Source organism: Micromonospora sp. DH14 (assembly GCF_029809455.1).
In the GTDB taxonomy this organism is placed as follows: domain Bacteria; phylum Actinomycetota; class Actinomycetes; order Mycobacteriales; family Micromonosporaceae; genus Micromonospora; species Micromonospora parva.
Map to the genome: position 1 here is coordinate 511,345 of NZ_JARVKT010000001.1, position 56,896 is coordinate 568,240.

A 56,896-nucleotide genomic window follows, 5' to 3' on the forward strand; every position below is an offset into this window, starting at 1 on the left:
GCGCGGTCAGGCGCTGCTCGGGGATTTCCGGGCCGCCGTGACGCTGCTCGACCCCAGCCGGTCGTCGCTGACGCTGCACGGCGACGTCGTGGAGGCCCGCACCTCCGTGGGCCTGGCCGTGCACCTGCCCCAGCACTTCCTCCTGTTGACGGACGGTCAGCGATGAAGGTCATCTACATCACCGGCTGGCTGCGCAGCGGCAGCACCATTCTCGGCAACGTCCTCAACGAGCTGCCCGGCGTGCTGCACGCGGGCGAACTGCACTACCTGTGGAAGAACGGCCTGCTGGACAGCGGCACGAACTCCCTGTGCGGGTGCGGCGAGCAGATCCGGCAGTGCACGCTGTGGTCGTCGGTGATCGCCACGTTCGGCGACGCCGAGCCCACCAAGCTCGCCCGCCAGATGATGTCGTCGCAGCAGGCCGGCCTGCGGACCCGGCACACCCGCGCCCGCCTGGCCGGTACGCCCGCGCACGTCACCCAGGTCCTGGACCGCACCGTCGCCGTCTACCAGGAACTGGCACGGCGGGGCGCCGAGCGGGCGGTGGTCGACAGCTCCAAGTACCCGGCCGAGGCCGCTGCCCTGCTGCGCCGCTCCGACGTGGACGTGCGGGTGCTGCACATCGTCCGTGACCCGCGGGCCACCACCTACTCGTACCAGCGCGGCAAGCGGTACATCGAGCCGATGAGCCCGGCCCAGAGCACGGCGAACTGGGTGGGCTTCAACGTGGCCTCCGAGTACGTCGGCCGGGCCGCGGCGGGCCGTTATCTCCGGATCCGACACGAGGACCTGACCCGGCAGCCCCGTGAGGTGCTGGCCGATGTGCTGCGTTTCGCGGGGCTCGACGACGAGCCACCGGTGACGGAGGAGGGCAAGGTGACCCTCGGCACCAACCACACGGTCACCGGCAACCCGGATCGGCTCGGTCAGGGCACGGTGTTGATCCGGCCGGACGACCGCTGGCGTACCGAGCTGCCGGCGCTGCCCACCGCCACGACCACGGCGCTCGCCCTGCCCCTGCTGCGCCGCTACGGGTATCCGACGCTGGCGCGAAAGGTGGCGTGATGGATCTCGGACTGTCCGGGCGGACGGCGTTGGTGGCCGCCGCCAGCAGCGGCCTCGGGCTGGCGGTCGCTCGTGCGTTGGCGGCCGAGGGCGCGAACGTGTCCATCGCGGCCCGCGACCCGCAGCGACTGGCCGCGGCGCACAAGCTGGTCGACGAGGCCGGCCCTGGGCGGGTGCTCTCCGTCGAGGTGGACGTCCGTGACGACGCGGACGTGACGCGCTGGGTGAACCAGACGGCCGAGGAGTTCGGCGCGCTGCACGTCGTGGTCACCAACTCTCCCGGCGTGCCGCACGGCCAGGCCGACACGTTCACCGTGGACGACTATCGGCAGGGCGTCGAGGGGTCGTTGCTGCCCCACATCTCGATCACGTTGGCGGCCCTGCCGCACCTGCGCCGGGCCGGTTGGGGACGGATCCTGCTGATCACCTCGGAGGCCGTACGTCAGCCGCTGCCCGGCACCGCGATGTCCGCGACCGCCCGGTTGGGCGTGCTCGGTTTCGCCAAGGGTGTGGTCCACGCGGTCGGCGCCAGCGGCATCACGGTGAACGTGCTGGCCCCCGGCGTGCATCAGACGCCGGCCTTCGAAGGGTTCGTGGCGGCGCGGTCCGCCGTCGACGGCGAGGCCGCGCTCAAGGAGATCATCGCCGAGGTGCCGCTCGGCCGGGTCGGGCAGCCGGCGGACTTCGGTGCGCTGGCCGCCTTCCTCGCCAGCGAGCAGGCGGGCTTCGTGACCGGCACGGTGCTGCTGGTCGACGGCGGAAACACGCGAGGTGTCACATGAGTCTGGAAATGCTGGAAGCAGAGTCGATCCACATCATCCGCGAGGTGGCCTCCGAGTTCGAGCGGCCGGCGCTGCTCTTCTCCGGCGGCAAGGACTCGATCGTCATGCTCCGCCTGGCGGAGAAGGCGTTCCGGCCGGCGCCGATGCCGTTCGCGTTGGTCCACGTCGACACCGGGCACAACTTCCCGGAGGTCCTCGACTACCGCGACAAGCGCGTCGCCGAGCTGGGCGTGCGACTGATCGTGGCCTCGGTGCAGGACTCGATCGACTCCGGGCGGGTGATCGAGCCGACCGGACGCCGGGCCAGCCGTAACCGGCTGCAGACCACCACGCTGCTGGACATCATCGCCGAGCACCGCTTCGACGTGGCGTTCGGCGGAGCCCGACGCGACGAGGAGAAGGCCCGGGCCAAGGAGCGCATCTTCTCCTTCCGGGACGAGATCGGCCAGTGGGACCCGAGGAACCAGCGCCCGGAGCTGTGGAACCTGTTCAACACCCGCATCCGGCCGGGCGAGCACATCCGGGTCTTTCCGCTGTCCAACTGGACGGAACTCGACGTCTGGCGCTACATCGCCAGCGACGAGCTCGACGTGCCGCCGATCTATTTCGCCCACCGGCGGCGGGTGTTCGAGCGGGACGGCATGCTGCTGGCGGAGAACCCGTACCAGGCGCCGGACCCCACTGAGGTGGTGTCCGAGGAGACCGTGCGGTACCGGACGGTCGGTGACATGACCTGCACGGGAGCGGTCCTCTCCGGCGCGCGGACGGTCGCCGACATCATCCAGGAGGTGGCGACCACCAGGATCACCGAACGCGGCGCGACCCGGGCTGACGACCGGACCAGCGAGGCCGCCATGGAGGACCGCAAGCGGGAAGGGTACTTCTGATCATGGACATCCTCCGGTTCGCCACCGCCGGCTCGGTGGACGACGGCAAGAGCACACTCATCGGACGGCTGCTCTACGACTCCAAGTCCACCTTCACCGACCGGCTCGCCGCGGTGGAGGACGTCAGCCGTCGGCGGGGCGACGAGTACACCAACCTCGCACTGCTGATGGACGGCCTGCGGGCGGAGCGTGAGCAGGGCATCACCATCGACGTGGCGTACGGCTACTTCGCCACGCCCAAGCGCAAGTTCATCCTCGCCGACACCCCCGGCCACGCCCAGTACACCCGGAACATGGTGACCGGCGCCTCCACGGCGGACCTGGCCATCGTCCTGGTGGACGCGACGAAGGGCATGGTCGAGCAGAGCCGGCGGCACACGTTCCTGCTCGGCCTGCTGGGCGTGCCGCACCTGGTGGTCTGCGTCAACAAGATGGATCTGGTCGGGTACGACCAGGGCGTGTTCGACAGTATCCGGGCGGAGTTCTCGGCGTTCACCACGAGGATGGCCACACGGGACGTCACCTTCGTGCCGATCAGCGCGCTGCACGGGGACAACGTGGTGAGTCGCTCGACAGAGATGCCCTGGTACGAAGGCACCTCCCTGCTGCACCACCTGGAGAACGTGCACATCGCCTCGGACCGCAACCTGGTCGACGTCCGCTTCCCGGTGCAGTACGTGATCCGCCCGCAGTCCAGTGCCTGCCCCGACTACCGCGGTTACGCCGGTCAGGTCGCCGGTGGGGTGCTGCGCCCCGGTGACGAGGTCATGCACCTGCCCTCCGGGCTGACCACCCGGGTCGCCGCCATCGACGGTCCGGACGGGCCGGTCGATGAGGCCACGCCGCCGATGTCGGTGGTGCTGCGGCTCGCCGACGACCTGGACGTGTCCCGTGGGGACATGATCTGCCGGCCGCACAACGCGCCGGCCGTGGTCCAGGACATCGACGCCATGGTCGTCTGGATGAACGAACGGGCGCTCCGGCCGCCGGCTCGGCTGTTGCTCAAGCACACCACCCGGACCGTGCGCGCGGTCATCCGGGACCTGCAGTACCGGCTCGACGTCAACACACTGCGGCGCGATCCCGATCCCACCGAGTTGCGGTGCAACGAGATCAGCCGGCTCCAGCTGCGGGTGACCCAGCCGCTGTTGTGTGACCCGTACTCCCGCAATCGGCTCACCGGTTCCTTCATCCTCATCGACGAGGAGACGAATCACACGGTGGGCGCCGGCGTCATCAACTGACGCCCGGCACATCGTCCGAGCCCGCGGCCGTCCCCACCCGGGTTTTCCCGGTGGGGACGGCCGCGGGCTCGGTTCGCGACCGGCTCCGGTCACTGAGCGGCGGCTCAGTCTCAGGTCTGCGGCCGGGTGAGCAGCACGCTCAGCGCGCCGAGCTCCCCCCGGTTGGTGATGCCGAGCTTGCGGTAGACCCGGTGCAGGTGGTTCTCCACCGTCCGCACCGACAGCACGAGGGTTCGGGCGATCTCGCGGCTGGACAGCCCTCCGGCGGCGAGCTCGGCGATCTCACCCTCCCGGGGCGTGAGGCGCGGAGGCGCCAGCGCTGACAGCGCGGGTGAGCGGGGGATCTCGTCGCAGTGGCGCATGAACATGAGGGCGCGGGCGGCGGCGGTGGACGCCATGGCCAGGCGGCCGTCGGACCGGTGCCGCTCGGACTCCTCGGCGGCGGCCTCCGCGGCCAGCAGCGGGCTACCCATCTCGGCGAAGTCGGCGGAGACCTCCGCGAGCGCCGCCGCGTCACCCTCCGCCATCGCACGGGCGTGCAGGGCGTACGACTTCCCGAGGAGTCGCCCGGACTGGCCCGCGAGCGTCCGCAGCCGGTCGGCGGCGGGTCGCGGAGCGCCCAGGCGCGCCGCGTCGTGCAGGGCCAGCGTCTCGAAACCTGCCGAACCCCGGTCCCGGGCCAGCCGCGCGGTCCACTGCGCGTGCGCGGCCGCGTCGCCGTGCCGCGCGCCGATGACCCAGGCGCGGTTGAGTTCCGTCCAGGGGCTCAGCAGCCGCAGGGACACCCCGTCCAACCGGTCGGCCTCGGCCAACGTGCTGGCCGCGGCGTCGGGTTCGCCGGTCAGCGCGTAGCTGTGCGCGAGCAGCCCCAGCAGCACCGCCAGCATGTTGTTCGACCTCTGCTCACGGGCGACCGAGATGCCCTCGCGGCACCAGGACGCCTGGTCCCGCAGCTGCCCCCGCATCCGGGCGACCAGGCCGCGCAGCAGGCACGACACCAGGGTCGCGAACTGCCACCGGTTGGCGAGCGCCCGTTCGTAGCTGGTGCGGGCCCGCTCCTCCGCGGCGGCGAACTGCGCGGTCCACAGCATGCCGTGCACGGTGCCCAGGTCGGCGAGAACGGAGAGCCACGGTGCCTCGTCCGGCCACTCGCCGGCCAGCAGGTCGAGTCCCTCGTGTGGGCGGCCGGAGAAGACCATGGCCAGACCGGCGGCCACCTGGGCTTCCGGCTCGTCCGGCGCCCCGGCGGCGAACTCCAGGGCGTCCTTCGGGGCGTCCGAGAGAGCACGCAGCAGCGCCTGCCGGGCGACCAGCCGCCGACGGGCGACCGGGTCGACGACGTCGTCGACCGCCGCTGCCAGCAGCGCCTCGGCGGGCCCCTGCCGGTCGAGTCCGAAGTAGAGGTTGAACGCGCGCACCATGGCGACCCGGGCGCGGTCGAAGTCGCAGTCCAGCCGACCGAGACCGGACAGCGCGGACTCGGCGTCCGCCGGGCGGCCGGCGAACAGCAGGCCGTAGCCGAGCGGTTCGATCACCGCCGTCCCCCGACCGGCGGCCAGCTCGCGCTGGGCCAGCTGCCCGGCGAGCTCGAAATCCAGTGCCGACCGTGCCGCCCTGGCGGCGACCGCCGTGTTCTCCGGGGACGGCCGCTGGCCACAGGCCAGCTGCCACCGTACGGTCCGCGCGAGGTCGACCGGATCGCGGCTGCTGGCCTCCATCAGGCTGGCGCACTGACCGAGCCACCGTCGCGCGCGCAGCCGCGGCGTGACGGCACGCAGGACATCTCCATAGATCGGGTACGTCAGACGGGCGAGATCCTGGCCACCGCTGCGCTCGATAGTGATGAGACCGTGGGCTTCCGCTGCTTCCAGCACGTCAGCGGAGACCATCTCGCCGAGCACGTTCGGGCCGATCGGCTCGGTGACGGCGAGCAGCTCCATGGCGGAACGGCATTCCGGCGACACCGCCGCGAGCCGCTCGTCGATCAGGCCGGTGAGCCAGGACGGGATGGCGAACGGGCCCCGGAGCATCCACATGCCGTCCTCGGTCACCAGCCGGTTCGCCTCCAACTGCGCGGTCAGCAGCTCGCGTACCAGCAACGCGTTGCCCGCGGTGGCCTCCCAGAACCGCTGAACCAGTGCACCTTCCACCTGGCCGGACAGCGCCTCACCGAGGATCTGGTGGACGTCGTCGCGGCTGAGCGGGCCAACCTCGATCCATTCGGCCAGCCCGTCGGTCCACAGGTCCGCGATCGGGCGCGGCAGCCGCCGGTCGGGACGCACCGCGGCGAGGAGGAAGAGTTCGCCGCGCCGGGCGAGCTGCACCGCCAGCGCGGCGGATGCCTCGTCCAGCAGGGGAGCGTCGTCCACGACGAGCGTCAGACGGCGCTTGCCGGCCGGCTTGAGCAGTGCCTCGGCCGCGACCCGGAGCGCGTCGCCCGTGAACGGTGAGCGGAGCAGCCCGGAGGGTAGATGTTCGGCGAGCGCGCCGAACGGGACGTTGGCGGTCGCCACGGTGGTGACGGCCCGGATGACGTGGTGTCGCGCGGGGTCCGCCCGGTGGGCGGCCTCGGTCTGCAGCCGGCTCTTGCCCACGCCTTCCGGGCCGATCAACGCGATGCCGGCGGATCCGCGCCGGTCGGTCGCTGCGCAGATGCGCCGCAGCTCTGAGTGCCGGCCAGCGAAAACATCTCGGAGGCGGTCCCTGATCGTTACCTCGGTGGAATCCACCGGCCCACTGTCTTATTGGTCGCTATCGATCGGCTTTCATCAAACCATCACCCGGGTCGCCTATCGCCGAACCGCGAGGCCAGCGCGCTCCTGAGTACCGAATGCGGTCCCTGTGTATCGAGCAGCAGGAGCGGTTGAGTACTTCGTCGCGATAACCCGGTAGCGATGAGCGAGCCTTTCCCGCAGAGGTTTCCCGATATCGTCGCCACTGCCGGCAAGCCCGACCAGAATCAGCTCTCGTGAATTGGGGCGATAATGTCGTATCTGAAGCCGACCGATCCTGCCGTACTGGCGAAGGCCGTCGCTGACAACCTCGTCGTCGCGGCCGACCCCGACGCACCCGCCTCGGGCCTCTACTACTGGGAGATCTCCCGGCCCTGGCGGGACAAGGTCGTCGACGCCGTGCGGACGTGTGGAGCCGACGCGATCCGTACGTTGGGTGAGAGCCTGCTGGCCGACCCGACGGACCACCGACGGTACTGGGCGCTGCACGCGGCGCTGGCGGAGCGGCACGGCCGTGACTCCGCAATCGACAACATCATGCACCTGGGCTGGCGCGCGGAGTGCAACTCGCGCCTGGGTCACGTGCTGAACGAGGACTACACGAACGACGCCGTCCCGGTGACGGTGGAGGAGATGGCCGCGTTCGACCCGGGGCCGCGGCTGCCCGACGGCGCCGCGCCGGAGGTCCTCGTGGTGATCCCGTTCCACAGCCGGCTGGAGGGCGGCGGCGAGCGGCTGCGCAACCTCCTGGCGTGCCTGCGCTCGCTGCGTGACCAGTCGTTGCCGCGCGAGCAGTACCAGGTGACGGTCGTGGAGAGCGACGAGCAGCCCCGCTGGCGTGACGTGATCAGCCGCTTCGCGGACAACTACATCTTCGCCCCCAAGAGTGGGGTGTTCAACAAGTCCTGGGCGATGAACGTCGGCGTCGCGAACACGCCCGGAGACACCGAGATCATCTGTCACATGGACGCCGACGTGCTGGCCGACCGTGACTTCCTAGCGCGCAACGTCGACCGCATGCGCGAACCCGGCACGATGGGGCACCTGCCGTACCGGGACATGGTGGCGATGGACTACCCCGCCACCTGGCGGGCGATCCGCGAGCGGCTGCACGGCGGCGCCGCGGCGCCCGACCCGCGGCGGCTGCGCGCCTTCACGCTGCGCCGTGGGCCGGGGCTGTGCTTCTTCGCCCGTGCCGAGCTGTACTACCGGACCGGTGGTATGGACGAGCGCTTCCAGGGCTGGGGCGGCGAGGACATCGAGTTCAACTACCGCTTCGGTTTCGACGCGGCGTACGACGCCTTCGACGAGCCGCTGCTGCACATGCGGCACCCGTCCTACTCCGAGCTTCGCGGTGACGGCAAGTTGATCAACGCGCACCTCGTGCCGGGCAGCTGGCAGCCGACCCGGCCGATCGGTCAGCTCGACCAGTTCGCCCCGGCCAGCGTCTAACGTTCGGAGGACGGCGTGACCACAGAGACAAGTACGGCGGTCCGGCGACTCCAACCCGCCGGACCGCACGACGACAGGACCATGCTCGACCATCTCCGGGAGGCCGTGGCCCGGCATCCGCAGCGGTCGGCGGTGATCTGCTGGCACGCCGACGGCCGGGCGACCGAACGGCTGACCTACGCACAGTTGGGTGCGACGGTCGAGCGGTTGGCGGCCGGGCTGGCGAGGCTCGGCGTCCGGCGCGGCGAGGTGGTGACGCTGCAACTGCCCAACTCGTGGCAGCTCGTCGCCCTCGCCCTCGCCTGCGCGCGGATCGGCGCCGTCGCCGGTCCGGTGGCGCCGATCATGCGCCGGCGTGAGCTGGAATTCATGACCCGGCTCACCGAGAGCCCGGTGTACGTGGGGGCGGCCTCCTACCGTGGCTTCTCGTACGACGAGATGAGCGCGGAGGTGGCGGCGGCGGTGCCCTCCCTGCGCCATCGCATCCTCATCGGTGAGCCGAGCACGCCGGGCGCCCTCGACTTCGACACCGACCTGCTCAACCGGGCCTGGGAAGACGAGGTGCCGCCCGGTGAGCTGGACGGCCGCGAAGCCGGCCCCGACGACCTGGCCCAGGTCATGTTCACCTCCGGCACGACTGGTGAGCCGAAGGGCGTCATGCACAGCCACCGGACGCTCTACGCGATCAACCAACGGCAGATCGAGGTGCTGGGGCTGACCAGCGACGAGGTGACGGCGATGGGCTCGCCGACCACCCTGCAGGGTGGATACACCTGGAACTTCGTCATGCCGCTGCTGCTGGGCGCGAGCGCGGTGCAACTGGACACCTGGGACCCGGCGCTGATGCTGCGGATCTTCGAGGCGGAGCGGGTGACGTTCTTCTACGGGGCGCCGACGTTCCTCAGCGACCTGATCCACGAGCAGCGACGCAGTGGGCGGGACGTCGGCGCACTCAAGGCGTTCGGCACCGGCAGCGCGCCGGTGCCACCGGTCCTCGTGGAGGAGGCGCGGGAGGTCCTCGGCTGCCGGGTCTACGCCGTCTGGGGCATGACGGAGAACGGCTGCGTCACCGTCACCCGCCCGGAGGACCCACCGATGCGGGCCGCGGAGAGCGACGGCACACCGGTGCCCGGCATGGAGATCCGCATCGTCGACGAGAAGACCGGCAGACCCGTCGAGAAGGGTGAGGTCGGGCGGCTCCAGGTACGGGGCGACAACCAGTGCCTGGGCTACTACCGCCGTCCGAACCTGTACCGCCAGTCGCTGACACCCGACGGGTGGTTCGACACCGGCGACCTGGCGCGCGACGACGGACACGGTGGCATCCGCATGGTCGGCCGCCTGAAGGACGTCATCGTCCGGGGAGCCGAGAAGGTGCCGGTGGTCGAGGTGGAGGCAGCGCTGCTGCGCCACCCGGCGATCCGGGAGGCGGCCGTCGTCGGTTATCCGGACCCACGGCTCGGGGAACGGGCGTGCGCGGTCATCGTGCCGGACGGCGAGGCGCCCTCCCTCGACGAATTGCGTGCCCATCTCACCGAGCTGGGCATGGCCAAGCCGTACTGGCCGGAGCGGATCAGCGCGGTCGACGAGCTGCCGAAGACGCCGTCGGGAAAGGTCCAGAAGTTCGTTCTGCGGGAACGATTGAAGGCGACGTGATGGATTTCTCTCTTACTGCTGATCAGCGCGCGCTGGCCGAACGGGTGCGCACTTTCACCGAAAAGCGAATAACGCCGTTCTATCAGGACAGCGACCGGCAGGGACAGTTCCGCCCCGATCTCCTGCCCGAGTTGGCCGCCGAGGGCCTGTTCGCACTGCGCGTCCCGGTCGAGTACGGCGGGCTGGGGTTGGACGCGGTCAGCACCGGCGTCGCCCTGGAGGAGCTGGCCCGGGGTGACCTCACCGCGTGCTACCCGGTGCTGAACGCCGCCCTGGTGGCCGGCATCATCACCGCCAACGGAACCCCGGAGCAACGCTCGCGCTGGCTGCCGGCGATCGCTCGCGGGGACGCCGTGGTGGCGTTCTGCATGACTGAGCCCAGCCACGGGACCGACGCGGCCGCCGTCAAGCTGCGAGCCGAGCCGAACGGTCCGCGCGACTGGCGGCTCGTCGGCGAGAAGACCTCGATCATGCTGGGGGCGTACGCCACCCACGGGATGATCTTTGCCCGTACCAGCGACGCGCCACGTGCCCGTGGAGTCACCGCCTTCTACGCCCGGTTGGACGACCAGCACGTCGTGCGGTCAACCCTGCGTGACCTGGGCAGCCGGTCCGGCGGTCGGTCAACTCTGGTCTTCGACGGCCTGCCGGTCCAGGTGTCGGACGTGGTCGGCGAAACCGGACTCGGCTTCGCCCAGGGCATGCGCGGCTTCGACTACTCACGGGCGCTCATCGCGCTCATGGCGGTCAGCGTGGCACAGGCCGCGCTGGACGACGCCATCTCGCACGCTCAGCACCGGCGGGCGTTCGACAAGCCGCTCGGCCAGTTCCAGGGGATCGCCTTCCCGCTCGCGGAGTGCGCCACCTATCTGCACGCGGCCCGGCTCGTCGCGTACGAGGCGCTGTGGCGCAACGACGCCGGGCTGGAGCACCGCCTGGCGGCGAACATGGCGAAGTGGTGGGCGCCGAAGGTGGCCGTCGAGGCGACGCACCAGGCGTTGCTGACGCTCGGGCACTTCGGTTACAGCGAGGAGCAGCCGATCGCACAGCGGCTCCGTGACCTGATCGGCACCCAGCTCGCCGACGGCACCGCCAACGCCACCAAGCTCGTGGTCGCACGGGAACTGCTCGGGCGGGAGTACGCGCCATGAGAACATTCCCGTCCTATGTGGCCGGCAAGGACGTCGAGTCGGACCGGCACGTCTACGGCATCTCGGCGCGTGCGGCGCTGGAGGACACCTTCGGTGCGTTGAGCCTGAAGCGGCGGCTGGAGGCCGGTGGGTCCGGTGCCGAGGACGATCCGCGCATTGTCGGACGGTGCGCGTTGGCCGACCCGCAGACCGTCCAGCAGGCGTTGACCGCAGCCGCCGCCGCCCAGCCGGAGTGGGGCAGGACGCCCCTGCGTACCCGGTTGCGTCTGGGCGAGGCGATCCGCCGGCGGCTCGTCGCGACCCGCGAGGAGTTCGTGGAGCTGATGGTCGCCGAGGGACGGCCGCGCACCCCGTCGTACGCCGAGATCGACGGGTTGCTGCACATCTTCAGCGAGCAGACCCTCTCGTGGTGCGCGGAGCTGCTGCACCGTGAGTTCTCGCACGACGGCAGGCGGATCGTGGTGCGCCGCCGTCCGGACGGGGTCGTCTGCGTGGCGCCACCGCAGAACGCGCCGCACTCGAACGCCATCTACGGCGCGGCCGCCCTGCTCTCCGGCAACACCGTGGTGATCCGGGCACCGCGCAGTCTGCCGCTGGGCGTGATGTACGCGATCCGGGAGATCATCGCCCCGGCCCTCGACGAGGTGGGTGCGCCACCGGGCACCGTCAACGTCGTGTGCGGACCGCCGATGCTCGACGACTGGCTGGCCAGCCCGCACGTCAACGACATCATCTACTTCGGCGGCAGCGAGAAGGGGCTGGCGTTCCAGAACGACTGCATCGCCGCCGGTAAGAAGCCCATCCTGGAGCTGGCCGGCAACGACTGCGCAGTGGTCTGGCGGGATGCGGACCTCGACGTGGCGGTCCGCGCGCTGACCGAGGCGTTCAACGCCTCGGGGCAGATCTGCAACGTGCCCAACCAGGTCGTGGCGCATCCGGCGATCGCCGACGAGCTGCTTGACCGGCTCCGGGTCGCCGCCGGGCAGATCCGACCCGGCTACCCCGACGACGAGGGCGTGGAGCTCACCCCGGTCCTGGCCCAGCGCGGCTTCTTCGCGGTGCTCGAGGAGGCACTGGCCGGTGGGGCCCAGCTGGTGTGCGGCGGACGCCAGCTGGAGGTGGACGGGTCACCGTCCGACACCGGCTACTTCCTGGAACCGACTGTGGTGCGCGTCGACGGCCTGGCGCGCAGCCGCGAGCTGTCGGTGGTCCGCGCCGAGACGTTCTTCCCGCTGCTACCGGTGGTGGTTCCCGAGCCGGGCCGCGGTGACGACGCGCTGCTCGAGGATGTGCTCGACTTCGTCAACACCAACGCGTACGGCCTGCGCAACTCGTTCTGGTCGGCTGACGAAGCGGCGGTGGAGCGCTTCGTGGGTGGCGTGACCAACGGCGGCGTCATCAAGGTGAACGACGAATCGCACTCCGGCTTCTTCCCGTACCTGCCCTCGCACGGCGGCACCGGCCTCACCGGCGGCGTCTTCGGCGAAGCCAGCTACATGATGATCCGGACGACGCATCTGCAGGCGGTCTCACTGAGGAGCGGCTCATGAGGACGATTCGGGTGACAGCCGGAAGTGCAGTGTCGGCGGATGCCGCGTTCGATCGGATCAGGCAGTTCGACGATGAGTGGACGGTGCCGTTCCGCGGTGGGGCGATTCACTGGCGGCAGCGGTCCGAGCCGGCACCGGGCGAGCGCCGTATCTCGTTCACCCAGACCGATGGCGATTTCCGCAGCATGTCCGGCGTGTGGCGGACAATTCCCGCGGCCGAGGGCTGCGAGGTGCTTTTCGAGGTGACGTACGACGTCGGGGTGCCGATATATGACCGGATCCTCGACCCGCTGATCGAACGGGTGCTGTCGAGGGCTGTCCGGAGGGCGGTCTCTGACTTCTAGGCGCGTCCGCACAGCATGAAGGTGGTCCCTCGAATCGGTTTCCGACTCGAGGGGCCACCTCTCGTTGTGGGCGCCCGGCCCAAGTCGTCAGCCCCAGTTGGTATCACGTCGCATAATCTCGTTCCCCCTTCGATCTCGACTACGGACCGAGTCCACCAGCGCCCGCTGTCGACCTGATATCTGATGGCTGTCGATCCGTCCTCGATACGCTTAGCGCAGGCTGGGGAGAGCGCTTGTCGACTTGATAGCGGGATGAAAGCGGTCAGCTGTAAGCTCACGCGAGCCGCTGCCATAAATGGAGGGACTTGGATGTCAAATGATTGGTGTTCGCATTATTGATGGCGCGTCGGGCCGACCTGTCCCGGGCGTGCTGGTGCGGCTGCACAGCCGCGACGATCGAGGCTGGGCACCATTGATGTCCGGGTTCACGGCAAATGACGGCCGGCTGCCGGCGCTGGAGGAGCTTCAGGTGAAGCGCGGCGCCCATCAGCTCACGTTCGATCCCTCCAGCTACTTCGCCGGCCTCGGGACTGTCGCGGAGTACCGCGACTTCTCGGTGTCCATCCAGGTACGCGAGATCGAGCTCGACCTGCGGATGGCCGTCTACCTCAACGCTGCGGGTTTCGCCGTCTACGGAGAACGTGGATAGCGCGCCTGCCGGAGCGGGCTTGTCGGGTCGTTCGTGGACGGTAGGCGTGGTGTGCGTGGTCTGGCGCCGCCGGCAGGATGGCGCGGTGTCTGCCCGCGTGGTTGCCCCTGGGCCCGGCGGTGCCGGATCAGCGTTGACCGGGGCGTCTTACGCGCGCTGACCCGCCGTCCCGCTTGAGGGACTGCGGCGGCGACCCCGAGAAAAGCGCGGCGGCCGCGAGCCCTCGGGCTCGCGGGACTTCGCCGCCCAACTCGCGATCGTCGAGCGAGCCCCGGCCTGACGCGCACGCTGTCGTCTGCTCGCACGAAACTGCGAGCGCCGTCGGGTGCGCGTTGACGCACGCCCGCGGGGCTGGTACCGCCGGCATGACCCGTCGAATCACCGTGTCGTGCGTTCACCTGCGCCTGGCCAACACGTCATCTCATAGACGCTCTGAAACATCGGCGATCCCGAATCTCGCCTGGTGCGGGCCTGCATGCTTCGCTACCATGTAAAACGTTCTCCTATGCGGGGCGTCAAACGATCATCCGGCCAGCTCCGGGGGGCGCCGTTGGGCTGGCGATGTGTCGTTGTCGACGGGGAGGAAGCTTGTCGACGGGGAGGAAATTTGCAGGTTTTCCGCATACTTGGACCCTTGCACGTTGTGAACGCAAGCATCACCGCCTCCCGGCAGCAGACAGTGCTCGCCATGCTGCTACTGGAGGCCAATAATGTGGTCCCGCTCAGCCGGCTTATCGAGGCGGTATGGGAGGAATCGCCGCCATCGACAGCCAAAAGTCAGATTCAGATCTGCATATCGGCGGTACGACGTGCGCTGCGGGGCACCGGTCTCGACGATCGGATCGTCACCAACCCGGCCGGCTACCAGATCAGAATCGCCGAGGGTGAGCTGGACCTGCACATCTTCAACGACCTTCTGAGCGAAGCCCGCACGGCGCTGCGGGAGCAACGGCTGGAGGATGCGGCATCGGGTTTTCGGCAGGCCCTGGCGCTGTACCGCGGGGCTCCGCTCAGCGGCGTGGACAGCCGGCTGGTCGAGGCGGCGGCCACCCGGATCGCCGAGCGACGGCTCGCCGTCGTCGAGGACTGTCTCGAGCTGGAGCTGCACCTCGGCCGGCATCGCGAGACCATTGACGAACTGATGGCGCTCGTCACCGAACACCCGCTGCGGGAACGGCTGTGGCAACAGCTGATCACCGCGCTCTACCGGGCGGGCCGGCAGGCGGAGGCGCTGGCGGCATACCGGTCGGCGCGGCAGGCCTCGATCGACGACCTCGGGTTGGAGCCGAGTGAGCCGCTCCGGTTGTTGGAGCGGGCCATCCTCAACGGAGATCTCGAGCCCGGCCCGGCAGTGGAGCAGGAATGGCCGAATCCGATCGAGCCGGCGCCCCCGGTGCCCCGGATGGCTCCTGCCGACATACCTGACTTCACCGGGTACGGCGAGCTCGTGACCGAGTTGGGCGACTTCTTGCGCTACGGCAGCGGCCATTCCGACCACGACTCCGTGCCGGTCCTGACCATCACCGGCCGCGGCGGCGCGGGCAAGACGACCCTCGCCGTGCATCTGGCCCACGAGTTGGCCGGCGAATACTCGGACGGGCTGCTGTTCACCCGGTTGGGTCCGGAGCGGTCGCACAGTGGCGGTGTCTCCCAGATCCTCGACGGTTTCCTCCGCGCGCTCGGCATGCCCGGGTCCTCGATACCGGAGGGGCTGGAGGCGCGCGCGGCGACCTTTCGAAGCCAGATCGCCGCATCCCGGGTGCTGATCGTCCTGGACGACGTGGTCGACGAGCGACAGGTCTACCCGCTCCTGCCGGGCAGCCCCAGCTGCGGTGTGATCGTGACCAGTCGGCGCCGCCTGGCCGGCATCCCCGGCTCCCGGCTCGTCGAGGTGAGTGCACTCGAACAGCGCGACGCCGTCGAACTGCTGACCCGGATGGTCGGCCCCGAACGGGCCTCCGCCGAACCGCGCGAGGCCCTACGCCTGGTCGAGCTGTGCGGTCGGTTGCCGCTGGCGCTGCGGATCGCGGCCGCGAGGCTGATCGCCCGTCCGCACTGGCGGATGGCGCAGCTGACCGAGCGACTTGAGGACGAGGGCCGGCGCCTGGACGAGCTGGCGCACGGCGGCCTGGATGTGCGAACCAACATCGCGATCAGCTACGAGGGCCTCGACGAGCAGGCGCAACGGCTGTTGCGGCGGCTCGGCCTGCTCGAGACCCACGACTTCCCGAGCTGGACCGCGGCGCCGCTGCTCGACATCGACGTGTCCACCGCGTCGGACACGCTCGACGCGCTGGTGGACGCGCAGCTGCTGGAGGTCGTGGGTGGCTTCGGCGTCGACACCCGCTACCGGCTGCACGACCTGGTCCGGGTCTACGCCCGTGAGCGGCTCGCGGCCGAGGAGACCGCACCGGTCCGGCTGGAGGCCGCTCGGCGTCTCCTCGGTGCGTGGCTGTTCCTCGCCGACGAGGCGCACCGCATCCTGTACGGCGGCGACTACACCGTGATCCACAGCAGGGCGGAGCGTTGGAGTCTGCCAGGACACCTCGTTCACGACCTCCTGCGCGATCCGCTGATGTGGTTCGAGAGCGAACGAGCCGCCGCGGTGGCCGCAGTGGGTCAGGCATCCCAAGCCGGCGCCCCCGACTACTGCTGGGACCTGGCGATCACCATGGTGGCGCTCTTCGAGACCGGCAGCTACCTCGACGACTGGCGGGCCACGCACGAGATCGCCCTGCTCACCGCGCGGCAGGCTGACGACCGACTCGGCACTGCCGCGATGTTGTACTCGCTGGGCGCGGTGGACATCGTCGAGCAGCGCTTCGACGACGCGCGCGCCCGGCTGACCCAGGCGCTTGAGGTGTTCGACGAGATCGGCCAGGCGCGCGGCCGCGCCCTCGCCCTGCGGCATCTGGCCTTCCTCGACCGGGTGCACGGTGACCTCGATCAAGCGTGGGCGCGCTACAGCGAGGCACTTGCCGCGTTGCATCCGCTCGGGGACGCGGCGGGCACCGCGCACATCCTCAGCGGCATGGCGCGCATCAAGCTGGAATGGAGCGAGCGCGGCTCCGCCGCCGAGCTGCTGGCCGAGGCACTGCGGAAGGTGACCGAGGTCAACAGCACCCGGGTCCAGGCGATGGTGCTGCATCGGCTGGGTGAACTGCACTTCGAGGACGGTGACCTGACCCGCGCCGAGGAAGAGCTGACCAAGGCCCTGAAACTGGTACGCGGCGGCCACGACCGGGCGGGCGAGGCGCACGTGCTGCACGGGCTCGGTCTCGTGAAACTGCGGCAGCACCAGCACCACCAGGCGGCGGTGACGCTGAACCACGGGTACGCGATCGCCCGCCGAAACGGCGACCGGCTGGCCACCGCGCGATTCTGCCTGGCGCTCGCGCGGGTGCACCGGGCTCGACGGGACTACTCCTCCGCACTGGAGTGGGCCTCCCAGGCGCTCGGGATCTTCGACCAGTTCCACGCACTGCTGGGTCGCCTGGAGGCCGACGAGCTACTCGGGCAGATCCGGGACGAGGCGGCCGGCCGGCACGACGTGCGCGAACAAGCTGTTCTTCCGCCCGCTGTCTGAGGTAGCGCCAGTCCGTCGCAACGGTAGGCGTGCGGGCCCGTTGAGTGCTGGTCGAGCCGCGTGCAGAGTACCCGGCCGACAGTACGTTCATCCCACCGGAGAGTGGGCTCAGCCGTCGCAGCATTGACGCGGCGGTGCGATAAGGCTCCGCGTAGCCGAGGTCCAACCCACTTTCGACAGGGATTGGAGGTTCCCGTGTCGCAATCCAGCAGATTCCGACGAGCCTTGGTGACCGGCGGTGGAGGATTTCTCGGCTCGTACGTCTGCGAGCAGCTCCTCTCCGCCGGCGTGGAGGTGATTGGCGTCGACAACTTCTCCACCGGGCACCGCAGTTACATCGAGCACCTGATGAGCCGGCCGGGTTTCACGCTCGTGGAGGCGGATGTCTCCGAGGAATTCGACACCCCGGGATCGGTCGATCTGGTGATGCACCTGGCGTCGCCGGCGTCGATTCCCGAATTCTATCGGCTGCCGATCGAGACCATGCTCGTCGGTAGCTACGGCACCCACAACGCGCTGCGCATCGCCCACCGGTGCGGAGCCCGCTTCGTGCTGGCCTCCACCTCGGAGGTGTACGGCGACCCGCTGAAGCATCCGCAGGACGAAGAGTACTGGGGCAACGTCAACCCGATCGGTGCGCGGTCGGTGTACGACGAGGCGAAGCGGTTCGCCGAGGCCTTCACCACTGCCTACGGCAAGAAGCACGACGTGAGCGTGGGTATCGCGCGCATCTTCAACAGCTACGGGCCGCGGATGCGCCCGGACGGTCGGGTGATCTCCGGCTTCATCGCCCAGGCCCTCGACGGCGTCCCCCTGACGATCCACGGCGACGGCAACCAGACGCGGTCGCCCTGCTACGCGGAGGACACCGCACGAGGCCTGCTGGCGATCGCGGAGAGCGACTACGGACAACCGGTCAACATCGGCAACGTCCACGAGGTCACCATCCGCGACCTGGCTCAGATGATCCTCGAGGTGACGGGCAGCCAGTCACCGCTGAAGTTCATCGAGGCCGACGAGGACGACCCCCGGCAGCGCTGCCCCGACATCACTCGAGCCGAGCGGGAACTGGGCTGGCGACCACAGGTCGCCCTCAAAGAAGGCCTACGGCGGACGGCAGCGGCCGCCAGCAAACCATCAGCGGACTGGAATTAGGAGGCACAGTGCTTACGATCTCCGTGCTGGGCTGCGGGTATCTCGGTGTCACACACGCCGCCGGTATGGCCGAGTTGGGGCACCAGGTCATCGGGATTGACATCGACCCGGAAAAGATCGCCGCGCTGGCGGACGGCCGGGTGCCGTTCTTCGAGCCTGGGCTGGACGAGCTGATCACCCGCAATCTCGCCGAGGGGCGTCTGCGGTTCAGCACCGCGTACGAGGACGCCGCGAGCGCCGACGTGCACTTCATCTGCGTGGGCACGCCGCAGCGCAGCGACACCAGCGCAGCCGACCTCAGCCACCTGCACGCGGCCATCGAGGGTCTGGCACCGTCGCTGGCCGACGGGTGCCTGGTCGTCGGCAAGTCCACAGTGCCGGTCGGGACCGCGGCTCACCTGGCCGAGATGCTCCGCGTTCTGGCGCCCGACCGCGAGAAGGTGACGGTCGCCTGGAACCCGGAGTTCCTGCGCGAGGGCACTGCGGTGGCCGACACCCTGCGCCCGGACCGCCTCGTGCTCGGCGTGGCCGACACGTCCGCCGAGGCGGTGCTCCGCGAGGTCTACGCGCCGCTGATCGAGGCGGGCGTCCCGGTGGTGGTGGCCGATCTGCCCACCGCCGAAGTCATCAAGACCGCCGCCAACTCCTTCATGGCCACGAAGATCTCCTTCATCAACGCGATCGCCGAGTTCTGCGACGCGAGCGGCGCCGACGTCACAGTCGTCGCCGAAGCGCTCGGACGCGACCCGCGTATCGGCGAGCAGTTCCTCAAGGCCGGCCTCGGCTTCGGCGGCGGCTGCATCTCCAAGGACATCCGGGCCTTCCGGGCCCGCGCCCACGACCTCGGCGTCGGCCACGCCCTGGCCTTCCTGGCCGAGGTCGACGCGGTGAACCTGCGGTGCCGCGACCGGGTGGTGGAGTTGCTCCGCAAGCAGTGCGGCGGCGGGTTCAGCGGACGGCGGGTGGCGGTGCTCGGCGCAGCCTTCAAGCCCAACACCGACGACATCCGCGACTCGCCCGCGCTGTACGTGGCTGAGCTGATCAGCCGTGAGGGCGGTGTCGCCGCTGTCTACGACCCGCGGGCGATGGGGAACGCGCGGCGTGCCTTCCCCCACCTGACCTACACCACCAGCCCGCTGGACGCGGCCCGCGGTGCCGACGCGGTGGCCCTGTTGACCGACTGGCAGGAGTTCGCCACCCTCGACCCGCGGGTGCTGGGCAAGGAGGTCAAGAGCCGCAACGTCGTGGACGGGCGGCACCTGCTCAACGCCGAGGAGTGGCAGCAGGCCGGGTGGCAGTACGTCGCGCCTGGCCGCCCCGCACTGCAGAACTGACGGTGCCGCGTCGCGGACGTGCCTGACGGCGTCGAGTTGCTGAACCAGGAACCCGTCGCCGTCGGCATGTTCCACCGCGCCGTTTACCGACTCATCGTGGCGGCCACCACGATGAGTCGGCATGCGGGCATCGGCAATCTCGCACTCCGACAGCGGCGCGGCTCGTCCTTTTTCCGTTTCCGCGGAGGCGTATGAACGGCGCGCTTTTCGAGTAGCGCAACGGGTTGACGTGGAGGACGCCCGAACATATAGCTTTCCCGCCATGAGGACTGTGGAATTGGGGCGTACGGGTGAGCAGGTCAGTCAGATCGCTCTCGGGTGCATGCTGATGGGAACGCTCACCGACGAGGCGTCGTCGGTGGAGATGCTGGACCGTTACCTCGATGCCGGGGGCAATTTCGTCGACACCGCCAACTGCTATGCGTGGTGGCCGTCACCGGGCAACACCGGTGGCGAAAGTGAGGAGTTGATAGGCCGCTGGCTCGCCCGCGGCGGTCGGCGCGACAAGGTCTTTCTCGCGACCAAGTGCGGTGCGCGGTTGGCCGATCCGGAAGAGGCGCGTGGCAAGACGTGGGAAGAGGTCCAGGCCCGTTTCGAGGGCGCCAGCGCCGACACCGTACGCCGGGGCATCGACGACAGTTTGCGGCGGCTCGGCACCGACCACGTCGACCTGTTCTACGTGCACGTCGACGACCGGTCGACGCCGCTGGTGGAGACGCTGGCCGCCCTGGCGGAGATCGTCCGCGACGGCAAGGCGCGGTACATCGGCTGGAGCAACGTGCGCACCTGGCGGCTGGAACGCATCCGGCAGCTCTGTGACCGCCACGGCTGGCCCGCGCCGGTAGCGGTGCAGCAACAACACAGCTACCTCCGTCGCCGCGCCGGGCTCGACCACAAGTCCATCGTCGACGACGAGCAGCTCGACTACCTGCGGACGCACGACGACCTGACGTTGGTCGCGTACTCGCCGATCCTCAAGGGCGTCTACGACGATCCGGCGAAGCGGCGGAACCACGACATCATGGATCCGTACCAGGGCCCGGATGCCGAGGCGCGCCTCACCGCCCTCACCGCGCTCGCCGCCGAGCTGGGGGTCAAGCCCAACCAGTTGGTGCTCGCGTGGCTGATGCATCAGACGTCGCCGAGCATCGTGCCGCTGATCGGGCCGCGGACCCTCGACCAGTACGCGGCTGCCATGTCGGCGATCGACGTCAAGCTCGACGCCGCACACGTCGGGCGACTCGACACCGCCGGCGCCCATGCCTCGTGATCAGGGCAGCGGCGTACGCGTCCGCTCACCGCACTGGTCAGGTGCCGATCGCCTGCGCCGCCCGCTGCGGTCCAACCGGATGGCGTGGCGGCAGGCCTAGTGGGGGCTTCGCCGCCGTCACCGGCCCCGGGCCGAGCCGCAGCATAACCCCCTTCGAGGGTTTAGGTGGTAGCCTTGTCGGCATGCCACTCGACGTGTGCCAGCTGCCGTTGGTCGGCGGGCACCCTGTGCTCGATCTGGTCAACACACTCGAGCGAGGCGGCGGGTCGCCGCACGACTTCCTGTCCGACAGCTCCGCCTTGCTGCGCTGGTCGGTCCGGGTGGGCCTGATCAGCGACGCGGAGGCTGACCAGGTTGCTCAGGCGTGGCGCGACGAGCCCGCGGCGGCGCACGCCGGGTTGACCGCCGTGCGAGACATCCGCGAAGGGCTGCACCTCGTGCTGCTTGCGGCGATCGTCGACCCGGACGGTGGTACGCCGGGTGACCCCATCGCGGCCGGTGCCGCACTGGTCGCCCTGCACCAGCGCTGGTCCGGCGCGGCCGCCCGGGCGCGGTTCGTGCTCGACTCGTCGCGGGTGCGGCTGGCGTACGGCACGGTGCCGGCCATGTTGGTGCCCGACCGGATCGCCGAGGCCACCTTCGACGTCATGCTGACGGCCGACCTGACCCGGGTGCGCCGCTGCCCGGTGCTCGAAGGTGGCTGTGGCTGGCTGTTCCTCGACCAGAGCCGCAACGGTTCCCGCCGCTGGTGCCGGATGGCCGACTGCGGCAACGCGGTGAAGGCGCGACGGCTCACCGAGCGTCGTCGCGCCGCCCGACCCCCGCGCTCGTAGGCTGCCGGCCTGCCGCACCGGCGCCCCGGTGGATGTCAGGCCGACACGCCATCCTCGACAGACCTCCGCGAGCCCCCTCGGAGAAGCGGCTCGTGATGACTCCACAACCACTGCAGGTACTGCTGCAGCTCCTCAAGCGTGGCGATCCACCCCTGGTCCGCGTACGTCAGCATGCGCTTCACCTCCCCGGGCACGAGGTCGTAGGCGGTGGCTCCGGTTTCCGGGACCAGCCGGTCCGGGGGCACCGCCACCGGCACCGGAATGATGGGAAGGCGAACGCCCGACTCGGTGAACGCCTTGAGGAGCGTGAGGTAGGCGCGGGGCAGGTGGTAGGGAGAGACGGCGAGCGCCAGGCTCGTGATGCCGTGGGCCTTGACCTGGTTGACGATCCACGCGGCCTGCAGGGCCGTGTTGGGAGCCGGCTCGGCCTGCACGTGAACTCCACCGACGCGGCGGAGGCCGAGGCTGCGCAGGTAACCGAGTGTGATGTCGACGTAGGTCTTCTCGGTCGGGTTGCCGTTGGCCACCAGGAGGTAGCGGAGATCGAGGTTCGTCTCCCAGCTGCGGATCGCGTGGGTGAAGCGCCATTCCTCGCCCTGGCCACTGGCGATGACGAGCGCATCGACGTGGTCGGCGGCTGACGGCGGGAGAGCCAGAATCATCGTGAGGGCCTTCGTCACGGCCAGGAACTGGCCGGCCGTGAAGCCCGCGAGGTCGTCTTCCCTTGCGATCCGAGGAGTCGTGCTGCTCGGGCTCATCAAATCCCTCGGCCTCATCCTGTAGTTCGAACCATGGACTCTACTCGGTATTGAGTAGATCCATTTCAACACGTAGGTGGTGCTGGCCGCCGGCATCCGCACTGGCCGCGTCGAGACGGCACCCTCGCCGGATGGCGGACACCCGGTGCCGATGACGAGCCGAGCGCGTCGGTCCTCTCAGCGGTTCGGTGCTGCTCGAGCGTCGCCGAACTGTTTGGTGATGCGTAGCAGCACCTGGTCCGGTGGCCCGCTGACGAATGCGGCCGTGTCGGCGAGCGCGGAGATCAGGGGCAGGCCACGGCCACCAATGGTGAGCGGGGCGGGCAGGCCGGCGTCGAGTCTGGTGTTGTCGGGGCTGCTGCCGCGGTTACCGACTTCGAGCAGGCAGCCGTTCTCGTCGATGCTGATGGCGATGTCGACATCGCTGTCGGGCGCACCATGGATGATCGCGTTGGCGCACGCCTCGGTGATCACCACCGCCAGGTTGGCGCGGGTGTCCTCGGTGGCGTCGGTGAGGCTCAGCAAGGTGGTGAGGACATGGCGGGCGCGGGCCGCCGAGGACGGCCGGCGGGGAAGCGACAGCGTCATGCTCACCCGCATGTGCGTGACTCCTTCCGGGCCGTGCCTGACACGGCCGGACCACTGCCCACACCCTAAGGGCGGATGATCCGGCTCTGATCAGCGCTACCCGGCGTCGCCGACCTGAAACGGTCGCGGCGTCGGTTCGGCGGACACCACCAGCCGCCGCCGGTTCGCGCGCCGACGAAATAGGGTAAGCGGGGACCATCGGTGTAGGAGGTAGTCGTGGATCTGCTCATGTCGGTCCGGCCTGGTCAGGGCTGCACCGTGCTCGAGGTGCGCGGCGAGCTCGACATGGCGACGTCCCGGCAGCTGCGGGAGGCTCTGCAACGGTTGGTCGACTCCGGTGACCGGCAGGTCGTGGTGGACCTGGCCGCTGTGGGATTCATGGACTCCAGCGGACTGGGCGCGCTGGTGGTGATGTTCAAGGCATTGCGGGACGCCGGAGGGCGTCTGTGCCTCGCCGCGGTGCAGCCCGCCGTGCGTAACGTCCTGACGGTCACCTCAGTGGATCAGGTCATCGACATCTACGACAGCGTGCCCGCGGCGGAGGCGGATGTTCGTCCCACCGACGCGGCAGGCCGATAGTCAGTCGGGCAGACCGGTGCTGGCGCGTGCCTGGTCAGCGCCAGCGCTGGTGCTCCGGTCCTCGCTGTGCCCGCCGTGCCAGTCGACGACGAACAGGGTGGCGTCGTCGGCCAGGGTCGGTCCGCTGACATCCAGCACGGCGTCGGCCAACGCCCGGACGGCCTCGCGTGGGTGCAGACTGGCGATCGACCGCAACATGGCCGGCAGATCCAGGTCGGCGGCGTTGCGCTCCCGCACGCCGTCGGTGACCACCACCAGGCGGTCGCCGGGGCGCAACGTGATCTCGCCGGCGCGGTAATCGGCCTCGGCGAACATGCCCAGCGGAAAGTTGCCCGGCAGCGGCACCACCTGGGTGTCCCCGCCGCGTACCAGCATCGGCGGAACGTGCCCGGCGTTGAGCAGCGCGCACACCCCGCTGCGCAGGTCGAGACGGCCCAGCACCGCGGTGACGAAACTGCCGGGCACGGCGCTGTGGCCGGCCACGTCGGCATTCGCGGCCTCAGCCTGCGCCAGCAGGCCCGCCCCGCGACGGCGGCTGTTGCGCAGGCTGCCCACCCCCAGGGTGGCGGTCAACGCGCTGGCCACCCCGTGGCCCATCGCGTCGGTGACGCTGAAATGCAGCACGTCGCGGGCGAGGCTGTAGTCGAAGGTGTCCCCGCCGACGCTCGCGGCGGGCTCCAGCCAGCCGGACAGGGTGAACGCGCTGGCCTCACAGGTGAACGAACCGGGCAGCAGACGGCGCTGGATCTCCCCCGACAGGGTGAACGGGGTCGTGCGTTGCCCCCACTCGAACAGGTCGGTGTGCCGCCGGTTGGCGATCACCACGAACGCCAACACGTGCGCTGTGCGGCTGACCTCCGCCAACTGCCGCTGATCCGGCTCGTCCGGCAGGACCATCTCCAGCAGGCCAATCGCCTCACCGCGGTCGGTCACCGGCGCCAGCACCGCCCAGCCGTCAGCCCGCGCCACGACGCGAGCCGTCTGCGTGCGCAACGCCTGCTCCATCGGGCCACCGTCGAACGGCATCACCGTGGCCAGCTCCGTACCGTCCCGGCGCCCGGGGCCGGCGCCCGCCGGTGGCACGTGCGCCAACCGGACCAGCGCCCGGCCGCTGAGGTCCGCGATCAGGAACGCGACGGTACGTGCTCCCAGCGCCGCACCGAGTTCCCGGGTGATCGCCTCGACCGCCTCGACCGGCGAGGCGTTCTCCGCCGCATCCAACATGTGCGCCATCATCTGGCCCGGCCTGCTCTCCACCCTCGGAGCCTACGAGAGGCGACCGGCCACCGCCGGGCACGACGGCCGTCAGCGCAGCGTCGGCAACGTGGGCCACTCCCTGCCACCCCGGGTGAACCCTCAGGTCGCTAGACTGTGCCCTCGCGCCCCCGTAGCTCAGGGGATAGAGCATCGGTTTCCTAACCCGACGCTCCGCCGGTGTCCGCAGGCCGATGACCTGCGGCTTTCCTGTAGTCCCCGTTGCGTGCTTGTCGCTTCGCGGGCTCGCTGCGATCGCTAGCCGAAGATCAGCTGGAACGTTTTGGGCCCTGCGCGTACAGGCTTACGCTGCCGGGAGTAGGGACCGAGTCACCCTTCCTCGTCGTTGAGCAGGTCGCGGCGCCACTCCGCGAATCGGCTGCGGAGATCGTCCAGCGCTGGGCCGGTGATGCCGTACTGGGCGAAGTCGTCGGAGTCGAGCTGGGCGGCTTGTCCGAGGGCGTCAGCGAAGATCCGCGGGTCGAAGCCGCGGTCGGCGCGCTGCGCGAGGGTGAGGAGGGCTTCGCGGGTGTAGCGGCCTGACCGCAGGGTGGCGTCGATGTCGATGAAGTCCCGGGCGAACGCTCGTCCGTAGAGGGCGCTCATCTTGTTCGCGACCGCGTCGTCGGGGTGCAGTACTGGTCCGATCGCCATGAGGATTGGTTCGTTGGCACGCCAGTCCACGCCGAGTTCGACCTTGGAAACCCGCACGCCGTCGGTGACGGCCAGCCGGGCGAAGGTGTCGTACTGCCGCTCGGTCTCGACGCTGAGGCCGTCGTCTCGGTAGGCGTGCACGACGGCGTCAACCGCGGCGGTGAACTCGTTGCGGCGGTCCCAGGCGGTGAACAGGTCGACGTCCTCACTGGGCCGCTCCAGCAGCCCGGCGGCCTGCACCGCGTAACCGCCGGCCAGCGCGAAGCCGTATCGATCGGCCGCCCCGAGCCCGGTACGGGCGAGGCGTTCGTGGAAGGGGTCCACCGCTACGCCGCGTTGCTGCGGGTTGCGGCGAGTTCGGGGAAAGTCTCTTCCCAGCGCTGGCGGAGTTGGGGCGGCAGCCAGAGGTTGGGCCAGAGCCGCCGGAGTAGGTCGGCGTCGAGCCAGGCGTTCAGGTCCTCGACCGTGCTCGCTTCGGTGAGCACCACCTTGTACATGCTGGCCAAGCGAGCGGGCCGGTCAAGGTCGTACTCGGCGTGCCCCGACCAGTCGAGATGACGCGGAAGCGTCACCGCGCCTTCGGTCGGGCCGTGCATTTCGGTAAGGGTCTCGGCCACCACGTAGGGCTTCCGGTCGCCGTAGGGCCGGTAGTCCGCCGGCGGCTGGCGTGATGTCCTGCGCCGGCTGATGTTGGTCGCCCGCCGGACCTCCGGTCGGAGCGCCTGACGGATCGTCTCCCGGCTGTACCCGGTGACCCGCTGCAGATCCACCGGCCGCCAGCCGGCCGTGTGAAAAGCTCGTAGCTGCTCGTCCCGTTCGGTCAACGCCTGCGCCCGCGTCGCCTCGTATCGGGCGACGACCGCGTGCAGCTCATCCTCAGAGAACCGGCCCATGGCTGTGAGCCTACTACGCTAGGCCTAGCACGCTTGGCTTCTCGTCAAATCCTCGTGACTGGTGGGACCAGCCGTTGTGATCGCATCGGATGCGCTCATGTTTTGGTGAAGCCGAGCGCCCGGTATCCGGGCATGCGGCGTGGGAGTGAGGCGGCGAGGATGGGTGTGGCCGGGTCGTGGTAGTCGTGGACCTCGGCGACATCCTTGCCGGGCGCGGCGCGGATGACGCGGCCGGCGCACTGGACGAGTAGGCCGTCGTAGGAGATCGGGCCGGCGAGGAAGAGGGTGTCGAGGGCGGGGGCGTCGAAGCCTTCACCGATGAACGGTGTGGTGCCGATGACAAGGAGGCCGTCGCCGGCCTTGGCGCCGTCGAGCCGGTCAATGACGGTCCGCCGTTCGCGGGTGCTCATCGCGCCTTGAAGCACGAGCGCTTGGTGTCCGCGTGCGGCGAGCAGAGCGTTGAGAGCTTCGACCTGGGCGACCCGTCGGGTGAGGACGAGACAGTTGCGACCGCGTGTCAGGGCTAGGGCGACATCATCGACGATCCGAGCGTTGCGGGACTCGTCGACGGCGAGTCTTCGGTGGACCTCGGCGAGCGCGCCGGGGGCGTCCAGGTCGATGTCGCCGGGCTGGAATGTGGTCTCGTGGATGAACAGCGCTCGACGGGGTCCGGCGTCGGCGTGCATCGCTGCCGCGAGGGTGCCTTGTTCCTCGTCGGTGAGGGTGTGGCGGACGGGGCCGAGTTGCCAGGTGACGAGTTGGCCGAGGCCGTCGCGTCGGGTGGGGGTGGCGGTCAGGCCGAGCCAGAACTGCGCGGCGATCCGTTTGACCGAGTGCTCGTAGGCTGCGGCACCGAGGTGGTGGCATTCGTCGACGATGAGGTGCCCGTACTCCTGGGTCAGGGTGGCGACGTCGTCGCGCCGCGCGAGGGAGGGCAGCAGCGCGATGTCCACGGTGCCGGTGAGCTTGCGTCGGCCGCCGCCGAGTTGCCCGGGCTTGATGTCGAGGAACTGTTGGATGCGGGTGCGCCACTGGTCGGCGAGGGCTTTGCGGTCGACGAGGACGAGGGTGGAGGTGTTGCGTTCGGCGATCACCGCGCAGGCCATGACGGTCTTGCCAGAGCCGGGCGGGGCGACCAGGATCCCGTCGTCGTGGGCGAGAAGCGCGCCGACCGCGTCGGCCTGCCTGCTGGTGAGTTCGGCGGTGAACGCGGTGTCGATCTCGGTCCCGGGGTTTCGTGCGTCTGTGACGGCCAGCCGCGACCCGGCGCGCTCGACGATGGTGGCGATGGTGTGCCGCAGTCCCCGCGGGAGGACCATGCGGTCATCGAGGGTGAGGTCGTAGCCCTGGATGAAGCGTGGGGTGTCCCAGGTGGACTTGCGGAGTCGCTGCAGCTCGTAGAACTTCGGGTTGGCCATGGCGGCGGCGTGCTTGAACGTCGCCAGTGCGGCGGGGGTGAGCTGTCCGGCGTCGAGGCTCAGCCCGGCACCGGCCTCCGCGTGGACCACCGGAGGGAGCGGTGGGTGGACCTGGGTCGCGGCGGACCGGCTCATCGTGGCGACGTCGGCACCGGTGGCGGCTTGCTTGGCCTGCCGGGCGACGTGTTCGGCGTCGCCGGGGCTGAGCCGGTCCAGCGTCGACAGGAACGCCCACTGGTCGGCGTGCGGCTCGAGGGTGCCGAGGTCGAGGAAGGTAGTCAGCCCGTCCTTGCGGCGGCGTCCCTGCAGGGGCGCCGCGATGAGGTTGCCGAAGCCACCCTCGGGCAGCACGTCCTGGTTGGGGAACAGCCGGTCATACGACCGCAGATCCATCGACCCGCGCAGCACCATCGCCTCACGCAGCAGGACCGTGCCGACGGTCCGCGCGATGGCGGCGGCAACAGCGCCGGTGAAGAAGACCCACACGTGGGCGCCGCGGCCCGACTGAGAGATCTCCAACGCGGCCGGCACCGCGCTGGCCCGTGCCGCCTTCACATATGCGAGGGCGTCGAGCATCGCCGCCGGCCCGTCGAAGTCGGCCACGACGAAGTGGCAGGTGTTGCCGGGCATTAGCGGGTACAAGCCCATGAACACGTCGCCGACCAGATGCGCCGCGACGACCTCCGTCGTGCGGGGCAGGTAGGTGGCACCCCGCCGGTCCATCCCCTTACGCCAACCCCCGGCGACCGCGGGCATCCACCCGGCAGCGCCGGTACGGGCGCTGTCCCACCGCACGGCGTACACGTCGGCCCGGGCCCGGAACCGGTCGGCGAACAACGCCAGCTTGTCCCGAGTCGGCGACGCCATCGTGACCAACCCCGGCGGCTCCACCGAAGCAGACAACTGTTCCGGTGCCGCAGACGTGTCCTGACCGCGCAGGTCCAGCAGACGTCCCAGCCGGGCGTTCTCCGCCCGTAACCGCTCCACCTCCCGCCGAAGATCGACGAACTCGGCCACCGAACCCATGCCGACCATCCTCGCGCATCGGGCTCCGAACACCCCAGCACCGGTCCGCTATCCTCCGCCGATGGTATCGAAGGGGACCGCCGCGCTGGAGGCGATGATCGAGGAAGCCACCGTCGACGCGTACGGCGACGACGAGCAGCTCGCCGGCCTGTTCACCATGATCGAGGAGCATCTGGCGGTGCCGTTCACCACCACCGTCCTCGGCGTCGAGGTCACCGTGCGGAAGGTCGAGCTGACCGCGGACACCATCGTCGCGGTCTGCATCCGAGGTCGCCACCGGCAGCGGATCGACCTACTCGACCTGCCGCTCCCCACCCCGCCACCAGACGGCAACGCGTGGATCGACGCCTACCGGCACTGGGCCGGAAGGTAGGCCACGATGAGCGAGTACCAGTACTACGAATTCACCGCCGTCGACCGGCCCCTCAGCGGACGGGAGCGGGCCGAGCTGCGGTCGCTGTCTACCCGCGCCGACATCACCGCCACCAGCTTCGTCAACACCTACGAGTGGGGCGACTTCAAGGGTGACCCGCGCACGCTGATGGAGCGGTACTTCGACGCGCACCTGTACCTGGCCAACTGGGGAACCCGTCAGCTCATGCTGCGACTGCCGAAACACGTGCTCGACCTCGCCACCGTCGCCCAGTACTGCCAGGGCGACAGCGCATCCGCCTGGACCGCCGGCGAGCACGTCATCATCGACCTGCATGACGAGGACGAGGACGGCACCGACGAGTGGGACCTCGACGGCCACGGTCTGCTCGCCTCGATCATCCCGGTCCGGGCCCGCCTCGCCCTCGGCGATCTGCGCCTGCTCTACCTGGCCTGGCTGCGCTGCGTACAGTCCGAGGAGATCGCCGACGACGAGCCCGAACCGCCCGTCCCCGCCGGAATGGGCGCCCTCGACGCGCCCCTCACCGCCGTCGCCGAGTTCCTGCGCATCGACCCTGACCTGATTGCGGCTGCGGCGGCTGGGTCGTCGCCGGCCGCCTCCGGCGAACCGACTGCCGCGCAACTACGCACCTGGGTCGTCGGGCTGCCCGCCCGGGACAAGGACGCCATCCTGACCGACCTGATCACCGGCAGCGACAGCCACCTACGCAGCCAACTGCTGGGCCGCTACCGCGAGGCGCATCCCGCCGACGCGTCCACCCCGACATCCACCCGCACCAGCGGGCAACTGCTCACCATCGCCGCCGACCTGCGCGCCGGACGGGAACGACGGAACGCCGAGCAGCGTGAACGCGACCGGGTTCGCCGGGAACGGTCCGCCGCAGCCGTCCGGCAACGGCACCTTGACACTCTCGCTGTCGACCAACCCGCCGCCTGGCAGCGGGTCGATGACCTCATCGCCACGAAGAAACCCCGCGAGTACGACACCGCAGTTCAGCTCCTCGTTGACCTACACGATCTCGGCGAACGCGACGGAGACAGCACATCGTTCCGACACCGGCTGGCCGAGCTACGGGCGGTGCACGCCCGCAAGCCCAGCCTGCTCGAACGCCTCGACCTCGCAGGCCTCGACACCTGACGCACGGTTCGCCGCCCGATATCAGCTGCCGTATATCACCGCCAAGCAGTACCCGGATCAGGGGTTGAGGTCGGCCCACTGCGCCTGCGTCAGCAGGCCCTGATGCTCCAGCCGGTGGGCGATCTTGGTCTTCGTGGCCGCATCCAGCGTCTCGGGTAGATCCTCGAACGAGGCGGGCAGGACATCCAGCAGGGAAAAGATCTGCTGGCCGTCTCGCACCGTCAAAAGCAGCATGCACCGCCAGTGCGGCGAAAGCTCAGGCCGGTGCCCCAACCAATGCACCAGTACCGGCCACAGGTAGTGCACCGCTGCTGGATCGGCGAACTCCGCCAACCACCCTGCCCCGTGATTGCGGTTCAGTCCGCAATGAATCGCCTCGGTGTCGAGCCCGATCAACTCTGACGTGTCGACTGCCTTGATCGTCCGGGGTACACCTGAACTCACGGCGAGAGTTTCCCATGCGAGAGCGAGCCGCCCGACACGCCGATCCCGGCCGGCCCGCCCGCGGACCGGCCAGGACAAAGGTCAACCCTGACTGCAAGCCTAGGACCCGGCAGTAGATCGTCGGGCAATGGCTCACCCGCTCCGCCGAACGCCTGCACCCGTCGGCCTCGTGCTGATCCAGCCCTCGAAGTCCGCAGACGATTTCCGTGAGGCCCGTCGCCTACCCGAAGCGTGCTTACGTCGGGCGGACGCCGACCGAGCTCTCTGAAGTTCGAGCCTCGTGGCCGAGAGTTCGACGCGGTGAGCCAGCGCTACGTGGCGCAGTCCAAGCCGGCGAACTACAAGATGGGCTCGGACTTCCGAAACCAGGCCAAGGCGACGTTCGAGAAGGCTATCGAGACCGGACGAGTGCCATACTTCCACTTTGAGGGGCCACCCGCGGGTGGAGTGCTCAGGAAGCTGCACGAATACGGTGTCCGATACGGCATCGAGCCCGTCATCGATACCAGACCGCTCGGAGGGTGACGTGTACGAGTTCCACGGCTGGTTTCGCCTCGCGCAGACCACCGAGGAGTCAGACACCGGCCAACTCAACGCCATCATTGATGAACTGAACGAGATGATGGCCACGTTGAACTTCTCGACGAATGTCTCGGCGGAGGTGACGGTACTCAACGGGGAGTACCACCTGCTCCTGCACGGAGTGGCGAACCGACGTCGGGACGAGGCGGCGGGGATGCGCCAGGTGCTCGAGTTCGTGGCACGACGGCTACCGGGCTCCTATGGCCTCCTTTACGAAAAGGACGAGGAGATGCCTGTTCCTCCCGGACCGAACGCGTTCCTGGTCCACGTTATGGCGCGGGGTGACATCACCGAACGCCTCGACCCGTTCCTGTCACCGCTGCATCCCGTCGTGGAGGACTGATTCCTAGGATCTGTCCGTCAGGTGCCAGATCCATGGGCGCATCAAACCATCATCAAGGGCTTGACCTACTACCAGTCGGTCAAGCCCTTGATGATGTGCGCCGTGCGGCCGGCGGCCGGCGACGCCCTCGAAGGCCCCCCAACCCCTTGCCGTGCAGACGGCAGTCGCGGCGGCAGAGCTGGTCCGGGCAGCCGCCGCTTCGGCTACTCGCTCGCCAGGATCGCTCCGCGTCGGGGACGGCACCGCCGTCCGCCCACAAGATCGATACTCCAGGTTCTCGCACATCGTGTCCGAGGCGCCGGCCAGCGACGGCGGGAGGGTAGCTGTTGCCGTGCCCGCGGGGCCGGGCGTGGGATTGGCTGAAGTGTGTTCCGCCGTGATCGTGGCTGAGCCTCGAGGTGCCACCCACTCCCGCCTCGCGGACGCGCTGGATTGAACGGGCGCGGCCCTGGCGGCCGTAGACCCTGACGCCCAGGAAGTGGCGGGTATGGCTACGTGTGTTTCGCCGAGATCGCTTGGCTCACGGTAGGAGATGCCACCCGCCGCTTCGCCGTCTGTGAGATTCGGTAGACCGCTGATGGAGACCCGCGACCCGCGTTCGCCTCGTGAGAAGGTGCCGGCAAACCCGAACCCACAGACGACGGCCCGACAGAGAGAACTCAACAACGAAGGGATGCGCGAGGGTGGCGAAGCTGTGGATCGGCGTGGACATCGGCAAGGCCCACCACCACGTCGCCGCCGTCGACGGCGACGGCCGGCTCGTCTACTCCCTCCGGGTTGCCAACGACGAGACCGCCCTGCTCACGGTCATGGCCGAGGTGTCGACGCATGGCCGGCCGGTCTGCTGGGCGGTGGATGTCACCACTGGCCTATCCGCTCTGCTGCTGACCCTGCTGTGGCGCAGGCAGGTCAAGGTCCGCTACGTCTCCGGCACCGTCGCGTTCCACATGGCCGCCGCGTTCGCCGGAGAGAACAAGACCGACGCCCGCGACGCGGTGGTCATCGCCCAGACCATCCGCATGCGCCCCGACATTCCGATCCTGGAACCCTCCGACCGGCTGCTGGCCGAGCTGACCGTGCTGACGGGCTACCGCGCCGACCTCGTCGGGCAGCGCGTCGCCACCCTTTTCCGGTTGCAGGAACTACTCACCGGGATCAGCCCCGCCCTCGAACGAGCCGTGGACCTGAACCGGAAGGCCCCAATGATGGTCCTCGCGTGCTGGCAGACACCGGCGGCGATCCGGCACGCCGGCGTCGACCGGATAACGGCCCTGCTCCGACGCGGGCACGTCAAGAACGCCGTGCAGGTCGCCGAGGCGATGGTGGCCGCCGCCCGGCAGCAGACCGTGAACCTGCCCGGCCAGCGTGCCGCCGCCGTGGTCGTCGGGCAGATGGCCACCGAGATCCTCGCCCTCAAACAACGTATCGCCGCTGTCGACGACCTCATCGCCGAACAGCTCGACCAGCACCCGCTGGCGCCGATCATCGGGAGTCTGCCCGGCATGGGACCCCTGCTCACTGCCGAACTGCTGGTGCACACCGCCGGCATGACCGAGTACGACAGCCCTACCAAACTCGCGGCTCATGCCGGCCTGGCGCCGGTTTCCCGCGACTCCGGAATGGTTGCCGGGAACCATCGGCCGCCCCGCCGATACCACCGAAGGCTGCGACACATTCTGTGGATGGCCGCGTTCACCGCCGCCAGAGAATGCCCCACCTCCCGCGCCTACTACGAGAAGAAACGCGCCGAAGGAAAGAACCACCGCCAAGCCATACTCGCCCTCGCCCGACGACGCGTCGACGTCCTCTGGGCACTCATCCGCGACCGCAAGACCTTCAGCCGACCGGCAGTAACCGTCAGCGCCGCAGCCTGAAGCGGCACGCTCTCCGCCGACGGGAGCCCCTCGCGCCGGCCGCTGCACCCTGAGAGCCAAGATCAACGGGAGTCACATGGAGACTCCGGGTGTGCTCCTGGGCTGGGAGAACAGGGGTCCGGGCAACGTGGGTGAACGTGGGCCACTCCCTGCCACCCCAGGTGCACCCCCAGGTCGTTACACTGACCACTCGCGCCCCCGTAGCTCAGGGGATAGAGCATCGGTTTCCTAAACCGTGTGTCGCAGGTTCGAATCCTGCCGGGGGCACCTCGACAAGCAGCCGAAACGTCACCCGGCCTGCTCGTTCGCATGCTGTTCTCGCTGGAAACAGGTGTGCGGGCGTCGGTAGGTCGCAGTCCGGCTCGCGCAGGGTGGGCGAGCGCCGTCAGAGTGAGTCGAGGCGGCTGCTGAGCAGGCAGAACTCGTTGCCTTCTGGATCGGCGAGAACGTGCCAGGACGCATCGGCGGGCTGGCCGATGTCGACGGGTACGGCCCCGGCGGCCAGGAGGCGCTCAAGCTCGGCGGCCTGGTCGCGGTCGGTGGGGTTGACGTCGATGTGCAGCCGGGCGTGCCCGCTCTTCGGATCGTCGTTGCGGATGAGGAAGATCGTCGGCTGGGGGCCGCCGAACCCTTCGCGCGGGCCGATCTCGATGTAGACGCCCTCTTTGCGATCGAGTTCGACGAAGTCCAGGACCTCGGACCAGAACCGCGCCAGCACCTCGAGGTCGCGGCACTTGAGCACGATCTCACCGATACGGCATGCCATTGACGACACCTACTCTCAGCGTGGGAGTTGCCGGGGCGGCCGCACGAGGATCTCATGGGCTCCCTGCAGTACGAACAAGATCGCGATCGTACCGGCTGAGGCGGGCGGGCTCGAACTGATTCCAGGGCCGGGCCGGGTGGCCAGGCGCGGGCCCAGTTCGAATCCTGCCGGGGCGTGTCCTGGTGATCAGAGCGTCGGCAGTTGTTCGGCTCGGGTGATCACCTGGTCGATGAGGCCGTACTCCCGGGCCTGCTGGGCGGTGAACCAACGGTCCCGATCCCAGTCGCGCTGGATCTCGTCGAGTGTGCGTCCACTGTGCTGGGCGATCAGCTCCTGCATCGTCCGCTTCACGTGCAGCATGTTCTCCGCCTGGATGGTGATGTCCGAGGCGGTTCCGCCCATCCCACCGGACGGCTGGTGCATCATGATCCGCGAGTGCGGCAGCGCGTACCGCTTGCCGGCCGCGCCCGCGCAGAGCAGGAACTGCCCCATCGAGCCGGCGAACCCGAGCGCCAGCGTCGCCACGTCGTTGCGGACGTAGCGCATCGTGTCGTAGACCGCCATTCCCGCGCTCACCGAACCGCCCGGCGAGTTGATGTAGAGGTAGATGTCCCGGTCGGCGTCCTCGGCGGCGAGCAGCAGGATCTGCGCGCAGATCTGGTTGGCCGACTCCTCCGTCACCTCGGTGCCGAGGAAGACGATCCGCTCCCGCAGCAGCCGCTCGAACACGTGATCACCAAAGGTCGGTTGCCCACCATCCAGCATCTGTACGCCGTACCTCATCATGTGCCGCCGCCTCCCACGGTGCCGGCGGGCGGTGGGGACCGCCCGGTGGACCGGCCCCTTCAGCGTGCGCACGACGGCGGTGGTCGACCCAGTGATTCTGCCGGCGGCAGATCCGCCGACGGCAGAACCCGCGCGGCCTACGCGGCGGTCAGCTGCCGCAGGCCGAGCCGGGTCCGTGTGTCGTCAGCCAGGGCGGCGGTACGCGGACCGGGGCGGAAGCCACCAGCGGACGCTTTTTCGGGAACGCTGAGGCTCGGATCGCTCGTCATTGGCTCGCGGTGCAGGACGAACCCACTGACACGGGGACCCACCAGCAGGGTGGCGTTGCCGATATCCCGCCGGGTCGCATCGACCCGTTCCAGGTGGGTGAGCGCGGCGCGCGGCGCGGCCGGCAGGCGGGGCTCGACTCGGCGCATGTCGTCGCGGGCCTCGCCGAGCAGGTCGGCGAGGCTGATGCCGAGCGCTCGGCAGATCGCCGCCAGCACCTCCGACGAGGCCTCTTTCCGGCCCCGCTCGACCTCTGAGAGGTAGGGCACCGAGACGTCGGCCGACGCGGCCACCTCGCGCAGCGTGCGGCCCTGACGCTGGCGGTGGCGGCGCAACACCCCACCGATCACTCGTCGCAGTAACGACATGCGGGCCTCACTCTCGCGGTCGTCGTCCGGGAACACCCCCATCATGCCCGCTGCCGGACCCGACGGTTGCCCGTGCGGGCCCGCACCGCCGGACGGCGCGGGCCCGACACGTCACCGATCCAGGTGGGTGCGCCAGTTGGCCGGCTCGGGCACCAGCGTGACCGCCGGGAAGAGCGCCCGGGTGCCGCCGGCGGGCAGCAGCGACATCAGGTAGGCGGTGCGTCGCCACTTCACCATCCGGGACCGGACGTACCCGGTGTATTCGTCGTCGGCCTCGGCTCGCCGTCCGCCGCTCGTCGTCACGAGGGTCGCGCCCCCTCCGTCTGCCGGCCTGCACCGGGTCGTCGTTGTCGTCCGGTAGTCGGGTGCGGGCGGGCCGCAGGTTGTCCGCTGCGACCCCGACGTGCGGTCGGCGGTGTACCCGCTATGTTGTGGGCGTGCAGGCGGCGGCGGGGGAGCAGGTTCGACGGTGATCCATTTTCCCGCGCAGCGTCGGGGCCCGCTGAGCGCGCTGAGCCTCCGGCTCGCCGCCGCCCTGGGCCTGGTCTTCGCCGTGGTCGCCGCGGTATACCTGGGCCGGGACGGCTACCGCGATGTCAATGAGGACGGCCTCACCCTCCTGGACTGCTTCTACTACGCGGTGGTGTCGCTCTCGACCACCGGCTACGGGGACATCACCCCCGCTGCGCCGTCGGCCCGGCTGGTCAACGTCCTCTTCATCACCCCGGCCCGAGTGATCTTCCTTATCATCCTGGTCGGTACCACCCTGGAAGTTCTGACCGAGCAGTACCGGACCGGCCGTCGCCTGTCGCGGTGGAGGAGAGCCGTGAAGGACCACGTCATCATCTGCGGCTACGGCACCAAGGGGCGCAGCGCGGTCTCCGCCCTGCTGGAGAACGGTCTGGACCGCTCGCGGATCGTGGTGGTGGAGCGCAGCGCCGCCGCCCTGCGGCAGGCCACCTCCGCCGGGCTGGTGGCGATCGAGGGCTCGGCGACCCGGTCGTCGGTGCTGAACGAGGCACACGTCAAGAGCGCCAAGGCCGTGATCATCGCGACCGACAGCGACGACGCGTCGGTGCTGGTCGCGCTGACGGTACGGCAGCTCACCGCCGGGCAGGTCCGGATCATCGCGGCGGCCCGGGAGGCGGAGAACGCCCCGCTGCTCAAGCAGAGCGGTGCGCACCACGTGATCGTCTCCTCGGCCACGGCGGGCCGGCTGCTCGGCCTGTCCACCTCGGCGCCGCCGCTGATCGACGTGGTGGAGGATCTGCTCACCCCCGGCCAGGGCATGGCGCTGGCGATGCGTTCCGCGGAGCGGGACGAGGTGGGCCGTTCACCGCGTGAGCTGGACTCGTTGGTGATCGCCCTGGTGCGGCGGGGCAAGGTGGTCACCCTGGCCGACCGGGCCGGAGCGGTGATCGAGACCGGCGACATGCTGGTGCACGTCCGCGACGACCGCCCGCAGTCGGCCACGACCGCCTGATCGTCAGCGGGGGTCGTCGGTGCCGCAGATCACCTCGGCGCAGTTGACCGTGCCGGTGGCGGCCCGGTTGAGCAACTCGTAGAGCGTCTCCCGCTCGACGGGATTCAGCGCGCCCAGCACCTCGTCCTCGGCGCCGGCCAGGGCGCATTCGGCCTCGCTGAGGCGTTTCGCCCCATCTTCGGTGAGTTCGACGACGTGTCGACGGCGGTCCTCGGGGGAGCGCCGGCGCTCGATCAGCTGCTTCGCTTCGAGGTCGTTGAGCAGCCCGACGATGTTGGTGCTGTCCATCTCGAGGGTGGCGGCGAGCGCCTGTTGACCGGTGCCGCCGCCGGCTCGCAGCACGGTGAGCGCGACCAGGTGCCGGGGGCGTAGCCCCAGCGGTGCCAGCACCGACTCCGATCGCAGTCGTATCCGCCGGGCCAGGTGGTCCAGGAGGGCGCCCGAGCGGTGCTCCGAGGAGTCGAGCGGCTGGGCGGACATGTGACCCAGTCTACCGAGCTGACGGAACATCGGCTTGCTATAAATAGTTGGTGCTTCGCAGACGATTCCTAGAGGAGGAATAATGCATCTGTTGCATATTGATTCGAGCATCCGAGGTGACTGGTCCGTCAGTCGACGGCTCACCGCCCGCGCGGTCGACGCATGGCGGGCGGCCCACCCGGGCGGCACCGTGGCCTACCGGGATCTGGGCGCCGACCCGCTGCCGCACCTGGACGCGGCCGGCGGGCTGGCGCGGATGATGCCGCCGGACCAGCACACGCCGGCTCAGCGCGAGTCCTGGGAGCTCAGCGAGCGGTTGGTCGACGAGGTGAAGCAGGCCGACGTGGTGCTGCTCGGGCTGCCGCTCTACAACTACGGCGCGCCCAGCAGCGTCAAGTCCTGGGTCGACCACCTGATCGTCCCCGGGCTGGCGTACGACCCGACGACGCAGGAGGGCCTGCTCGGCGACCGCGAGTTCGTGGTGCTCGCCACCCGAGGTGGCGGATACGGCGAGGGAGCCCCGCGCAACGGCTGGGACCACGCGGAGCCGTGGCTCCCGCACGGCCTGTCGCTGACCGGCCTGCAGCCACGTTTCATCAGTGCCGAGCTGACCCTGGCGCCGTCGGTGCCGGCGATGGCCGAGCTGATCCCGCTGCACGAGGCAAGCCTCGCGCAGGCCGAGAAGGAGATCGACAATCTCTGGCCGCCGGCCGGTGCCGCCCGCTGACTGTCGGTCGCCTCGTCGCGATGGAGGGTGGCGGTCCACACCGGACGGCCACCCTCCGGCCCGGGACATCCAGTTCTGTGCACCGGGTGGCTGAGGGCCGCAACCCGTCCGGATGAGTCGTGGCTGCCCTGACCCCATCGGTTTCGTCGCGGTCCGGTTTCGGATCATGGAGAAAACGCCTTACCGGGCAGCTTCCTGACCGAACCCTTGCTACGGTGTCCCGGCTTAGAGCTGTCAATGGGTGTCGCTGCCGGGACTTGTCGGCGCAGCGTCGTTGGCGCAGGCACGACGGGGAAAATCTTCAATACGGGCGGATTCGCCCTGGTGTGTTTCGTCGTTCACCCCGTCGCGTCCCCCGCAGGCCATCCCCGGCAGCTCGGAGCGCCTCGTAGTCGAACGACGGGAAACAATCAGTGGCTGAAGTGGCAACATCCGCAGGAGCCCGACGGCGATGGGCCGCCGGGGCCGTGGCGAGCCTCGCTCTCCTCGGCGTGGCGGCGTTCGTGCCCGCGACGGCAGCTCAGGCCGCCCCCGCGGGGGACGGCGTGTTCAACGCGGTGACCGGTGCCTCCCGCACCGGCCAAGAGAGCAAGCTGCGCAACCTCCACAAGGGAAAGCTCGTGCTTCCCGAGCCGGGTGCCAAGGGCCGACGGTTCCAGTCCGGCACCGGCGCGACTCCGAAGATCTTCGGGGGTAACCTCGCGAGCGCCTCGGAGTTCCCGTACATCGTCGGTGTCGTCACCACGCTCCAGTTCGAAGGTGTCTTCTACTGGTACTGGTGCACCGGCACGATCATCGCCCCCAACAAGGTGCTGACGGCCGCGCACTGCACCGCCGACGGTCCCGGCACCACCCGGGTCATCGCCGGCAACGACCGGCTGGTCGACAGCAACGGTCAGATCGTCGGCGGCAGCGGCTTCGTCGCCGAGGTCGGCTCGACCTGGACCCACCCGGGCTGGAACATCGCCCAGCAGTACGAGGACCCGGACGCCCCGATCCTGGACGACGTCTCGGTTCTCACGCTCAAGCAGAACCTGCCCAGCGAGTACAAGCCGGTGTCGCTGAGCGCCCAGGGCGACCAGAAGCCGTACGCGGCCGGCACCTCGGCCCAGATCGCCGGCTTCGGCATCACCTCGTCGGACGACGAGTTCCCCGACAGCCGGCTGCGTAAGGCCACTGTGGCGATGCGGTCGAACGCCGACTGCGCCGTGCCGGGGCTCTACGACGCCAACCGGATGATCTGCGCGGGCTCGGGCACGCCCTCCATGCCGAGCAGTGACACCTGCTCGGGTGACTCGGGTGGTCCGCTGCTCGTCAACGGGGTCCAGGTCGGCATCACCGACTGGGGCTTCCGGCCGTGTGGCTCGTACGCCGGCTACTACGAGCGGCTGAGCTACTACGCCAACACGATCAAGGCGGACCTGACGCGTCCGCCGCTGATCAACGCGGACTGGACCGGCGATGGTCACTCGGACCTGCTGACCCGTGACGGCGCTGGCAACCTCCGCCTGTACATGGGCAGTGGCTTCGCCAACGACGGTCTCGGCGGCTTCTACCTGAGCAAGCAGATCGGCAACGGCTGGGGCATCTACAGCCGGGTCTTCCGGGTCTACAACTGGAAGGGCGACAAGAAGCCCTCCATCATGGCGATGAAGCCCAACGGCGATCTGTTCCTCTACGACACCGACGGCAAGGGTGAATTCGTCGGCGGTGCGAAGAAGATCGGCACCGGGTGGCAGGGCTTCACCGCGCTCATGGTGACGAACAACTGGCTGGGCAACAACCGGCCGAGCCTGCTGGTGCGCAAGTCCAACGGCGACCTGATCCGCTACACCAGCAATGGTGCGGGCGGCTGGGAGAACCCGCTGGGCACCAAGATCGGCAACGGCTGGAACGGTTTCAACCTGTTCCTCACCCCTGGGGCCTGGAAGGGCGACGGGCGTGAGGTGCTGATCGGTCGCACCTCGACCGGCGACCTGAAGCTGTACCAGTCCGACAGCAAGGGCGGCTGGACCAACCCGCTGGGCACCAAGATCGGCAGCGGCTGGGGCGGCTTCAAGAACATCATCGTTCCGGGCGACTGGAGCGGCGACAACATGGTGGACATGCTGGGCGTCAACAGCAAGGGCGACATGCGGCTCTACACGACCAACGGCTACGGCCAGTGGATCGACGCGAGCGGCAAGGTCGTCGGCACCGGCTGGGGCGGCTTCAACCTGGTCTTCTGATCCGGTTGTTCCACCGGTAAACGAAACGGAAGGGCCCGCAACCAACCGGTTGCGGGCCCTTCCCATTGTCGCGCGATCAGACGATCGTCCAGGTGTCGCCGCTGCCCAGCAGACCGGCGAGCTGCTGCTCAGGGGTCTCGGTGACAGTCGCCTTGGCGGCCGCCAGCTGACCCTGCACCACGCTGTCGTAGGACGGCCGGTCCACCGAGCGGAACACCCCGATCGGGGTGTTGCGCAGGTCCAGGCCGGGCAGCCGGGACAGCGCGAAGGCGTACGCCGGGTCGGTCACCGTCGCGTCGTGCACGACGATCTCCTCCGGGCGCACCGAACTGGTGTCCCGAACCTCCAGGCCGAAGCCGCCCGGCGGGTGCACCACGCAGAACCGCCCGTCGGCGCCGAAGGTGATCGGCTGCCCGTGCTCCAGTCGGATCAGGTAGTCGTCCCGGGTGGACGGGTCCTTCAACTGGTCGAACGCCCCATCGTTGAAGATGTTGCAGTTCTGGTAGATCTCCACGAAGGCCGAGCCCTCGTGTTCCGCGGCGGCCCGCAGCACCGACTGCAGGTGCTTGCGGTCGGAGTCGATGGTCCGGCCGACGAAGCTGGCCTCCGCGCCGAGCGCGAGCGAGAGCGGGTTGAACGGAGCGTCCGCCGAGCCGGCCGGGGTGGACTTGGTGATCTTGCCGACCTCGGACGTCGGAGAATACTGGCCCTTGGTCAGACCGTAGATCCGGTTGTTGAACAGCAGGATCTTGAGGTTGACGTTGCGCCGCAGCGCGTGGATCAGGTGGTTGCCGCCGATGGAGAGCGCGTCGCCGTCGCCGGTGACCACCCAGACCGACAGGTCCGGCCGGGACACCGACAGGCCGGTCGCGATCGCCGGGGCCCGACCGTGGATCGAGTGCATCCCGTACGTGTTCATGTAGTACGGGAAGCGCGACGAGCAGCCGATCCCGGAGACGAAGACGGTGCGTTCCCGGGGGATGTTCAGCTCCGGCATGAACTGCTGGATGGCCGCCAGGATCGCGTAGTCACCGCAGCCGGGGCACCAGCGCACCTCCTGGTCGGACTTGAAGTCCTTCGCGGTGAGCTTGACGGCGACGGGCTCAGACATTCTTCAGCACCTCTTCCAGCGTCGTCTCCAGCTCGGCGGCCGTGAACGGAAGGCCGCGGACCTGGTTGTAGCTGATCGCGTCGACCAGGTAGCGGGCCCGGATGACGTGGGCGAGCTGGCCCAGGTTCATCTCCGGGATGACCACCTTGTCGTACGAGCGCAGCACCTCGCCGAGGTTGGCCGGCATCGGTGCCAGGTGCCGCAGGTGCGCCTGGGCGATGGAGAGGCCGCGCTGGCGTACGCCGCGGCACGCCGCGCCGATCGGCCCGTACGTCGAGCCCCAGCCGAGGACGAGCACCCGCGCGTCGCCGTCCGGGTCCTCCACCTCGATGTCCGGCACTCCGATCGTCTCGATCCGGGCGGCCCGGGTGCGCACCATGAAGTCGTGGTTGGCCGGGTCGTAGGAGATGTCCCCGGTCTTGTCGGCCTTCTCCAGGCCGCCGATCCGGTGCTCCAGACCCGCCGTGCCGGGGATCGCCCACGGCCGGGCCAGGGTCTCCGGGTCACGCAGGTAGGGCAGGAAGGTGGTGCCGTCCTCGCCGTTGGGCTCGGTGGCGAACTCGACCCGCAGGTCGGGCAGCGACTCCACGTCGGGCAGCAGCCAGGGCTCGGAGCCGTTGGCGACGTAGTTGTCGGACAGCAGGATCACCGGGGTGCGGTAGGTGAGCGCGATCCGGGCCGCTTCCAGCGCCGCGAAGAAGCAGTCCGACGGTGAGCGGGGCGCGATCACCGCGATCGGCGCCTCGCCGTGCCGACCGTAGAGCGCCATGTTGAGGTCGGCCTGCTCGGTCTTGGTCGGCATGCCGGTCGACGGGCCGGCGCGCTGCACGTCGACGATCACCAGCGGCAGCTCCAGCGCCACCGCGAGCGAGATCGTCTCGCTCTTGAGCGCCACGCCGGGGCCGCTGGTGGTGGTCACGCCGAGCGACCCGCCGTAGGAGGCGCCCAGTGCGGCGCCGACCGCGGCGATCTCGTCCTCGGCCTGCATGGTGAGGACACCGAAGCGCTTGTGCTTGCTCAGCTCGTGCAGGATGTCCGACGCGGGCGTGATCGGGTACGCGCCCAGGAAGACCGGCAGCCCGGAGCGGACGCCGGCGGCGACCAGCCCCAGCGAGAGGGCCGCGTTGCCGGTGATGTTGCGGTACGTACCCGGCTGCATCTTCGCCGGCTTGACCTCGTAGCGGACCGCGAAGTCCTCGGTGGTCTCGCCGAAGTTCCAGCCGGCCTTGAAGGCGGCGACGTTCGCGGCGACCAGCTCCGGACGGGCCGCGAACTTGCGCTCCAGGAAGCGCAGCGTCGACTCGAAGGGCCGGGAGTACATCCACGAGAGCAGGCCGAGCGCGAACATGTTCTTCGAGCGCTCAGCGTCCTTCTTGGACACCTGGTGGGCGGCGAGTGCGCCGACCGTCATCGAGGTCAGCGCCACCGGGTGCACCACGTAGCCGGCCAGCGAGTCGTCGTCCAGCGGGCTGGTCTGGTAGCCGACCTTGGCGAGGTTGCGCTTGGTGAACTCGTCGGTGTTGACGATGATGTCCGCGCCACGCGGCAGGTCGGCCAGGTTGGCCTTGAGCGCCGCCGGGTTCATCGCCACCAGCACGTTGGGCGCGTCACCCGGCGTGAGGATGTCGTAGTCGGCGAAGTGCACCTGGAAGCTCGACACACCCGGCAGGGTCCCGGCGGGAGCCCGGATCTCGGCGGGGAAGTTCGGCAGCGTGGAGATGTCGTTGCCGAGCTGCGCCGTCTCCGAGGTGAACCGGTCGCCGGTCAGCTGCATGCCGTCGCCGGAGTCGCCGGCGAACCGGATGACGACCCGGTCGAGTTGACGGATCTGCTTGGTCACTGTGCCACCTTCGTTCGCGACTGCGGGGCTTGCCCGGCCACGGAACCTCCTTGACGCAACGCTTCACCGCACCGCCCAGGCTGGTCCGGCCGCTGTCGTTCCTCACCTGAGAGCCTACGTCTAAGGGAGCCCTAACTATCGTTGGAGGTCCGCCGACTGGGACCAGGCAGCCGTGAAAAATGCCCACCTTTGCGGTATTAAGCCCCGCCCGCCGTAATTCAGATCACCCCCGGACGCGTCGACGACCCCGGCCGGGCGGGGCCGGGGTCGTCCGTCGATCAGTCGGCGGGGTTGGTGGCGGGCTCGGGCGGCGGGCCGCCGAACCGGCGGCGCAGCGAGGTCGTGGCCAGCATGAGGGCCAGCACCACCAACAGCGTGGAGACCACGATCAGGATGACAGCGGTGCGCTGCACCGAGGTCAACCCGCCGTCTCCGCTCGCGGCGCCGGCCGGCAGGACGCCCTGCGAGCCGGTCGGTGCGGGCGGGGAGACCACCGGCGTGGCCAGGGCGGCCGCCGCGGTGATCCGGAAGCTCATCTGCACCCGACGGGTCGGGCCGCTGCGGGGATCGAGTTGACCGATCACGGCACCGGACAACGGAGCCTCCCGCTGGGCCTGCGGTGTCGCCTCCACCGGCAGCCGCACCTCGGCGGTCGTGCCGGCCAGCACCATGCCGGCGTCACAGCGGGTACGCGACGGGTCGACCGCCACACAGCCGGACGGCGGGGTCGGCACCGTCACCCCGGCCGGCAGGACGACCTCGACCCGGCCGGCGGCGTCCACCGCGCCGGTGTTGCCCAGCCGGAGCGCGAGGGTGCCGGGGCTGCCGCTGATGTCGAAGGCCACCTCGTCGGCGGCGAGCGCGATCCCGGGCACCGGCGGACCGGGTGGGAAGAGCACCGCGAAGCCCTGGTCGTCGGTCGCCTCGCCGGCGACTCCCGGCGCGTCCGCGACGACCCGGACGGAGCCGCTGAGCGGCATCTGCTTCCACGCCGTGCCGGCGACCCGCAGGCGCAGCACCGTGCTGAACCGGACGCCCGCCTCCGCGGTCCAGGCCCCGCAGCGGTACGCACCACCACCGGTGGCGGCGCAGCCCTTGGTGCCGGCGTCGCTCAGCCCGGCGGGCAGCGTGTACGAGAGCCGGATCCGCTGCGTGGTGGTGCCGGTGTTCCGCACGGTGACCTGCAGGGTGGCCGCCGTGCGCGCCGCGTTCCAGTACGCCTCGCCGAGAGTGACGTCACCGGTGGTGACCTGCACTCCCAGCGGGCTCTGCGGTGGTGCCGCCGAAACCGGCGCGGACGGGTGGACCGGCGGAGCCGGGGGTGTCGCGGGAGCCGGCGGCGTTGGCGGGGCCGCAGGTGTCGGCGGCACCGGGGGAGCCGGGCTGGGCGGTCGGGTGGTGCCGCCCGGCGCGGGCGCGACGGTGGTCGGCACCGGCGGGACCTCCGGGGCGGTGGTCACCGGTGCCGGTGGCGTCGTCTCCGGTGGTGGCGCGGTGGTCTCCGGGGCCGGCTCGGTCGGCCCCGGTTCACCGCCCGGCTCCTCGGTCGGGGTGGGCTCCTGCGCCGGCGTGGTCGGGGGCCCGTCTCCCGGCTCGTCGACCGGGCCGGCCGAGCTGAGTACCGGTTCGGTGTCCGGTGTGGCCGCACTGGCGCCGGCCGGTCCCAGGACGAGCGCCGCGAACAGGCCGAGCGCGAGCGCCAGCACTGGCGTGCGGCGCCGCCCCTCCGCCCGGTTACCGGGCGGTGCCTTCACGCGGGCCATCTGTCCTCCGGTGCCATGGGTGGGTGTCCAATATTCGGTAAAAGTTGCCCCAGTGCACTAGTCCCATCCGGAAACAAATCCGTAACGTGTTGGGGGCAGCCCGTCCGGGGTGGGCGGTAGGCTGCCGACTGTGACCGGATACCTGGGCTCGTACGCGACGCTCGGGCTGCTGTTGCTCGCCAGCGTTCTCTTCTTCGTTACGGCGTTCTCCGCCAACCGGGTGTTACGCCCGACGCGTCCGGCCGACCCGCCGGGCAAGCGGGCCAGCTACGAGTGCGGGCTCGATCCGGTCGGCGCCGACTGGGCGCAGATGCAGATCCGTTACTACGTGTACGCCTACCTGTACGTGCTGTTCGCGGTCGAGGCGGTGTTCCTCTTCCCCTGGGCGGTGGTCTTCGACCGGCCGGGCTTCGGTCTGGTGACGGTGGTCGAGATGGCGGTGTTCGTGGCGGTGCTCGCGCTCGGCATCCTCTACGCCTGGCGCAGGAACATCCTCCGCTGGACCTGAGCGCACCGGCCTCCGGCGATCGTGTCGGCCCGACCGGCCGAACGAGGTCGGTTACGGCGACAACCGGTCAGGCGAGCCCTCGGCGGGTCGCGGTGGGCGGCCGGTCGCCCCGGATCGAGGCCACCATATCCAGCACCCGGCGGGTCGGGCCGACCTGGTGGGCACGGAAGACCCGGGCGCCCAGCCAGGCCGAGACCGCCGTCGCGGCGAGCGTCCCCTCCAGCCGTTCGGCCACCGGCAGCCCCAACGTCTCGCCGATGAAGTCCTTGTTGGAGAGCGCCACCAGCACCGGCCAGTCGGTGCCGGTCAGCTCGTCCAGCCGGCGGGTGATCTCCAACGAGTGCCGGGTGTTCTTGCCGAAGTCGTGCGCCGGGTCGATGAGAATGCCGTCGGGGCGTACCCCTGCCGCCACCGCGCGCTCGGCGAGCCCGGTCACCGTCGCGACCACGTCGGCGACCACGTCGGTGAAGGCGGCCCGGTGCGGCCTGGTCCGCGGCGTCAGGCCGCCGGCGTGCGAACAGACCAGGCCGGCGCCGGTCCGCGCGGCCACCCGCACCAGGGCCGGGTCGGCACCCGACCAGGTGTCGTTGAGCAGGTCGGCGCCGGCCGCCACGGCCTCCGTCGCCACCTCGGCACGCCAGGTGTCGATGGAGATCACCACCTGCGGAAACGCGGCCCGGACGGCGGCGATGGTGTCCACCGTGCGCCGGATCTCCTCGGCGACCCCAACCTCCGCGCCGGGGCCGGCCTTGACCCCGCCGATGTCGATGATGGCCGCGCCCTCGTCCACCGCGCGCTCCACGGCGCGGAGCGCGCTGTCGGCGGCGTAGGTGGCCCCTCGATCGAAGAAGGAGTCCGGCGTGCGGTTGATGATCGCCATCACCACCAGATCGCCGGGGGCGAACGTGTGCCCACCGAGCCGTAGCGCCCCGGCCATGCCCGCCTCCTGGAAGTTCGCGCCGTCGCCGCCGCGTCGGCCGGTCCCGACGCTAGTCGGTCGCCAGTGCGCGATTCCGGGCGGGCGTCGGCGTCGATCGTGATCGAGGCGGGTGGCGGGGTCGCTCCGGGCGGGCTGCCATGCCACGATCAGTACATGGGTCAGCTTCTGCTCCTCCTGGTCGTGGCGTTGACCGTCGCGGCGGTGATTTTCGGCGTGACGGTGCTGGTCAGCGGCCGTGATCCCGGCCTGGTGCCGGCCGAGCCGGATTCGCAGGCCGTGGCGCTGCCCGGCACCCGCCCGTTACGCGAATCCGACGTGGGGGCGGTCCGTTTCGACACCGGGCTGCGCGGGTACCGGATGGACCAGGTCGATCAGGCGATGCGCCGTGCCGCCTACGACATCGGCTACAAGTCCGAGCTGATCGGCGTACTGGAGTCGGAGGTCATCGCGTTGCGTGAGGGACGCACCGACGACGCGGACGCGCTGCGCCAGGCCCGCGAACAGTCCACCAGCAAGGTGGCGACCGCCGACGCGGCGGAGCCGACCGAGGCCACCCAGCCCGGTGAGACCGCCGAGCCGGGTGAGGACGGGCCGCTGACCGACGAGGCCGGCTCGGCCCCGGTCGGCTCGACGGCCCCCGGCCCGGTGCCCGCCGCCACCTCGTCCGCGGCGGACTCCGACGGGGTGGCGCCCGCCGTCGACGAGTCGGCCGATCGTGGGCAGACCGCCGCCGCGTCCGCCGACGGCACCGAGCAGCGCGACGCGGTGGTTCGGTCGGAGTCGGCGTGACCGATCCGGCGGGCGCTGACGATCTTCGGGAGGCGGCCCAGCCCGGCGCCGGCGAGGTGACCGCCACGGTGATCGTGGACGCCCCGGCGGAGCGGGTCTTCGCCGCGCTGCTCGCCTGGGAACGGCAGTCGGACTGGATCCCGTTCACCCGGGTCCGGGTGGTCGAGGGCGACGGGCGGGAGGGCAGCCGGATCGAGGCGGTGACCGCGCTCGGCCGGGCCACGCTGCGCGACGAGATGCGGGTGATCCGGGTCGACGAGCCGTACGAGATCGGCGTGGTGCACCACGGCCAGCTGCTGCGTGGCCCGGGGGTGCTGCGCTGCACCCAGCTGGGCCGGGACCGCACCCAGGTCGTCTGGCACGAGTGGTTCCACCTGCCGGGCGGGCGGGCCGGTCGACTGGCCTGGCCGGTGCTCTGGCCCGGCTCCAAGCTCGGCCTCACCCAGGCACTGAAGAGGTTTGCCCGTCTGGTCGAGCAGGGCCGGCTGCCCTGACTGTGCGGCGCGGTGCCGGTTGCCAGCCCGGTGCCCGGAAGAGATACCCGGCGCGCTGCCGCCAGCCCGCCGCGGCGCGCAGGTCGCGGGCGATCGAGGCGTACTCGTGGAAGGCCACCCGGACCGGGTTGTAGCTGCCGACGTTCTTGGTCAGGCCGTACACGCAGCGCTCCCGTTCCGGCGCGAACGACCTGAAGAGCCGGTCCCAGACGATGAGGATGCCGCCGAAGTTGCGGTCCAGGTAGCTGCCCTGTGACGCGTGGTGCACCCGGTGGTGCGACGGGGTGTTGAACACGGCCTCGTACCAGCGCGGCATCTTGTCGATCCGTTCGGTGTGGATCCAGAACTGGTAGAGCAGGTTGACCGAGCCGCAGAACGCGAGCACGGCCGGATGGACGCCGGCCACGATCAGCGGGAGGTAGAACACCCAGCTGGTGAGGCCGGTCCACGGCTGGCGCAGTGCGGTGGAGAGGTTGAACCGCTGCGACGAGTGGTGCACCACGTGGGAGGCCCAGAGGATGCGGATCACGTGGTGGCTGCGGTGCGACCAGTAGTAGCAGAAGTCCTGCGCGAGCAGGATCAGCGGCCAGGTCCACCAGAGTTCGGCGACCCGCAGTGGGGTGAGTGCGTAGAGCAGCGCGTACGCGGCGGCGATCGGCACCTTCCAGAGCAGGTCGGCGACGAGGCTGCCCAGCCCCATCGTCACGCTGGTGGCGGTGTCGGCGCCGCCGTAACCGACCTCGTCGTCGTCGCGGTGCAGCAGGTAGGAGACCCGTTCCAGCACGATGAGCAGCACGAAGGCCGGGATCGACCAGGCGATGATGTCCGGGAATTCCTTCACCGTGGCCTCCGCTCGCCGTCACCGGTCGGGGCGCACCGTCGGGTGGCCTCGACCTACCGGTCGGTAACAAGCACGATAGGCAGCCGGACGGCCGGTGGCAATGGGGTGTCGGACCGATGCCCTAGCGTGTACGAGGTGACTGACCTGGTGATCGGCGCGGACGGGCTGGCTCGCTGCGCCTGGGGGTCGAGCACCCCCGACTACGCCGTCTACCACGACACCGAGTGGGGGCGTCCGCTGCACGGCGACGACGCGCTCTACGAGCGGATGACGCTGGAGGCGTTCCAGTCCGGGTTGTCCTGGCTGACCATCCTGCGCAAGCGTCCGGCGTTCCGGCTGGCCTTCGACGAGTTCCACCTCCCGACCGTCGCCGGCTACGGTGACGCCGACGTGACCCGGCTGCTCGCCGACGCCGGCATCGTCCGCAACCGGGCCAAGATCGAGGCGGCGATCGCCAACGCCCGCGCCGCCCTGGAGCTGCCCGAGGGCTTGTCCGCGCTGCTCTGGTCCTTCGCGCCGGAGCCCCGCCCGGCCCGCCCGGCCTCGTTCGCCGAGCTCGCGCCGATCACCCCGGAGTCGACGGCGATGGCCAAGGCCCTCAAGAAGCGCGGCTTCCGGTTCGTCGGCCCCACCACCGCGTACGCACTGATGCAGGCCACCGGAATGGTCGACGATCACATCGTCGGCTGTCACGTCACCGTCGCACCGGCGGCGTGATGAGATGGCAGACATGACGACCGAGACCGCGTACCGGGCCGGTGCGGCCGGCAACGCCGACGGGGTGGGCACCTGGGCCGTGCTGCTGCCCGCCGAGCGGTACGACGCCGAGCGGCTCGTGCACCACGACACGCTGGAGTTGACCGGGCTGACCGACGTCGTCCGGCCGGGGCCGGGAGACCAGGTGGCCGTGCTTGTCGACGCGCCGCCCCGGCTGGTGGCCCTCGGTCGGGTCACCGCGCCGGGTCAACGCCACCGCGAGGACCCGGACGACCCGCAGTCACCGACCGAGCCGGGGACGCTCGTCGTCGCGTACACCCGACGGGCCTTCGACGAGCCGGTGCCGGCCGACCTGCTGACCCTCGACGGGCCGCTCACCGCACTGGAGCCGGCGGCCTTCCGGGCGTTGACCGACCAGCTCGGCCCGCCCCCGGCGCGGCGCACCTGGCTGGTCAGCCTCGACCTGCCGATCGAGGCCGGCACGCCCGCCGAGGCGGTCCGACTGTTCTGGTCCTACGTGCAGGAGCTGGGGCCGCGGGAGCTGCCCGCCTTCGTCTCGCCGGCCGGTGACGAGCTGGCCATGCAGGCGTTCGTGCTGGGCGAGCAGGCCAACCAGGACCCGGAAGAGGACGACTAGCGGGGCGGGTCAGCGTCCCTCGAAGACCGGCTTCTGCTTGGCGACGAACGCGAGCGTGGCCGCCCGGTGGTCGGCCGTGGCACCGCAGATCGACTGGGCCTGCGCCTCGGCGGCGAGGGCGTCGGCGAGAGTGCCGGCATCGGCGATGGAGAGTTGCCGCTTGATCGCCCCGTACGCGACGGTCGGGCCGGCGGCGAGTCGGGCGGCCAGTTCCTGGGCGACGGGCAGCACCTGCTCGTCGTCGTCCGTCAACCGGTTGAGCAGACCCAGCCGGCAGGCCTCCTCGGCGCGGACCGGCTCGGCCAGCATCAGCAGCTCCACCGCCTTGGCGTGGCCGACCAGTCGGGGCAGCGTCCAGGACGCGCCGGTGTCGGCGGCCAGACCGACCTTGGCGAAGGCCATCAGGAAACTGGTGGTCGGACCACCGATGCGGATGTCGGCCAGGAACGCCAGCGACGCGCCCGCCCCGGCGGCCATCCCACGGACGGCGGCGATCACCGGCTTGGGCAGGTTGGCGAGCCGGGCGGCGATCGGGTTGTAGTGCGCCCGAACGGTGCCCAGCGGGTCGGCGGAGCTGTTCTCCAGCGTCGACACGTGCTCGCGCAGGTCCTGGCCGGCGCTGAACGACCCGCCCGCCCCGGCCAGGACGACCGCCCGGCAGGACCTGTCGGTCTCCAACTGCGCCAGCGTGTCCCGCAGCGCCTCCTTGAGCGCCACGTCGAGCGCGTTCATCGCGTTCGGCCGGTTCAGCGTGAGGGTGACGACGGAGTCGGTCCGGTCGACCAGCAGCGGCTCGGTCACGTGTCTAACGACCCTTCTGTCGGACGATGCGGTTGCCGGCGTCGAGGCACTGTTCGACGTACCGGTCGGCGGCCGGCCGCAGGCGGGCGGCGTGCCGGTCGAAGAAACTGGCCGCGGCGGTGCCAGGCCACCGCTCGGGCAGCAGCGCCGGGGGCAGCTGCGGGTCCTGGAAGAGGAACGTACGCCACGCGTGCACGAGGCGGAACCGCGCCGCGTACGCCTCCTCGTCGGTGCTGCGCACGGTGATCTGGGCGAGCAGCGGGCGCTGGTCGGCGACGAACCGTTCGTACGCGTGGCCGATCTCGGTCAGGTTCCACGCTCGTCGGACCACGCCCATCGCGCCGGGGGTGCCGGAGAAGTGCGAGGCGGTGAACCGCTCGAACCGGATGCCCGTCTCGGCGAGGAGCAGGTCGACATCCTCGGCGGGGCGGGTGGCGACCCAGGTCTGCTCGTCGAGCGTCCCGTAGCCGAGGAAGCTCAGGTTGGCGGCGAGCCGCTGACGGTCACGTCGGGAGCCCGGGGCCTCCAACACCAGCAGATCGAACCGGCCGTCCCAGGTGACCCGGCCGGTCCGGTAGATCCGGGCGGCTGCCTCGTCGAGTCGCCGGGCGGCTTTCGGTGTGATCGAATATCCCGGCCCGGAGACCAACCGGAGTGGCTCGAGCCAACCCTGGCGCACCATCCGGGACACGGCGGTGCGAACTGCCGGCGGCGCGATTCCCAGCGGCGCCAGCAGCTTGACCAGGGCAGCAACCGGTGCCCGGCCACCCCTGGGACGGAGGTGGTCGCCGTACAGGTCGAAGAGTGCCGACCGTGCCTGCATGACCGCACATTGTGACAGGCCTTCTCAAGATAAGCTAGATGCTGTTACATCAATGCTGCTCCGGTTTGGGTCCGGCGGTGTTCATCAGGGAAAATCGTTTGTCGACACCCCCGTGACCGTTGCGGGTGGTCGTGACGAAGTGGCTGTGGGGCAACCCACCGACCCTGGTGTAGGTCTGAGGGGAGACAACATGGCGGCGATGAAGCCGCGGACGGGCGACGGTCCGCTGGAAGTCACCAAGGAGGGGCGGGGCATCGTCATGCGGGTCCCGCTGGAGGGCGGTGGCCGGCTCGTCGTCGAGATGACTCCCGACGAGGCCAACGCGCTCGGTGACGCACTGAAGGCAGCGGCCGGCTGAGTAAGGAGTGCTCCGGGCGGCGTGAGCCGCCCGGACCGTTCTTCGGACCCTGAGCCACCGGAATCGCCGGTGGCTCAGGGTCTTCAACGCTGCGGGCAGGTGGGTTCGCTTCCGGTCCGCGACATTTCCTGGAGGTACGGTTCCGCGTGCTCGCCATCCGTCTGATCGCCGAGCCGGACCGGCTCGACGCTCTCGTCCTGCCTGTCCGACCCGCCGACTCGACGGCGGGCGGTGACACCTCGGCCGCGCCCCTGTCGACCGCCGTGGCACCCCCGGACGGCACCGCCGAGGAGGCCGCCGCGCTGGCGTCAGCGGCCCGACTGACGGGTCGAGCCGGTGAGATCCACACGCAGCTGCGCCCCGGGCGTACCCCCGGCCGGCTGGTGCTGCTCGGCATCGGTGACGGGAACGAGGCGGCCTGGCGGACGGCCGGCGCGACAACGGCCCGCGCCGCCTCGGCTGAGACGCATATCACCATCGCACTGCCGGCCGAGGTGACCCAGGCCGCCGTGCGCGGACTGGCCGAGGGTCTGCTGCTCGCCGCGTACCGGTTCCGGCTCACCGAGGCCGGCGACCGACCGGCGCTCACCGGCGTCGACCTGCTGCTCACCGATCCGACCCGGTACGAGGACAGCGTCGCCACGGCCCGGACCACCGCCGCGATGACCCATCTCGCCCGGGACCTGACCAACACCCCGTCCTCGGTGAAGACCCCGCAGTGGTTCGCCGACCAGGTGGCCTCCGCCGCGGCCGATCTTCCGGATCTGCGGTTGCGGGTCCGTGGACCGGCCGAGCTGACCACCGAGGGCTTCGGCGGGATCCTCGCCGTCGGCGGTGGCTCCGCCAGCGGACCCCGGCTCGTCGAACTGGACTGGCACCCCGCCAACGCGCGTACCCACGTGGTGCTGATCGGCAAGGGCATCACCTTCGACACCGGCGGCATCTCGATCAAGCCGGTCGCGTCGATGAAGCTGATGCGCAAGGACATGGCCGGCGCGGCCGCTGTCGTCGCCGCCACTCTGGGCGCCGCCGCGCTGCGGCTGCCGGTCCGGGTCACCACGTTGGCCCCGCTCGCCGAGAACATGGTCAGCGGCTCGGCGTTCCGCCCCGGGGACGTCATCCGGCACTACGGCGGCACGACCAGCGAGACGACCAACTCCGACGCCGAGGGTCGACTGGTCCTCGCCGACGCGCTGGCGTACGCGGTGCAGCAGCTCAAACCGGACCTGCTGCTCGACCTGGCCACGCTCACCGGCGCGAACTCGGTGGCGCTGGGCAAGCGCACCGCCGCCCTGTACAGCGAGAACGACGAACTGGCTGCCGGCGTGCTGGCGGCGGTCGAGGCGGCCGGCGAGTCGGCGTGGCGGATGCCGCTGCACACCGACTACGTCGAGTACCTCGGCAGCGAGATCGCCGACCTGTACAGCGCACCGGCACAGGGCGCCGGCTCGGTGCTGGCCGCGCTCTACCTGCGCGAGTTCACCGGCGAGCTCCGCGACCGCTGGCTGCACCTGGACATGTCGGCCCCGTCCTGGGCCGACGGCGACCAGGCCGAGGTCAGCCGCGGCGCCACCGGCTGGGGCGTCCGGTCGCTGCTGCGTTGGCTCGCCGACGTCAACTAGGGCGCGGGGTCGGAGCCTCGGCTCGACCCGGCACCGGCCTCGGTCAGCACTTCACCGCAGCGAGCAGCCCGTGCCCGACCGCAAGCAACGCGGGGATCCAGTGCTCCGACTCCCGGACCGCCTTGATCGTCTCGCGGACCGTCACCGTCTCCGCGTCCCGGGCGGCCGGGTCGCCGATCCGGTCGCTGGCCAGCACGCCGTTGAGCGCCAGCACGCCCCCCGGCCGCAACAGCCGCAGCGCCGCCTCCACGCAGGCGTGGAAGCCGGTCGCCTCCGCGTCCACGAAGACCAGGTCGTACGCGCCGTCGGCGAGCCGGGGCAGCACGTCCAGCGCGCGACCGGTGATGATCCGCGTACGCCCGGCCGCGAAGCCCGCCTCGGCGAAGATCCGCCGGGCGATCCGCTGGTGCTCCACCTCGACGTCGATCGTGGTGAGCACGCCGTCGGCACGCATGCCGCGCAGCAACCAGACGCCGCTCACCCCGGTACCGGTGCCGATCTCCACCACCGCACGGGCATTGCCGGCGGCGGCCAGCAGCCGCAACGCCGCTCCCGCGCCGGGGGTGACCGCGTCGAGGCCCACTTCCCGGGCCAGGCTACGGGCGGTACGCAGGACGAGATCCTCGGTGACGTACGACTCCGCGAACTGCTGAGCGTGCGTCGTCGAACTGCCGGAACCGGCGACCGTGGCGATGGGGCACCTCCGGGGGCGGTGCGTGGTGCGGGGGCGGGTTGGCACTGTGAGCGTAGAGGCGACGGTCGTGGGGCGCAGCCGCGCCTCCGCCGGAAGCGATCACCGGGGCAACCGCTGACTGCACCGCGTCCATCCGTGCAATCCTGGAGGCGGTATCCCGTCAGTCGCGGTCAGACCGGCCCGTGGCCGGGCGAGGCGGCGCGGGATCCGGGGACGGACTGGGAGGCACCGACGTGACCGACGGCTGGGACTGGCGCCGGGGCGGTGAGACTCCGGATCCGGCGCGACCGCCCGGGGCAGGAGCCCCGCCGGTGGGGCCGACCATGCCGGGGGCTGACCGCGCGCCCTTCGCCTCGCCGGCTGGCGGGCCGGCACCGGGCTGGCCGGCGGCTCCCGTGGGGCCGGCACCGGGCTGGCCGGCGGCTCCCGTGGGGCCGGCGTCCTCTGCTGGACCGGCTTCGGGCTGGCCGGCCTCTCCTGCGGGGCCGGCGTCCTCGGTCGGAACGGCACCGGGCTGGCCGGCTGCGGGCGGGCCCAACCCGGCCGACGCGTCGCCCTGGTGGTCCGACGCCCTCGCCGATCCGTGGCGCGACCCGGCGGCACCGACAGCTGTGGTGGTGCCCGGGATGGTCGCCCCCGGCACCGAGCCCGAGCCGGTCACCGACCCTGATGCGCCGGGCCGGCCGACGCTGCGCCAGCTGCTGCTCATTCCCGTGATCACCGCGCTCCTGGCCGGCACCCTCGGCGGTGCGCTGGGCTACGCGTTCGCGGTACGCGGCGGCGCCGGTGCCGCGGTTCTCGGTGGTGCGCCCGCCGAAGTGCCGGCACTGGCGCAGCGCAAACCGGAGTCGCTGGCCGGGGTCGCCGAACGGGTCCTGCCCAGCGTGGTGACCGTACGGGTGAGCAGCCTCGGCGGGACCAGCGAGGGCTCCGGGTTCATCGCCACCGCCGACGGCCATGTGATCACGAACGACCACGTGGTGGCCGGCGGCACGGGCAAGGCCTCGGTGGTCTTCAACGACGGCAGCACCGCGCCGGCGACCATCGTGGGGCAGGACGCGGAGTCGGACATCGCCGTGATCAAGGTGAGTCGTCCCGGGTTGCGACCCGTGGAGTTCGGCGACTCCGACGCGCTGGCGGTCGGCGACCCCGTGCTCGCCATCGGTTCGCCGTTGTCGCTGGCCAACACGGTGACCGCCGGCATCGTGAGCGCCCTGGACCGGACGATGCAGGCCGGCGAGCCGGGCGGCCCGGTGCGTTACTACGCCGCCATCCAGACCGACGCCGCCGTCAACCACGGCAACTCGGGCGGCCCACTCGTCGACGGCGCGGGCCGGGTGGTCGGGGTGAACTCCACCATCAAGTCACTCGTCGCCGAGGGGCAGGAGGCGGGCAACATCGGGCTCGCCTTCGCCATCCCGATCAACCAGGCCAAGCGGGTGACCCAGGACATCATCGGCACCGGCAAGGCCCGCCGTACGGTGATCGGCGCACGGGCGGACGGCCCGACCGGGGTCGTCGGGGGTGGCCTGCGGCTGGCCGAGGTGGAGCCGTCCGGCCCAGCGGACGGTGCCGGGTTGAAGGTCGGCGACGTGATCCTCAAGATCAACGGACGGCCGATGACCGAGCCGACGGACCTGACCGCGTTGGTCCGCAAGTACGCGCCGGGCTCGGTCGTGACGGTCGAGTATCGGCGGGGCTCCGCCCGTCAGAACACCTCGGTAACTCTCGCCGCTGATGCGAAGTGAATAGCGGCGGACCCCTTGCCCGAAAGCCGCCTGGCGTGCGTAGTCTTGCTGCTGACGCCGAGAGGAGGCCCGCGGGATGCTCGACAACCTGAACTGGTGGGAGATCGGTGCGCTGCTGCTCCTGGCTCTGCTGATCTTCGGCGACCGGCTCCCCGCCGTGATCACCGACGGCCTGCGGTTGGTGCGCAACCTGCGCAACATGGCCCGCAACGCCACCGGAGACCTGAGCCGTGAGCTGGGCACCGACATCCAGCTGGAAGACCTGCACCCGAAGGCGTTCATCCGCAAGCACCTCCTCAGCGAGGAGGACGAGGCGGCCATCCGCAAGCCGCTGCAGGGCGTTTACGACAACCTGCGCGCGGACGTCAGCGGCGTGCACGACGACCTGAAGGACGTGGCGAACGCCGCCGACCTGCGGTCCGACGGGGCCCGCTCCGGCACGGCCACCAGCAACCCCACCGCGCCGGCCCC

Annotated in this window: 54 protein-coding genes, 1 tRNA gene and 1 pseudogene (2 of these 56 running past the window's edge); 35 read left to right on the top strand and 21 right to left on the bottom strand. The window is 70.3% G+C overall.

What is annotated here, in order from left to right; all coding sequences use genetic code 11:
• The 5 genes in view from QCZ28_RS02375 to QCZ28_RS02395 are tightly spaced (at most 2 nt apart) and all read left to right on the top strand, a layout consistent with a single transcriptional unit that may run on beyond the window.
• A protein-coding gene (locus QCZ28_RS02375; RefSeq protein WP_279514994.1) for a family 3 encapsulin nanocompartment shell protein crosses the window boundary here: on the top strand, positions 1–166 show its 3' end. It extends 716 nt beyond the left edge of the window; the window shows 166 of its 882 coding nt (coding positions 717–882); its start codon lies off the left edge, out of view; the stop codon is at positions 164–166.
• On the top strand, positions 163–1,065 hold the full coding sequence (locus tag QCZ28_RS02380; protein WP_279514995.1) for a sulfotransferase: 903 nt from the start codon (positions 163–165) through the stop codon (positions 1,063–1,065). The genes QCZ28_RS02375 and QCZ28_RS02380 overlap by 4 nt, the downstream gene beginning before the upstream one ends.
• Positions 1,065–1,847 carry an SDR family oxidoreductase gene (locus tag QCZ28_RS02385; RefSeq protein WP_279514996.1) on the top strand — a complete coding sequence of 261 codons (783 nt, stop codon included), beginning with the start codon at positions 1,065–1,067 and terminating at the stop codon, positions 1,845–1,847. Before QCZ28_RS02380 ends, QCZ28_RS02385 begins: the two co-directional genes overlap by 1 nt.
• Positions 1,844–2,734 carry a sulfate adenylyltransferase subunit CysD gene (gene cysD, locus QCZ28_RS02390; RefSeq protein ID WP_279514997.1) on the top strand — a complete coding sequence of 297 codons (891 nt, stop codon included), beginning with the start codon at positions 1,844–1,846 and terminating at the stop codon, positions 2,732–2,734. The genes QCZ28_RS02385 and cysD overlap by 4 nt, the downstream gene beginning before the upstream one ends.
• Before the next feature lie 2 nt (positions 2,735–2,736).
• On the top strand, positions 2,737–3,978 hold the full coding sequence (locus QCZ28_RS02395; RefSeq protein WP_030329308.1) for a GTP-binding protein: 1,242 nt from the start codon (positions 2,737–2,739) through the stop codon (positions 3,976–3,978).
• Positions 3,979–4,088: 110 nt separating this feature from the next.
• Here the strand turns inward: QCZ28_RS02395 and QCZ28_RS02400 are convergent, their stop codons facing one another.
• The gene (locus QCZ28_RS02400; RefSeq protein ID WP_279514998.1) at positions 4,089–6,707 is read right to left on the bottom strand and encodes a LuxR C-terminal-related transcriptional regulator; all 2,619 of its coding nucleotides are present in this window, start codon (positions 6,705–6,707) and stop codon (positions 4,089–4,091) included.
• Positions 6,708–6,962: 255 nt separating this feature from the next.
• Between QCZ28_RS02400 and QCZ28_RS02405 the strand changes: the two genes are divergently transcribed.
• The 11 genes from QCZ28_RS02405 to QCZ28_RS02455 all read left to right on the top strand — a co-directional run bounded on the left by QCZ28_RS02405 (position 6,963) and on the right by QCZ28_RS02455 (position 21,690).
• Complete coding sequence (locus QCZ28_RS02405; RefSeq protein ID WP_279514999.1) at positions 6,963–8,162, top strand: glycosyltransferase; 1,200 nt, start codon at positions 6,963–6,965, stop codon at positions 8,160–8,162.
• A gap of 15 nt (positions 8,163–8,177) precedes the next feature.
• Positions 8,178–9,818, top strand: a complete 1,641-nt coding sequence (locus QCZ28_RS02410) for an AMP-binding protein (protein WP_279515000.1) — start codon at positions 8,178–8,180, stop codon at positions 9,816–9,818.
• Positions 9,818–10,969, top strand: a complete 1,152-nt coding sequence (locus QCZ28_RS02415; RefSeq protein ID WP_279515001.1) for an acyl-CoA dehydrogenase family protein — start codon at positions 9,818–9,820, stop codon at positions 10,967–10,969. Before QCZ28_RS02410 ends, QCZ28_RS02415 begins: the two co-directional genes overlap by 1 nt.
• Complete coding sequence (locus QCZ28_RS02420) at positions 10,966–12,519, top strand: aldehyde dehydrogenase (RefSeq protein ID WP_279515002.1); 1,554 nt, start codon at positions 10,966–10,968, stop codon at positions 12,517–12,519. The genes QCZ28_RS02415 and QCZ28_RS02420 overlap by 4 nt, the downstream gene beginning before the upstream one ends.
• Entirely contained in the window at positions 12,516–12,863 is a 348-nt protein-coding gene (locus QCZ28_RS02425) for an SRPBCC family protein (RefSeq protein ID WP_279515003.1), read from the top strand. Before QCZ28_RS02420 ends, QCZ28_RS02425 begins: the two co-directional genes overlap by 4 nt.
• Before the next feature lie 316 nt (positions 12,864–13,179).
• The gene (locus QCZ28_RS02430) at positions 13,180–13,512 is read left to right on the top strand and encodes a hydroxyisourate hydrolase (RefSeq protein ID WP_279515004.1); all 333 of its coding nucleotides are present in this window, start codon (positions 13,180–13,182) and stop codon (positions 13,510–13,512) included.
• A 643-nt stretch (positions 13,513–14,155) separates the two neighbouring features.
• Positions 14,156–17,098, top strand: coding sequence for a BTAD domain-containing putative transcriptional regulator (locus tag QCZ28_RS02435; protein ID WP_279515005.1), 2,943 nt, complete (start codon positions 14,156–14,158; stop codon positions 17,096–17,098).
• A 228-nt stretch (positions 17,099–17,326) separates the two neighbouring features.
• A complete protein-coding gene (locus QCZ28_RS02440) occupies positions 17,327–18,253 on the top strand; it encodes a GDP-mannose 4,6-dehydratase (protein WP_279515006.1) in 927 nt (308 codons plus the stop codon).
• 8 nt (positions 18,254–18,261) lie between these two features.
• Positions 18,262–19,587, top strand: a complete 1,326-nt coding sequence (locus tag QCZ28_RS02445) for a UDP-glucose/GDP-mannose dehydrogenase family protein (RefSeq protein ID WP_279515007.1) — start codon at positions 18,262–18,264, stop codon at positions 19,585–19,587.
• 229 nt (positions 19,588–19,816) lie between these two features.
• Complete coding sequence (locus QCZ28_RS02450) at positions 19,817–20,857, top strand: aldo/keto reductase (protein ID WP_279515008.1); 1,041 nt, start codon at positions 19,817–19,819, stop codon at positions 20,855–20,857.
• Between the two features lie 182 nt (positions 20,858–21,039).
• On the top strand, positions 21,040–21,690 hold the full coding sequence (locus QCZ28_RS02455; protein WP_279515009.1) for a CGNR zinc finger domain-containing protein: 651 nt from the start codon (positions 21,040–21,042) through the stop codon (positions 21,688–21,690).
• Positions 21,691–21,725: 35 nt separating this feature from the next.
• Here the strand turns inward: QCZ28_RS02455 and QCZ28_RS02460 are convergent, their stop codons facing one another.
• Entirely contained in the window at positions 21,726–22,448 is a 723-nt protein-coding gene (locus QCZ28_RS02460) for a hypothetical protein (protein ID WP_051708200.1), read from the bottom strand.
• 177 nt (positions 22,449–22,625) lie between these two features.
• On the bottom strand, positions 22,626–23,048 hold the full coding sequence (locus tag QCZ28_RS02465) for an ATP-binding protein (protein ID WP_279515010.1): 423 nt from the start codon (positions 23,046–23,048) through the stop codon (positions 22,626–22,628).
• 204 nt (positions 23,049–23,252) lie between these two features.
• Between QCZ28_RS02465 and QCZ28_RS02470 the strand changes: the two genes are divergently transcribed.
• Entirely contained in the window at positions 23,253–23,615 is a 363-nt protein-coding gene (locus QCZ28_RS02470; RefSeq protein WP_279515011.1) for an STAS domain-containing protein, read from the top strand.
• On the opposite strand, the gene QCZ28_RS02475 is transcribed toward QCZ28_RS02470, so the two are convergent.
• The 4 genes from QCZ28_RS02475 to QCZ28_RS02490 form a co-directional block, all read right to left on the bottom strand.
• Positions 23,616–24,872: a PP2C family protein-serine/threonine phosphatase gene (locus tag QCZ28_RS02475; RefSeq protein ID WP_279515012.1), complete on the bottom strand. Its 1,257-nt coding sequence runs from the start codon at positions 24,870–24,872 to the stop codon at positions 23,616–23,618.
• Between the two features lie 327 nt (positions 24,873–25,199).
• Positions 25,200–25,847 carry a nucleotidyl transferase AbiEii/AbiGii toxin family protein gene (locus tag QCZ28_RS02480; protein WP_279515013.1) on the bottom strand — a complete coding sequence of 216 codons (648 nt, stop codon included), beginning with the start codon at positions 25,845–25,847 and terminating at the stop codon, positions 25,200–25,202.
• A gap of 2 nt (positions 25,848–25,849) precedes the next feature.
• Positions 25,850–26,416, bottom strand: a complete 567-nt coding sequence (locus QCZ28_RS02485) for a hypothetical protein (RefSeq protein ID WP_279515014.1) — start codon at positions 26,414–26,416, stop codon at positions 25,850–25,852.
• Between the two features lie 95 nt (positions 26,417–26,511).
• The gene (locus QCZ28_RS02490) at positions 26,512–28,860 is read right to left on the bottom strand and encodes a DEAD/DEAH box helicase (RefSeq protein WP_279515015.1); all 2,349 of its coding nucleotides are present in this window, start codon (positions 28,858–28,860) and stop codon (positions 26,512–26,514) included.
• Positions 28,861–28,921: 61 nt separating this feature from the next.
• On the opposite strand from QCZ28_RS02490, the gene QCZ28_RS02495 reads away from it, so the two are divergent.
• Entirely contained in the window at positions 28,922–29,233 is a 312-nt protein-coding gene (locus QCZ28_RS02495) for a hypothetical protein (RefSeq protein WP_279515016.1), read from the top strand.
• A 6-nt stretch (positions 29,234–29,239) separates the two neighbouring features.
• The gene (locus QCZ28_RS02500; RefSeq protein WP_279515017.1) at positions 29,240–30,391 is read left to right on the top strand and encodes a hypothetical protein; all 1,152 of its coding nucleotides are present in this window, start codon (positions 29,240–29,242) and stop codon (positions 30,389–30,391) included.
• 57 nt (positions 30,392–30,448) lie between these two features.
• Here the strand turns inward: QCZ28_RS02500 and QCZ28_RS02505 are convergent, their stop codons facing one another.
• Positions 30,449–30,835 carry a hypothetical protein gene (locus tag QCZ28_RS02505; protein ID WP_279515018.1) on the bottom strand — a complete coding sequence of 129 codons (387 nt, stop codon included), beginning with the start codon at positions 30,833–30,835 and terminating at the stop codon, positions 30,449–30,451.
• A gap of 231 nt (positions 30,836–31,066) precedes the next feature.
• Between QCZ28_RS02505 and QCZ28_RS02510 the strand changes: the two genes are divergently transcribed.
• From QCZ28_RS02510 to QCZ28_RS02525, 4 genes are all read left to right on the top strand, one after another.
• Complete coding sequence (locus QCZ28_RS02510) at positions 31,067–31,360, top strand: restriction endonuclease fold toxin (RefSeq protein WP_279515019.1); 294 nt, start codon at positions 31,067–31,069, stop codon at positions 31,358–31,360.
• A 1-nt stretch (position 31,361) separates the two neighbouring features.
• On the top strand, positions 31,362–31,760 hold the full coding sequence (locus QCZ28_RS02515) for an Imm7 family immunity protein (protein ID WP_279515020.1): 399 nt from the start codon (positions 31,362–31,364) through the stop codon (positions 31,758–31,760).
• Between the two features lie 683 nt (positions 31,761–32,443).
• Positions 32,444–33,634, top strand: a complete 1,191-nt coding sequence (locus QCZ28_RS02520) for an IS110 family transposase (protein ID WP_279515021.1) — start codon at positions 32,444–32,446, stop codon at positions 33,632–33,634.
• A 194-nt stretch (positions 33,635–33,828) separates the two neighbouring features.
• Positions 33,829–33,901 (top strand) — tRNA-Arg (locus QCZ28_RS02525).
• 118 nt (positions 33,902–34,019) lie between these two features.
• On the opposite strand, the gene QCZ28_RS02530 is transcribed toward QCZ28_RS02525, so the two are convergent.
• The 4 genes and pseudogenes from QCZ28_RS02530 to QCZ28_RS02545 all read right to left on the bottom strand — a co-directional run bounded on the left by QCZ28_RS02530 (position 34,020) and on the right by QCZ28_RS02545 (position 36,124).
• On the bottom strand, positions 34,020–34,400 hold the full coding sequence (locus tag QCZ28_RS02530; protein ID WP_279515022.1) for a VOC family protein: 381 nt from the start codon (positions 34,398–34,400) through the stop codon (positions 34,020–34,022).
• 186 nt (positions 34,401–34,586) lie between these two features.
• Positions 34,587–35,186 carry an ATP-dependent Clp protease proteolytic subunit gene (locus QCZ28_RS02535; protein ID WP_279515292.1) on the bottom strand — a complete coding sequence of 200 codons (600 nt, stop codon included), beginning with the start codon at positions 35,184–35,186 and terminating at the stop codon, positions 34,587–34,589.
• 401 nt (positions 35,187–35,587) lie between these two features.
• Positions 35,588–35,821: pseudogene (locus tag QCZ28_RS02540) on the bottom strand (helix-turn-helix transcriptional regulator); the annotation flags it as partial.
• 111 nt (positions 35,822–35,932) lie between these two features.
• Positions 35,933–36,124 (bottom strand): hypothetical protein, encoded by a 192-nt coding sequence (locus QCZ28_RS02545; RefSeq protein WP_279515023.1) that lies wholly within the window; start codon positions 36,122–36,124, stop codon positions 35,933–35,935.
• Between the two features lie 166 nt (positions 36,125–36,290).
• Here QCZ28_RS02545 and QCZ28_RS02550 point away from each other — a divergent pair, with 166 nt between their 5' ends.
• On the top strand, positions 36,291–37,304 hold the full coding sequence (locus QCZ28_RS02550) for a potassium channel family protein (RefSeq protein ID WP_279515024.1): 1,014 nt from the start codon (positions 36,291–36,293) through the stop codon (positions 37,302–37,304).
• 3 nt (positions 37,305–37,307) lie between these two features.
• Here the strand turns inward: QCZ28_RS02550 and QCZ28_RS02555 are convergent, their stop codons facing one another.
• Positions 37,308–37,784 carry a MarR family winged helix-turn-helix transcriptional regulator gene (locus QCZ28_RS02555; protein ID WP_156057341.1) on the bottom strand — a complete coding sequence of 159 codons (477 nt, stop codon included), beginning with the start codon at positions 37,782–37,784 and terminating at the stop codon, positions 37,308–37,310.
• Between the two features lie 82 nt (positions 37,785–37,866).
• Between QCZ28_RS02555 and QCZ28_RS02560 the strand changes: the two genes are divergently transcribed.
• On the top strand, positions 37,867–38,511 hold the full coding sequence (locus tag QCZ28_RS02560; protein WP_279515025.1) for an NAD(P)H-dependent oxidoreductase: 645 nt from the start codon (positions 37,867–37,869) through the stop codon (positions 38,509–38,511).
• A 467-nt stretch (positions 38,512–38,978) separates the two neighbouring features.
• The gene (locus tag QCZ28_RS02565) at positions 38,979–40,739 is read left to right on the top strand and encodes a trypsin-like serine protease (RefSeq protein ID WP_279515026.1); all 1,761 of its coding nucleotides are present in this window, start codon (positions 38,979–38,981) and stop codon (positions 40,737–40,739) included.
• A gap of 76 nt (positions 40,740–40,815) precedes the next feature.
• Here the strand turns inward: QCZ28_RS02565 and QCZ28_RS02570 are convergent, their stop codons facing one another.
• The 3 genes from QCZ28_RS02570 to QCZ28_RS02580 form a co-directional block, all read right to left on the bottom strand.
• Positions 40,816–41,850 (bottom strand): 2-oxoacid:ferredoxin oxidoreductase subunit beta, encoded by a 1,035-nt coding sequence (locus QCZ28_RS02570; protein WP_030329260.1) that lies wholly within the window; start codon positions 41,848–41,850, stop codon positions 40,816–40,818.
• The gene (locus tag QCZ28_RS02575; RefSeq protein ID WP_279515027.1) at positions 41,843–43,690 is read right to left on the bottom strand and encodes a 2-oxoacid:acceptor oxidoreductase subunit alpha; all 1,848 of its coding nucleotides are present in this window, start codon (positions 43,688–43,690) and stop codon (positions 41,843–41,845) included. The genes QCZ28_RS02570 and QCZ28_RS02575 overlap by 8 nt, the downstream gene beginning before the upstream one ends.
• A 278-nt stretch (positions 43,691–43,968) precedes the next feature.
• On the bottom strand, positions 43,969–45,453 hold the full coding sequence (locus QCZ28_RS02580; RefSeq protein ID WP_279515028.1) for a hypothetical protein: 1,485 nt from the start codon (positions 45,451–45,453) through the stop codon (positions 43,969–43,971).
• A 130-nt stretch (positions 45,454–45,583) separates the two neighbouring features.
• On the opposite strand from QCZ28_RS02580, the gene ndhC reads away from it, so the two are divergent.
• Positions 45,584–45,961 carry an NADH-quinone oxidoreductase subunit A gene (ndhC, locus tag QCZ28_RS02585; protein WP_030329256.1) on the top strand — a complete coding sequence of 126 codons (378 nt, stop codon included), beginning with the start codon at positions 45,584–45,586 and terminating at the stop codon, positions 45,959–45,961.
• A gap of 67 nt (positions 45,962–46,028) precedes the next feature.
• Here the strand turns inward: ndhC and folP are convergent, their stop codons facing one another.
• Positions 46,029–46,898, bottom strand: a complete 870-nt coding sequence (gene folP, locus QCZ28_RS02590; RefSeq protein ID WP_279515029.1) for a dihydropteroate synthase — start codon at positions 46,896–46,898, stop codon at positions 46,029–46,031.
• A 156-nt stretch (positions 46,899–47,054) separates the two neighbouring features.
• Between folP and QCZ28_RS02595 the strand changes: the two genes are divergently transcribed.
• Together QCZ28_RS02595 and QCZ28_RS02600 are read left to right on the top strand one after the other, a co-directional pair.
• Complete coding sequence (locus QCZ28_RS02595) at positions 47,055–47,690, top strand: DivIVA domain-containing protein (protein ID WP_279515030.1); 636 nt, start codon at positions 47,055–47,057, stop codon at positions 47,688–47,690.
• Positions 47,687–48,184, top strand: coding sequence for an SRPBCC family protein (locus QCZ28_RS02600; protein ID WP_210866504.1), 498 nt, complete (start codon positions 47,687–47,689; stop codon positions 48,182–48,184). The genes QCZ28_RS02595 and QCZ28_RS02600 overlap by 4 nt, the downstream gene beginning before the upstream one ends.
• Here the strand turns inward: QCZ28_RS02600 and QCZ28_RS02605 are convergent.
• Positions 48,129–49,025 carry a sterol desaturase family protein gene (locus QCZ28_RS02605; RefSeq protein WP_279515031.1) on the bottom strand — a complete coding sequence of 299 codons (897 nt, stop codon included), beginning with the start codon at positions 49,023–49,025 and terminating at the stop codon, positions 48,129–48,131. The genes QCZ28_RS02600 and QCZ28_RS02605 overlap by 56 nt on opposite strands.
• A gap of 135 nt (positions 49,026–49,160) precedes the next feature.
• On the opposite strand from QCZ28_RS02605, the gene QCZ28_RS02610 reads away from it, so the two are divergent.
• Together QCZ28_RS02610 and QCZ28_RS02615 are read left to right on the top strand one after the other, a co-directional pair.
• On the top strand, positions 49,161–49,742 hold the full coding sequence (locus tag QCZ28_RS02610; RefSeq protein WP_279515032.1) for a DNA-3-methyladenine glycosylase I: 582 nt from the start codon (positions 49,161–49,163) through the stop codon (positions 49,740–49,742).
• 13 nt (positions 49,743–49,755) lie between these two features.
• Positions 49,756–50,379, top strand: coding sequence for a hypothetical protein (locus tag QCZ28_RS02615; RefSeq protein ID WP_279515033.1), 624 nt, complete (start codon positions 49,756–49,758; stop codon positions 50,377–50,379).
• Positions 50,380–50,388: 9 nt separating this feature from the next.
• Here QCZ28_RS02615 and QCZ28_RS02620 read toward each other — a convergent pair whose 3' ends face one another.
• A complete protein-coding gene (locus QCZ28_RS02620; RefSeq protein ID WP_210866503.1) occupies positions 50,389–51,180 on the bottom strand; it encodes an enoyl-CoA hydratase-related protein in 792 nt (263 codons plus the stop codon).
• 4 nt (positions 51,181–51,184) lie between these two features.
• Positions 51,185–52,003 carry a PaaX family transcriptional regulator C-terminal domain-containing protein gene (locus tag QCZ28_RS02625; protein WP_279515034.1) on the bottom strand — a complete coding sequence of 273 codons (819 nt, stop codon included), beginning with the start codon at positions 52,001–52,003 and terminating at the stop codon, positions 51,185–51,187.
• Between the two features lie 190 nt (positions 52,004–52,193).
• Between QCZ28_RS02625 and QCZ28_RS02630 the strand changes: the two genes are divergently transcribed.
• Together QCZ28_RS02630 and QCZ28_RS02635 are read left to right on the top strand one after the other, a co-directional pair.
• The gene (locus tag QCZ28_RS02630) at positions 52,194–52,361 is read left to right on the top strand and encodes a DUF3117 domain-containing protein (protein WP_007455245.1); all 168 of its coding nucleotides are present in this window, start codon (positions 52,194–52,196) and stop codon (positions 52,359–52,361) included.
• Positions 52,362–52,507: 146 nt separating this feature from the next.
• Positions 52,508–53,983, top strand: coding sequence for a leucyl aminopeptidase family protein (locus QCZ28_RS02635; RefSeq protein ID WP_279515035.1), 1,476 nt, complete (start codon positions 52,508–52,510; stop codon positions 53,981–53,983).
• A gap of 43 nt (positions 53,984–54,026) precedes the next feature.
• Here the strand turns inward: QCZ28_RS02635 and QCZ28_RS02640 are convergent, their stop codons facing one another.
• Complete coding sequence (locus tag QCZ28_RS02640; protein ID WP_347815080.1) at positions 54,027–54,677, bottom strand: O-methyltransferase; 651 nt, start codon at positions 54,675–54,677, stop codon at positions 54,027–54,029.
• Positions 54,678–55,105: 428 nt separating this feature from the next.
• On the opposite strand from QCZ28_RS02640, the gene QCZ28_RS02645 reads away from it, so the two are divergent.
• Both QCZ28_RS02645 and QCZ28_RS02650 read left to right on the top strand, forming a co-directional pair.
• A complete protein-coding gene (locus QCZ28_RS02645) occupies positions 55,106–56,425 on the top strand; it encodes a trypsin-like peptidase domain-containing protein (protein ID WP_279515037.1) in 1,320 nt (439 codons plus the stop codon).
• A 76-nt stretch (positions 56,426–56,501) separates the two neighbouring features.
• A protein-coding gene (locus tag QCZ28_RS02650) for a preprotein translocase subunit TatB (protein ID WP_279515038.1) crosses the window boundary here: on the top strand, positions 56,502–56,896 show its 5' portion. 28 nt of this gene lie beyond the right edge of the window; 395 of the gene's 423 nt are visible here — the first part of the coding sequence; its start codon is at positions 56,502–56,504; its stop codon lies off the right edge, out of view.

Coding starts and splice junctions, on each gene's coding strand:
- QCZ28_RS02380 (WP_279514995.1), top strand. CDS start 163: ATGAAGGTCATCTACATCACCGGCTGGCTGCGCAGCGGCAGCACCATT.
- QCZ28_RS02385 (WP_279514996.1), top strand. CDS start 1,065: ATGGATCTCGGACTGTCCGGGCGGACGGCGTTGGTGGCCGCCGCCAGC.
- cysD (WP_279514997.1), top strand. CDS start 1,844: ATGAGTCTGGAAATGCTGGAAGCAGAGTCGATCCACATCATCCGCGAG.
- QCZ28_RS02395 (WP_030329308.1), top strand. CDS start 2,737: ATGGACATCCTCCGGTTCGCCACCGCCGGCTCGGTGGACGACGGCAAG.
- QCZ28_RS02405 (WP_279514999.1), top strand. CDS start 6,963: ATGTCGTATCTGAAGCCGACCGATCCTGCCGTACTGGCGAAGGCCGTC.
- QCZ28_RS02415 (WP_279515001.1), top strand. CDS start 9,818: ATGGATTTCTCTCTTACTGCTGATCAGCGCGCGCTGGCCGAACGGGTG.
- QCZ28_RS02420 (WP_279515002.1), top strand. CDS start 10,966: ATGAGAACATTCCCGTCCTATGTGGCCGGCAAGGACGTCGAGTCGGAC.
- QCZ28_RS02425 (WP_279515003.1), top strand. CDS start 12,516: ATGAGGACGATTCGGGTGACAGCCGGAAGTGCAGTGTCGGCGGATGCC.
- QCZ28_RS02430 (WP_279515004.1), top strand. CDS start 13,180: ATGATTGGTGTTCGCATTATTGATGGCGCGTCGGGCCGACCTGTCCCG.
- QCZ28_RS02455 (WP_279515009.1), top strand. CDS start 21,040: ATGCCACTCGACGTGTGCCAGCTGCCGTTGGTCGGCGGGCACCCTGTG.
- QCZ28_RS02460 (WP_051708200.1), bottom strand. CDS start 22,448: ATGAGCCCGAGCAGCACGACTCCTCGGATCGCAAGGGAAGACGACCTC.
- QCZ28_RS02465 (WP_279515010.1), bottom strand. CDS start 23,048: ATGCGGGTGAGCATGACGCTGTCGCTTCCCCGCCGGCCGTCCTCGGCG.
- QCZ28_RS02485 (WP_279515014.1), bottom strand. CDS start 26,416: ATGGGCCGGTTCTCTGAGGATGAGCTGCACGCGGTCGTCGCCCGATAC.
- QCZ28_RS02490 (WP_279515015.1), bottom strand. CDS start 28,860: ATGGGTTCGGTGGCCGAGTTCGTCGATCTTCGGCGGGAGGTGGAGCGG.
- QCZ28_RS02495 (WP_279515016.1), top strand. CDS start 28,922: ATGGTATCGAAGGGGACCGCCGCGCTGGAGGCGATGATCGAGGAAGCC.
- QCZ28_RS02500 (WP_279515017.1), top strand. CDS start 29,240: ATGAGCGAGTACCAGTACTACGAATTCACCGCCGTCGACCGGCCCCTC.
- QCZ28_RS02530 (WP_279515022.1), bottom strand. CDS start 34,400: ATGGCATGCCGTATCGGTGAGATCGTGCTCAAGTGCCGCGACCTCGAG.
- QCZ28_RS02535 (WP_279515292.1), bottom strand. CDS start 35,186: ATGATGAGGTACGGCGTACAGATGCTGGATGGTGGGCAACCGACCTTT.
- QCZ28_RS02555 (WP_156057341.1), bottom strand. CDS start 37,784: ATGTCCGCCCAGCCGCTCGACTCCTCGGAGCACCGCTCGGGCGCCCTC.
- QCZ28_RS02560 (WP_279515025.1), top strand. CDS start 37,867: ATGCATCTGTTGCATATTGATTCGAGCATCCGAGGTGACTGGTCCGTC.
- QCZ28_RS02570 (WP_030329260.1), bottom strand. CDS start 41,850: ATGTCTGAGCCCGTCGCCGTCAAGCTCACCGCGAAGGACTTCAAGTCC.
- QCZ28_RS02580 (WP_279515028.1), bottom strand. CDS start 45,453: ATGGCCCGCGTGAAGGCACCGCCCGGTAACCGGGCGGAGGGGCGGCGC.
- folP (WP_279515029.1), bottom strand. CDS start 46,898: ATGGCCGGGGCGCTACGGCTCGGTGGGCACACGTTCGCCCCCGGCGAT.
- QCZ28_RS02595 (WP_279515030.1), top strand. CDS start 47,055: ATGGGTCAGCTTCTGCTCCTCCTGGTCGTGGCGTTGACCGTCGCGGCG.
- QCZ28_RS02615 (WP_279515033.1), top strand. CDS start 49,756: ATGACGACCGAGACCGCGTACCGGGCCGGTGCGGCCGGCAACGCCGAC.
- QCZ28_RS02625 (WP_279515034.1), bottom strand. CDS start 52,003: ATGCAGGCACGGTCGGCACTCTTCGACCTGTACGGCGACCACCTCCGT.
- QCZ28_RS02630 (WP_007455245.1), top strand. CDS start 52,194: ATGGCGGCGATGAAGCCGCGGACGGGCGACGGTCCGCTGGAAGTCACC.